General features: G+C 49.2%; 48 protein-coding genes and 1 pseudogene (1 of these 49 running past the window's edge). 25 read left to right on the forward strand and 24 right to left on the reverse strand.

The genetic code is table 11. The annotated features are described in order from the left end of the window. Positions 1–129: the 5' end (the start) of an O-methyltransferase gene (locus tag AC5JO6_RS18535; protein ID WP_496082545.1), read on the reverse strand. The gene continues 543 nt to the left of window position 1, outside the view; 129 of the gene's 672 nt are visible here — the first part of the coding sequence; the start codon lies at positions 127–129; its stop codon lies beyond the left edge, outside the window. Between the two features lie 325 nt (positions 130–454). On the opposite strand from AC5JO6_RS18535, the gene AC5JO6_RS18540 reads away from it, so the two are divergent. The 7 genes from AC5JO6_RS18540 (at position 455) to AC5JO6_RS18570 (ending at position 8,385) form a co-directional block, all read left to right on the forward strand. Next, positions 455–1,819 (forward strand): LLM class flavin-dependent oxidoreductase, encoded by a 1,365-nt coding sequence (locus tag AC5JO6_RS18540; RefSeq protein WP_496082546.1) that lies wholly within the window; start codon positions 455–457, stop codon positions 1,817–1,819. A 255-nt stretch (positions 1,820–2,074) separates the two neighbouring features. Next, on the forward strand, positions 2,075–3,619 hold the full coding sequence (locus AC5JO6_RS18545) for an amidohydrolase family protein (protein WP_496082547.1): 1,545 nt from the start codon (positions 2,075–2,077) through the stop codon (positions 3,617–3,619). 45 nt (positions 3,620–3,664) lie between these two features. Beyond that, the gene (locus AC5JO6_RS18550) at positions 3,665–4,663 is read left to right on the forward strand and encodes an aldo/keto reductase (RefSeq protein ID WP_496082548.1); all 999 of its coding nucleotides are present in this window, start codon (positions 3,665–3,667) and stop codon (positions 4,661–4,663) included. Positions 4,664–4,694: 31 nt separating this feature from the next. Beyond that, the gene (locus AC5JO6_RS18555; protein ID WP_496082549.1) at positions 4,695–5,237 is read left to right on the forward strand and encodes a GNAT family N-acetyltransferase; all 543 of its coding nucleotides are present in this window, start codon (positions 4,695–4,697) and stop codon (positions 5,235–5,237) included. Between the two features lie 114 nt (positions 5,238–5,351). Continuing rightward, a complete protein-coding gene (locus AC5JO6_RS18560; RefSeq protein WP_496082550.1) occupies positions 5,352–5,792 on the forward strand; it encodes a GNAT family N-acetyltransferase in 441 nt (146 codons plus the stop codon). 44 nt (positions 5,793–5,836) lie between these two features. Then, a complete protein-coding gene (locus AC5JO6_RS18565; protein WP_496082551.1) occupies positions 5,837–6,523 on the forward strand; it encodes an HAD family hydrolase in 687 nt (228 codons plus the stop codon). Continuing rightward, the gene (locus AC5JO6_RS18570; protein ID WP_496082552.1) at positions 6,520–8,385 is read left to right on the forward strand and encodes an ABC transporter ATP-binding protein; all 1,866 of its coding nucleotides are present in this window, start codon (positions 6,520–6,522) and stop codon (positions 8,383–8,385) included. The genes AC5JO6_RS18565 and AC5JO6_RS18570 overlap by 4 nt, the downstream gene beginning before the upstream one ends. A 111-nt stretch (positions 8,386–8,496) precedes the next feature. On the opposite strand, the gene AC5JO6_RS18575 is transcribed toward AC5JO6_RS18570, so the two are convergent. Continuing rightward, a complete protein-coding gene (locus tag AC5JO6_RS18575; RefSeq protein WP_496082553.1) occupies positions 8,497–10,251 on the reverse strand; it encodes an iron uptake porin in 1,755 nt (584 codons plus the stop codon). An 878-nt stretch (positions 10,252–11,129) separates the two neighbouring features. Between AC5JO6_RS18575 and AC5JO6_RS18580 the strand changes: the two genes are divergently transcribed. After that, complete coding sequence (locus AC5JO6_RS18580; protein WP_496082554.1) at positions 11,130–11,276, forward strand: hypothetical protein; 147 nt, start codon at positions 11,130–11,132, stop codon at positions 11,274–11,276. Continuing rightward, a complete protein-coding gene (locus AC5JO6_RS18585; RefSeq protein ID WP_496082555.1) occupies positions 11,273–11,413 on the forward strand; it encodes a hypothetical protein in 141 nt (46 codons plus the stop codon). Before AC5JO6_RS18580 ends, AC5JO6_RS18585 begins: the two co-directional genes overlap by 4 nt. 110 nt (positions 11,414–11,523) lie before the next feature. Here AC5JO6_RS18585 and AC5JO6_RS18590 read toward each other — a convergent pair whose 3' ends face one another. Both AC5JO6_RS18590 and AC5JO6_RS18595 read right to left on the reverse strand, forming a co-directional pair. After that, positions 11,524–11,724 carry a hypothetical protein gene (locus tag AC5JO6_RS18590; RefSeq protein WP_496082556.1) on the reverse strand — a complete coding sequence of 67 codons (201 nt, stop codon included), beginning with the start codon at positions 11,722–11,724 and terminating at the stop codon, positions 11,524–11,526. Between the two features lie 37 nt (positions 11,725–11,761). Then, on the reverse strand, positions 11,762–12,130 hold the full coding sequence (locus tag AC5JO6_RS18595; protein ID WP_496082557.1) for a hypothetical protein: 369 nt from the start codon (positions 12,128–12,130) through the stop codon (positions 11,762–11,764). A 492-nt stretch (positions 12,131–12,622) separates the two neighbouring features. Between AC5JO6_RS18595 and AC5JO6_RS18600 the strand changes: the two genes are divergently transcribed. From AC5JO6_RS18600 to AC5JO6_RS18620, 5 genes are all read left to right on the forward strand, one after another. Further along, positions 12,623–13,084, forward strand: a complete 462-nt coding sequence (locus tag AC5JO6_RS18600; RefSeq protein ID WP_496082558.1) for an SDR family oxidoreductase — start codon at positions 12,623–12,625, stop codon at positions 13,082–13,084. Positions 13,085–13,121: 37 nt separating this feature from the next. Beyond that, the gene (locus AC5JO6_RS18605; protein WP_496082559.1) at positions 13,122–14,240 is read left to right on the forward strand and encodes an aliphatic sulfonate ABC transporter substrate-binding protein; all 1,119 of its coding nucleotides are present in this window, start codon (positions 13,122–13,124) and stop codon (positions 14,238–14,240) included. A 106-nt stretch (positions 14,241–14,346) separates the two neighbouring features. After that, positions 14,347–15,372: an aliphatic sulfonate ABC transporter substrate-binding protein gene (locus AC5JO6_RS18610; protein ID WP_496082560.1), complete on the forward strand. Its 1,026-nt coding sequence runs from the start codon at positions 14,347–14,349 to the stop codon at positions 15,370–15,372. 119 nt (positions 15,373–15,491) lie between these two features. Continuing rightward, positions 15,492–16,703, forward strand: coding sequence for a hypothetical protein (locus AC5JO6_RS18615; RefSeq protein WP_496082561.1), 1,212 nt, complete (start codon positions 15,492–15,494; stop codon positions 16,701–16,703). Positions 16,704–16,875: 172 nt separating this feature from the next. Further along, positions 16,876–17,694, forward strand: coding sequence for a class I SAM-dependent methyltransferase (locus AC5JO6_RS18620; RefSeq protein WP_496082562.1), 819 nt, complete (start codon positions 16,876–16,878; stop codon positions 17,692–17,694). A 9-nt stretch (positions 17,695–17,703) separates the two neighbouring features. On the opposite strand, the gene AC5JO6_RS18625 is transcribed toward AC5JO6_RS18620, so the two are convergent. Together AC5JO6_RS18625 and AC5JO6_RS18630 are read right to left on the reverse strand one after the other, a co-directional pair. Beyond that, positions 17,704–18,867, reverse strand: coding sequence for a hypothetical protein (locus tag AC5JO6_RS18625; protein WP_496082563.1), 1,164 nt, complete (start codon positions 18,865–18,867; stop codon positions 17,704–17,706). Positions 18,868–19,096: 229 nt separating this feature from the next. After that, positions 19,097–19,297 (reverse strand): high light inducible protein, encoded by a 201-nt coding sequence (locus AC5JO6_RS18630; protein WP_496082564.1) that lies wholly within the window; start codon positions 19,295–19,297, stop codon positions 19,097–19,099. Positions 19,298–19,830: 533 nt separating this feature from the next. On the opposite strand from AC5JO6_RS18630, the gene AC5JO6_RS18635 reads away from it, so the two are divergent. The 3 genes from AC5JO6_RS18635 (at position 19,831) to AC5JO6_RS18645 (ending at position 21,153) form a co-directional block, all read left to right on the forward strand. Next, positions 19,831–20,184, forward strand: a complete 354-nt coding sequence (locus AC5JO6_RS18635; RefSeq protein ID WP_496082565.1) for a DUF1257 domain-containing protein — start codon at positions 19,831–19,833, stop codon at positions 20,182–20,184. A gap of 126 nt (positions 20,185–20,310) precedes the next feature. Further along, entirely contained in the window at positions 20,311–20,571 is a 261-nt protein-coding gene (locus AC5JO6_RS18640; protein ID WP_496082566.1) for a hypothetical protein, read from the forward strand. 255 nt (positions 20,572–20,826) lie between these two features. Continuing rightward, positions 20,827–21,153 carry a hypothetical protein gene (locus AC5JO6_RS18645; RefSeq protein WP_496082567.1) on the forward strand — a complete coding sequence of 109 codons (327 nt, stop codon included), beginning with the start codon at positions 20,827–20,829 and terminating at the stop codon, positions 21,151–21,153. 276 nt (positions 21,154–21,429) lie between these two features. On the opposite strand, the gene AC5JO6_RS18650 is transcribed toward AC5JO6_RS18645, so the two are convergent. From AC5JO6_RS18650 to AC5JO6_RS18700, 11 genes are all read right to left on the reverse strand, one after another. Beyond that, a complete protein-coding gene (locus tag AC5JO6_RS18650; RefSeq protein ID WP_496082568.1) occupies positions 21,430–22,605 on the reverse strand; it encodes an alpha/beta fold hydrolase in 1,176 nt (391 codons plus the stop codon). An 18-nt stretch (positions 22,606–22,623) separates the two neighbouring features. Continuing rightward, entirely contained in the window at positions 22,624–23,001 is a 378-nt protein-coding gene (locus AC5JO6_RS18655) for a DUF924 family protein (RefSeq protein ID WP_496082805.1), read from the reverse strand. A 158-nt stretch (positions 23,002–23,159) separates the two neighbouring features. Further along, on the reverse strand, positions 23,160–23,645 hold the full coding sequence (gene apcD / locus AC5JO6_RS18660; protein ID WP_496082569.1) for an allophycocyanin subunit alpha-B: 486 nt from the start codon (positions 23,643–23,645) through the stop codon (positions 23,160–23,162). A 151-nt stretch (positions 23,646–23,796) separates the two neighbouring features. Next, positions 23,797–24,057: a hypothetical protein gene (locus AC5JO6_RS18665; RefSeq protein ID WP_496082570.1), complete on the reverse strand. Its 261-nt coding sequence runs from the start codon at positions 24,055–24,057 to the stop codon at positions 23,797–23,799. A 267-nt stretch (positions 24,058–24,324) separates the two neighbouring features. Further along, positions 24,325–25,038 (reverse strand): rhomboid family intramembrane serine protease, encoded by a 714-nt coding sequence (locus tag AC5JO6_RS18670; protein WP_496082571.1) that lies wholly within the window; start codon positions 25,036–25,038, stop codon positions 24,325–24,327. Between the two features lie 231 nt (positions 25,039–25,269). Further along, positions 25,270–25,599 carry a cytochrome c6 PetJ gene (gene petJ / locus AC5JO6_RS18675; protein WP_496082806.1) on the reverse strand — a complete coding sequence of 110 codons (330 nt, stop codon included), beginning with the start codon at positions 25,597–25,599 and terminating at the stop codon, positions 25,270–25,272. Positions 25,600–25,751: 152 nt separating this feature from the next. Continuing rightward, a complete protein-coding gene (gene petE, locus AC5JO6_RS18680; RefSeq protein ID WP_496082572.1) occupies positions 25,752–26,171 on the reverse strand; it encodes a plastocyanin in 420 nt (139 codons plus the stop codon). Between the two features lie 123 nt (positions 26,172–26,294). Then, a complete protein-coding gene (gene psbV2, locus AC5JO6_RS18685; protein ID WP_496082573.1) occupies positions 26,295–26,795 on the reverse strand; it encodes a photosystem II cytochrome PsbV2 in 501 nt (166 codons plus the stop codon). Between the two features lie 123 nt (positions 26,796–26,918). Continuing rightward, on the reverse strand, positions 26,919–27,410 hold the full coding sequence (gene psbV / locus AC5JO6_RS18690; RefSeq protein WP_496082574.1) for a photosystem II cytochrome c-550: 492 nt from the start codon (positions 27,408–27,410) through the stop codon (positions 26,919–26,921). Between the two features lie 285 nt (positions 27,411–27,695). Beyond that, a complete protein-coding gene (gene accD, locus AC5JO6_RS18695; protein ID WP_496082575.1) occupies positions 27,696–28,631 on the reverse strand; it encodes an acetyl-CoA carboxylase, carboxyltransferase subunit beta in 936 nt (311 codons plus the stop codon). 280 nt (positions 28,632–28,911) lie between these two features. Beyond that, positions 28,912–29,310, reverse strand: coding sequence for a hypothetical protein (locus tag AC5JO6_RS18700; protein WP_496082576.1), 399 nt, complete (start codon positions 29,308–29,310; stop codon positions 28,912–28,914). A gap of 6 nt (positions 29,311–29,316) precedes the next feature. Between AC5JO6_RS18700 and AC5JO6_RS18705 the strand changes: the two genes are divergently transcribed. After that, positions 29,317–30,369 (forward strand): squalene/phytoene synthase family protein, encoded by a 1,053-nt coding sequence (locus tag AC5JO6_RS18705; RefSeq protein WP_496082577.1) that lies wholly within the window; start codon positions 29,317–29,319, stop codon positions 30,367–30,369. Between the two features lie 63 nt (positions 30,370–30,432). Next, positions 30,433–30,891, forward strand: coding sequence for a phosphohydrolase (locus tag AC5JO6_RS18710; protein ID WP_496082578.1), 459 nt, complete (start codon positions 30,433–30,435; stop codon positions 30,889–30,891). Positions 30,892–30,940: 49 nt separating this feature from the next. Here the strand turns inward: AC5JO6_RS18710 and hemH are convergent, their stop codons facing one another. Then, on the reverse strand, positions 30,941–32,104 hold the full coding sequence (gene hemH, locus AC5JO6_RS18715; RefSeq protein ID WP_496082579.1) for a ferrochelatase: 1,164 nt from the start codon (positions 32,102–32,104) through the stop codon (positions 30,941–30,943). 233 nt (positions 32,105–32,337) lie between these two features. On the opposite strand from hemH, the gene AC5JO6_RS18720 reads away from it, so the two are divergent. The 5 genes from AC5JO6_RS18720 to rpmA all read left to right on the forward strand — a co-directional run bounded on the left by AC5JO6_RS18720 (position 32,338) and on the right by rpmA (position 35,863). Next, positions 32,338–33,549: a site-specific integrase gene (locus tag AC5JO6_RS18720; RefSeq protein WP_496082580.1), complete on the forward strand. Its 1,212-nt coding sequence runs from the start codon at positions 32,338–32,340 to the stop codon at positions 33,547–33,549. Between the two features lie 126 nt (positions 33,550–33,675). Beyond that, positions 33,676–34,305, forward strand: coding sequence for a class I SAM-dependent methyltransferase (locus tag AC5JO6_RS18725; RefSeq protein WP_496082581.1), 630 nt, complete (start codon positions 33,676–33,678; stop codon positions 34,303–34,305). 23 nt (positions 34,306–34,328) lie between these two features. Then, a complete protein-coding gene (locus AC5JO6_RS18730; protein WP_496082582.1) occupies positions 34,329–34,895 on the forward strand; it encodes a 5-formyltetrahydrofolate cyclo-ligase in 567 nt (188 codons plus the stop codon). Positions 34,896–35,065: 170 nt separating this feature from the next. Continuing rightward, the gene (rplU, locus tag AC5JO6_RS18735; RefSeq protein ID WP_496082583.1) at positions 35,066–35,476 is read left to right on the forward strand and encodes a 50S ribosomal protein L21; all 411 of its coding nucleotides are present in this window, start codon (positions 35,066–35,068) and stop codon (positions 35,474–35,476) included. Positions 35,477–35,569: 93 nt separating this feature from the next. Further along, positions 35,570–35,863, forward strand: a complete 294-nt coding sequence (rpmA, locus tag AC5JO6_RS18740; protein ID WP_496082584.1) for a 50S ribosomal protein L27 — start codon at positions 35,570–35,572, stop codon at positions 35,861–35,863. Between the two features lie 171 nt (positions 35,864–36,034). Here the strand turns inward: rpmA and AC5JO6_RS18745 are convergent, their stop codons facing one another. Continuing rightward, positions 36,035–37,654 (reverse strand): ArnT family glycosyltransferase, encoded by a 1,620-nt coding sequence (locus tag AC5JO6_RS18745; protein WP_496082585.1) that lies wholly within the window; start codon positions 37,652–37,654, stop codon positions 36,035–36,037. A gap of 74 nt (positions 37,655–37,728) precedes the next feature. Then, positions 37,729–37,899, reverse strand: a pseudogene (locus AC5JO6_RS18750) (transposase); the annotation flags it as partial. Between the two features lie 70 nt (positions 37,900–37,969). Between AC5JO6_RS18750 and AC5JO6_RS18755 the strand changes: the two are divergent. After that, positions 37,970–38,122, forward strand: a complete 153-nt coding sequence (locus AC5JO6_RS18755) for a transposase (RefSeq protein ID WP_496082586.1) — start codon at positions 37,970–37,972, stop codon at positions 38,120–38,122. 120 nt (positions 38,123–38,242) lie between these two features. Here AC5JO6_RS18755 and AC5JO6_RS18760 read toward each other — a convergent pair whose 3' ends face one another. From AC5JO6_RS18760 to AC5JO6_RS18775, 4 genes are all read right to left on the reverse strand, one after another. Continuing rightward, positions 38,243–39,622: a bifunctional folylpolyglutamate synthase/dihydrofolate synthase gene (locus AC5JO6_RS18760; protein ID WP_496082587.1), complete on the reverse strand. Its 1,380-nt coding sequence runs from the start codon at positions 39,620–39,622 to the stop codon at positions 38,243–38,245. Between the two features lie 80 nt (positions 39,623–39,702). Further along, a complete protein-coding gene (locus AC5JO6_RS18765; RefSeq protein WP_496082588.1) occupies positions 39,703–40,980 on the reverse strand; it encodes a serpin family protein in 1,278 nt (425 codons plus the stop codon). Positions 40,981–41,253: 273 nt separating this feature from the next. Beyond that, on the reverse strand, positions 41,254–41,511 hold the full coding sequence (locus AC5JO6_RS18770; protein ID WP_496082589.1) for a hypothetical protein: 258 nt from the start codon (positions 41,509–41,511) through the stop codon (positions 41,254–41,256). Positions 41,512–41,662: 151 nt separating this feature from the next. Beyond that, the coding region (locus AC5JO6_RS18775; protein ID WP_496082590.1) for a hypothetical protein at positions 41,663–41,975 on the reverse strand (313 nt) is incomplete at its 5' end.

The following is a 41,975-nucleotide window of genomic DNA, read 5'->3' on the forward strand; positions in this document are numbered from 1 at the left end:
AGGTGCAACATTAATCCTGGGTAAACCAGCGTCAATGGTTGACTGAAGCGTTTCCTCCAGCGCGGGATCAGAGGGAACAAACAGATCGGTAATGTATTGGTCAACTGCAACCCATTGTTCTTGAGTCATCGCTTTCTCGTTTGAATGTTGAGGACTAATAGTTGGGCTTACGCAAGTGCTGGCTGCGCTTCCACTTGCCCAAATGGTCTGCGATCTATCGCAGTATTCTCCAACTGGAGCAGCGCCTGTAGCGCCGACGAATCAAGCGACCAAAAATTATTTGCACGCAATTCTACTCTAAGTCGATAGATTTACCGTATCATAATACGGTATCTTGGACTGACTATTTGCTAGTCAATTGATTTTTGATACTTAATGTTAGATACACAAACAATTCGTGTATCATGCAATTGTGATTCTATGTATGTCTGGTTTCTGTATTGATGGAAAACCTATGAGCACATCACGCAAATTTCGTTTAGGTGCCTTTATTCAAGCGACGGGACATCATGTTTCCGCTTGGCGGCATCCGGATGCTCAAACTGATGCGGGTCTGAACTTCCAGCATTATAAAGCGATTACCCAGACGGCTGAACGGGGGTTATTTGATGCGGTCTTTCTAGCAGACAGCCCAGGCATTTGGGGTGGCACGCCGGAGTCCCAGTTTCGCAATGGCAAGATTGTCCATTTTGAGCCAGTGACGCTGTTCTCCGCCCTGTCTGCCGTCACCGAACAGATTGGTTTCATTTCGACTGCCTCCACCACCTACGAAGAACCCTACACGCTTGCCCGCAAGTTTGCCTCTCTGGACTACTTAAGCAACGGTCGATCGGGATGGAATGTCGTCACTACAGGCAATGAGAATGCTGCTGGTAATTTTGGACTGGAGCATCACCCAGACCACAGCCAGCGCTATGAACGGGCAGAAGAGTTTGTGGAAGTGGTGAAAGGGCTGTGGGATAGCTGGGAAGATGATGCATTTATTCGCGATCGGGAAGCGGGCATCTATTTTGATTCAGAGAAACTGCATATTCTGAACCACAAAGGCACCCATTTTTCGGTGAAAGGACCGTTGAATGTGGCTCGTCCCATCCAGGGCTATCCGGTGATTGTACAGGCAGGAGCCTCAGAAGCGGGACGAGATCTAGCGGCTCGCACGGCTGAGGTGATTTTCACGGCGAATCAAACGCTGCAAGATGCTCAGGCATTTTATGCCGATGTCAAAGGTCGGCTGGCACAGTATGGGCGATCGCCCGATGACCTCAAAATCATGCCTGGTGCCTTTCCCATCATCGGTCGCACCGAAGCGGAGGCGCAAGAGAAGTATGAGTTCCTGCAATCCTTAATCCATCCCGATGTCGCGTGGGACATTTTGAAACGCTATTACAAAGATACTGACCTGACCAACTATGCGCTGGATGATCCCGCTCCCACCTTACCCAGTGATACTAACAACAACAAGAGTCGGCTCAAGTTGGTGAATGATCTGGCAACGCGCGGTCAGCTCACGCTGCGTCAGCTCTATCTCTCGCTGTCAACGGCACGCGGTCATCGCACGATTTTAGGCACACCCGAACGCATTGCTGACCAGTTAGAAGAATGGTTTATTAACGGTGCAGCAGATGGCTTTAATATCATGCCGCCCATTCTGCCAACGGGCTTAGAAGAGTTTGTGAATCTGGTTGTTCCCCTTTTGCAGAAGCGTGGACTGTTCCGCACTGCCTATGAGGGCAGGACTTTGCGAGAAAATTTGGGGTTGCGCCGTCCTGAAAACCGCCTTGCTGCCAAACGGAAAGAGTCACGCCTGGTCGTGGCGTAGCTAAGTCAGGACTTACGCACTTGCAACCGCAAATTGAGATCCTCCCTAACCCTCCTTAAAAAGGAGGGAACCTCGAAAGCCCTTTTTTAAGGGGTTTGGGGATCTCTTCTGCGTAAGTCCTATAAGTTTTGGTGTTGTCGCATTGCAGGATGAATGGAAACGACGGTGTAATGATTTCGTCTGCTTGCCATCCCTCAGTGTGTCAGATCAAATGGTTCGATGTTAAGTAAACCTGTACGTTTTGAGGAAACCATCATGGTTGAATATAGTCGCTTAAAGTCTTCTCGCTCTGCTGCGATTCGCGCCAGACTGGATTATCCAGTGATTGATACCGATGTCCACACCAATGATTTCACGCCTGCGTTTGAAGACTACATTGCGACGTATGGCGGGTCACATCTGGTAGACGAATTACGCAAAGCGGAAAATTCGCGCCTCAACTCCCGGAGTGACGGCAAAGACTGGTATCAACAAACGCCCGAAGAGCGGCAGCGTTATCGCACCCTGCGATCGCCCTGGTGGGCACGTGTGACCCGCAACACGCTGGATCTGGCAACCTATACCTTACCGGAATTGCTGTACGAACGGCAGGCAGAACAGGGATCGGACTATTCTGTGCTGTTTCCCAACAATGCGCTAGCGGCAGGCGGAGCTAAGCCCGAAAATCGTCAGGCATTGCAACGAGCGATCAATCACTATCATGCAGACATTTATCGGAAATATAGCGATCGCCTCACTCCCGTTGCTGGTATTACGATGACCACGCCTCAAGAAGCGATTGAGGATCTGGAGTTTGCGGTGAAAACGCTGGGCTTGAAGGTAGCAAATATTCCCGGTGGGGTGAAGCGACCCATCAAGGCGATCGCGGCTCAATATCCCGCCGCCCAATTCCCTGAAATCGCTAAGTACGCCTCCTACACCGACTTTTTCGGCATTGATAGCGAATATGACTACGATCCCTTCTGGGCAAAAGCGGTGGAATTGGGTGTACCTATCACGACCCATTACGGTAGCCAGGGATGGACGGGGCGTTCTTCCATCACCAACTATATGAACAACCACATCGGTCACTTTGCCGATGGATCACAGGCGTTTGCTAAGGCGTTGTTTTTTGGTGGTGTGACACGACGGTTCCCACAGTTGCGGATTGCCATGTTGGAAGGGGGTGCCGATTGGGGTGCTCATGTTTACATTCATCTGGTCGATCGCTTCGGCAAGCGCAATTTGAAAGCACTGCAAAACTACAACCCAGCACTGACCAACTCTGAAGAATTGTTTGAAATCTTTGAGCAGTACGGTGGCGAAATCACCAAAGGCTATCCCCTGAGCAAAGAGGCATTGACTGAAGCGGTGTTGGGTTCGTCGTTTACCCGCTATAGCCGTCAGCCCAATGCAGACGAACTGGAAGATTTCGCAGCGGCTGGTATTGAAACCATTGAAGATATCCGCGATCGCTGGGTGAATTCCTTCTTCTTTGGTTCTGAGTCTGACGATCGCACGATCGCCACTGCCTTCAACCACAAAGCCAATCCATTAGGGGTGAAGATCAACGCAATCTACTCCTCAGATGTGGGTCATTGGGATGTACCCGATATCACCCTGCCCCTAGCTGAAAGCTGGGAACTGGTGGAAGAAGGTGTCATTTCTGAAGCCGATTTCAAAGCCTATGTCTTTGAAAATCCCTATAAGCTCTACACAGAAGCCAATCCTGATTTCTTCAAGGGAACGGCGATCGAGTCTAAAGTCGCTAAGGTTGAAGCTAAGGCAGATGACAAGAGTCTGGTAACCGCGCAAACCTAGACAGCGCAGACCTCGGAGGTCTCGGCAACTTTCAAACCTACTTCTATGACCTTACCCACAACTAAACTTGGTCAAACTGGCTTAACGGTTTCGCGTCTCGTTCTGGGCACCATGACCTTTGGGTTGCAGAGTGATGAAGAAACCTCCAGAGCGATTCTCGATACTGCTGCCAATGCTGGCATTAACTTTCTCGATACGGCTGATGTGTATCCACTCGGTGGTGGATTGGCAACAGCAGGACGTACTGAAGAAATTATTGGACGATGGCTGAAGGGCAAACGCGATCAGTTTATTTTGGCGACTAAATGTGTCGGTCGTGTGGGATCTTCCCCCTGGGATCAGGGTGCTTCGCGCAAACATATCCTGGATGCGATCGATGCCTCTCTGCGACGATTGGATACCGATTATATCGATCTCTACCAGTTACATTCTGATGATGCCTCGACACCTCTGGATGAAACGTTAGAGGCACTAGATGCGATCGTGTGTGCGGGAAAAGTCCGTTATATTGGCGTGTCCAACTTTCTAGCGTATCGTCTCAGTCGTGCTTTAGGACGTGCCGATGTTCGCAATCTAACACGTTTTGTCTCGATTCAACCCCGCTATAATCTCTTGTTTCGTGAAATTGAGCGAGAACTGTTGCCGCTGGCGCAAGAAGAAGGCTTGGGCGTAATTCCCTACAATCCCTTAGCGGGTGGCTTGTTGACGGGCAAGCACGATCGCGCGGGTGAACCCACTGCCGGAACTCGCTTTACGCTGGGTGCTGCGGCGGAACGCTATCAGGAACGCTACTGGCACGATCGCGAATTCAATACGGTGGAAGAACTCCGCACGGTTGCTGATGCGGTTGGACTATCACTCACGACGCTATCCCTTGCCTGGGTACTCGCAAATCCCATTATTACGGCTCCCATCATTGGTGCGAGTCGTCCAGAGCAATTGGTGGATAGTTTGAAAGCGATCGAAGTCAAACTGGATGATAGTTTGAAACAAAAGCTCGATGACATCACTGCCGACTATCGTAAGGGAGATGCTGTGCGCTAAAGTAAATAATCCCTGCATTGAGAGTTGTCAAGTGATTCTAGCTCCTAGCTCATTAATCACAGATCGGCTGATTCTGCGTCGCCCATTGCTTTCAGATGCAGCAGCAATCTTTGAATATGCTTGTGATCCAGAAGTGACTCGTTACATGGATTGGCAGACGCATACTGATATTCAAGATACAGTTAAGTTTCTTGAAAGTTGTACTCAGCGGTGGAAATCTGGTGAGGAGTTTTGTTGGGTTATCACAACCAAACCTGAAGACCAAGTGATTGGAGCAATTGGGTGTCGCCTAGAAGGATATATGGCGGATTTTGGTTATGTTCTAAATCGAAAGTTTTGGGGGAAAGGGTATGCAACAGAAGCGGCTAATGCTGTTGTTGCATGGATTATGAGTCTTTCTAAGATCTATCGAGTTTGGGCAACTTGCGACACTAAGAATTTTGCATCAGCGCGAGTGTTGGAGAAAGCAGGTTTGTTGCGTGAAGGAAAACTGCGTTATTCAATGATTCGCCCTAATCTATCGCCTATTCCACGGGATACCTTCATTTTTGCGAAAATACGAGATGAAATATGATGATTTCTTGTACATAGCACCAGTAGGGTGCGCTAGGCGTAATCGTAACGCATCAATCCTTTAGCTGCATGAGTTACACCATATAGTCAGAATGAACTTTATTGGCGGATTAATATGAAGTGGGAAAGGGGAGAATTTACAATTGTCGATGACCGAGAAGCTTTAGATATTGAGCTGATCTACAACTTCTTAAGCAAGTACTCGTACTGGGCAAAGAATATACCTAGAGATGTTGTAGTTAAATCTCTCAATCATTCTTTATGCTTTGGACTCTTTAAGAAGCATCAGCAGATCGGATTCGGTCGTGTGGTAACCGATCGTGCTACTTTCGCTTACCTGGCTGATATTTTTATTGTTGAGAACTACCGAGGTAAAGAGTTGGGGAAGTGGTTAGTTGAATGCATTTTGAAGCATCCAGAGCTTCAGGGCTTAAGGCGTTGGATGTTAAGCACTGCAGATGCACAGCAACTCTATCATGAATTTGGCTTTCAACCGTTACATAAACCTGAAAGATTTATGGAAAAGCATAATCCCGACATCTATCTATTTTCATAGTGTGTGGGCTGTGACGTGGTGATTGGTCGTTATTATATTCAACAATGAAAGCAGTTCTTTTTGATTTAGATGACACACTGCTCGATCGCAATGCCTCGATTAAACAATTTATTACGGCGCAATACGGCAGATTATTACATCACTTAAATCACATTCCTCAATCTGATTACGTTGCTCGCTTCATTGAGCTAGATTGTCACGGGCATGTCTGGAAAGATCGGGTTTACCAGGATCTCGTTACAGAATTTGCGATCGAGAACATCGCTTGGCAGGCGTTGCTTGAAGACTACGAAACCCAGTTCCAGTTTTACTGTATGCCGTTTCAGTTTCTCACAGAGACGCTCAGTCAATTAAAGCAACAGGGTTATTTATTGGGTATTGTGACAAATGGACGAGGGCAAATTCAGAATCGATCAATCGATGGCTTAGGCATTCGAGATTATGTTGATGCCATCTTGATTTCTGAGATTGAACAAGTCAGAAAGCCAGAGCCTGAAATTTTCCGACGAGCCGCACAGCGATTGGATGTGGCTGTACAGGACAGCGTTTTCATTGGGGATAATCCTGAAGCCGATATTTTAGGAGCAAAACGTGTTGGAATGAAGACGATTTGGAAACGAGATTCCTACTGGTTGGAGACAACAGATGCTGATGCAATCATTGATGAATTGAACGAGATTCCATCTATTCTTGAGCAGTTTAACTATGTTATTGAGGGGACGGTGCAGTGACACGATGCGATCGCCATCTTATAATCAAAACTCGCGCCTCTCAACCGTTTCAACGCTCTGCCGAAGCGCCTGCTTTACCTGCAACCCCTTTTAAATTTATTTTTTATTTTGTTAATTACTTTCGTGGGTGGTATGTGGCGATCGTCATGCTGGAGGCACTACACGCGACCTGCGGCATTATGCTCCCTTATGCCATTGGTGAGATTATTCGGAGCGTGACGCGATCGACGGGTGATAGCAAACTGATTTTTAATGCGGTCAGCCAACCCCTACTGCTGTTCGCTGCCTTGAGTGTGGGTGAAGTGGTATTCGGGCGATCGTCTGGACTGTTACAGACCCTCCGCCACCCCATTCATCGGCAGCATATTGTGCGATCGCTCTATGCCTACTTGCAGCAGCATTCGCACCGCTACCTGAGCAGCAGTTTTGCCGGGGCATTGGCGCATCGCATCAGCGAAACGTCTCTGGGTGTCACGCAGACGATGCAAATGCTGATTAGCGAATTTATGCCAGTGATCATCGTTTATATCGTGTCCACAACGCTGCTGTATCAAGCCTATCCGCCGTTGGCTGCGTTTGTAGGCGCATGGGCAGTTCTCTTCATTAGTATTTCCTTCTGGCTGGCAACTCGCTCTCGTCTTTACGCACGCAAAGCCGCAGCCGCTAGAAGTGACACTACTGGCATGATCGTCGATGCGGTAACGAACCTTACCAGTAGCAAGCTCTTTGCCCGTTTAGGGTTTGAACGAGGTTATTTGAATGAGCAACTAAGGCGCGAACTCAAAGAGGTGAGAAAGTCCAACTGGTATTCCGAGCGTATCCGCTGGTTTCAATTTATCTCAGCCGCCATTTTGAAAATTGGTACGCTGTATTACGCGCTTTTGCTCTGGAGCCAGGGCAAGATTGCTGTGGCTGATTTTGTGGTGGCAACCAGTCTGTCGCTACTGATCATTAGTGAGGCGCGTAATTTAAGCAAGCGATTTTTGGAATTCTTTGAGCATATTGGCAATGTTAGCAATGGGGTTGGCACCATCATTCAACCCCACGAAATTATCGATCGCGGCACGGCGATCGCCCCTACCATCACTCAGGGACAGATTGAATTTCAGCACGTCAAGTTTGCCTACTCAGACGAGAAAACAGTTTTTGAAAACCTTTCTGTCACGATTCAACCAGGCGAACGGGTTGGACTGGTCGGCTTCTCTGGCTCTGGAAAATCCACCTTCGTCAATCTGATTTTGCGGCTGTTTGAGCCTCAAGCGGGACACATTCTCATTGATGGCATCGACATTCAGGAAATGACCCAGGATGCGCTTCACGCCCAGACCAGCCTGATTCCCCAAGATCCTTCTCTATTCCATCGCACCTTGTTGGAAAACATTCGCTATGGGCGCTTAGAGGCAACAGAGGCAGAGCTGATCGAGGCAGCACAGAAAGCTCATGCACATGATTTTATTGCGCCGATGCAGCAGGGCTATCACTCGCTGGTAGGTGAACGCGGGGTGAAATTGTCGGGTGGGCAACGACAGCGCATTGCGATCGCGCGGGTCATCCTCAAAAACGCACCCATCCTGATTCTGGATGAAGCCACTTCCAGCCTCGATTCCATCACCGAAAAAGCCATTCAGGAGACCCTGGATTTAGCCATGCATGAGAAAACCGTGATTGTGGTTGCCCATCGGCTGTCTACGATCGCCCATCTCGATCGTATTTTAGTGTTTGATCACGGTCGGATTATCGAGGATGGCACCCACGCCAAACTCCTAACACAGAGTGGCGCTTACCACCGCTTATGGATCATGCAAGCAGGTGGATTTTTGCCAGAAGAAGACAGCCCTAGCAGCATAGTGGCAACTGCGTAAAAGTGGATCCCCCTTTGTGAGAAACCGAGGTTCTACGCACCATCTCAGCTCAAACGGCATTGCTTGTGAAGAACCCCGGTTTCTCTATCAGCCTGTTAATTTCCCTACTTATTAGAATACGAAGGTCGTGCGAATGGTGCCAACCCAAATCGTATCGTTAGCATTATTGTGTTCTGGGTTGAGAATGACATAAAAATCGGGAGTAATTGTGATGCCGTTCGCAATTCGGAAGGTATAAAATGCTTCCAGGTGCAAGGAGGTATCAGGATCGACGAGCCTAGCCGATCGCACTCTAAAATCATTGCCAGTGTTTTTAGGCGGCACTCCAATCACAAAGCCGCCCAAATTACCTTGAGCAAACAAATCTGGGAACGCCAGAAAAACTGCACCGTTTAAGATTGTGGCATCACTGCTACCGCCCCGTACCTGATGAGCCTCGGTATAGCCAAACCAACCGCCAATTTGCACTTTAGGTGTAGCTGCCCAATTAAACTGAATCCCAAAGTTATCGGAAACGGTTGCATTTTGCCCGAAGGGGTTGCGAGCAAAGATACTGCCTGTGCCGCCAGTCAGATTGAATCCAGTATTGGAACCGAAGTATTTGCGTCCGTAGCTGAACGCTCCCTCAAAGTCACGCGTGGGTTTAAAGGTCAGTTGAGCAAAGGCAAGATTATTGCCATCAAAAATGCCTCGTCCCGCATCAGGCACATTTGCTTGAGTGTCATCTACGGTGTAGCCCAAACTCAAGCGAAATTGCTGATTAAATTGGTAGGCAAAACCTACCCCAGCACCGTCAAAGCCCGGTCGAAAAAGGGTTGGATGATGGGTGGAAAAGCGAGAAGCCGCGCCATTGGTTCCACCCACTAGCGGGTTGGAGTTAGAAGCATAGGCTACAGGTTGCAACTGCCGAAGCCCAATCCAGACGGTCGCTTTATCCCCTAGTGGAAAACGGTAGTTGAGGGCATCCAGAAACAGACTGCCGTCAGCAAAACTCCCTTTATCAATAGTCAATCGGGTCTGTGCTGTTCCTGTCGAGGCGGTCAGGTTAGGCACATTGTTAGCCCCTAGCCGAATAAACAGTTGATCTTTCCCTGTGAAGCTGGTGGGTAGAGCAAGGCGCACCCGGTAACCTAAGAAGGTTTCTGTGTTGTCGCTTGTATTCACACGGGGAGTGTTGTTTGGAAGCGCCCGATCGCCAAAAGTATCTGCTGCAATAAAGATTACCTCCCCTTGCAATTTGGTGGTGCTAAACTGCTGCTTTTGCAGAGTCGCAGCCCGAGCTTCTAAACTATTCACTCGTCCCCGCAGGGTTGCCAATTCTGAAGCAAATTGTTCTTGCAATCTCTGTAACGCAGCTAGATCCTCTTTCCGCACCAGATCGGCTGTAGAAGACGCAATTAACTCATTCACGCGATCGAGTGCGGCATTTAACCCAGCAGCAAACTCATAGCGGGTGAGCGCACGATTGCCTCGATAGGTTTTGTCTGGGTAGCCTGCAATGACACCGTAACGTTCAACCAGCGATTGCAATGCTTGAAACGCCCAATCGGTCGGTTTTACATCTGATAATTGCGAAACTGATGTCACCTGGCTGATGGCACCGCTGCTGTTTGCAGGCATTTGGTTCGCTGAAGTAGCTTGCTGCATTTTAATCTCCTCCAGTTGCTGCCGTTGCAGATCCGCTGGGGAGACAGATGCTACTGGTGTGGCGATTGAATTAGCTGAAGGTTTTGGTTCACCACTGACATCTGATGCGATCGCTGAAGTCCCTGATGCAAACGCCGAAAGAGCAGCGATGAACAAACTCAGTCCTAACGGTAAAGATGTAAACTGTCTAAATGCTGACGATCTGAAATTAAAGTTCATGACGACTCCTCACAAGACAGGTAAACCATAAAGAAACTGCTCAAAGTCAGCTTTATCAGCCACTTGGGGCAGTAAGATTGACAATGAGAATTCCACGTAGGCACAAGCTAGCGAAAATAACTTGGACTCTATGAAGAAGCCAAATTGCAAAATCAGGACTTACGTAGATTGAGCCAAAATCTGCTCCCCGACCTCCAATACTGGGGGAGCCAATCTTGCAAAGTTCCCCCGCATTGGAGAATTTAGGGGGCGAGTGGTAAGTCCTAAAAATGATGAGAGATGAAAACTGGATCTCTCAGCAATTAGCGATTTCTTGACGACGCACCAAGTCCCTGCACCATGTCAAAAAATCAAAACTACTCAAGCCTTTCAGCATTCAAACCAAGACCGTTCAAATCGAGAGCCAACGATACAACTCGGCAAAACGTTACAAAAAACTGATTTGTAGCAACCAATCTTGTCCAAATGACGGCAGCATCGAAAGGAGCAGATTCAGTGCTGCATGATAACAATCAACTCATGCTGATTCCTGTCGTACCCTACAGAACCCAGCGCTTCAAGATTGTGACCTTTAGAAAGAAAGCGCGATCGATACTCGCCTGAGAGTCGAAAATGTATTAAATCTACGGTAACTCTATCGACTTACAGAGCTATAGAAAAATATATTGGCATAGCCTCTTTAAAAACGCAAGTCTAATGGATACGAAAAACCTCGATTGATGGAAACCGTTCACAGCTAATCTCTAACCTTGACGAAACCGCAGGCTACACATGAGAATAGCTGTAATTCAATATTAGTTAGTTCATCTAACTATTCGTATTGCATTCATTAAGATGCTAAAGAAGTGAGTTTCTTCAACGGAGAAACTCACTGAATAATGTCAGCCCTGTTCCGCCGTGTTGTTTATGGACGTACAAGCTTTATGCACTCACGAGCAACCCTCTGCTTCCAGCTAGGGCAGCAACTACCTGCGTTGCGATCGCCCATTACCGCCTCTATTTCGTTGGGTAAAGGCTGTCTATGATCGGCATCATGACCCAACTGGCAATTCTCTGGCTCATCTATCGCCTGACCGATTCGGTGTTACTGCTCGGCATAGCGGGCTTTTTGAGCCAACTGCCATTTGCTCTATGCCTACCCTATCTATGTCTACCCCATTAATAAGTTCTGTCTTTCTGTTTCCATCTCATTTCGATCGAAAATGGTTAAAAACTAGATCAGAACACTTGCTTTGTAGAAAACTCTATGGAATACTGTCTAAGTACAGTAAATCAATCGACAAGTAGTAGATTACCTTTACTGGTGTTTCTCAGTTCTGCAACGCAAGTGGTGCTTGCCGTTCGCCTAATTTGTCCCTGCACCGGATCAGCGATCGCAGCCACCTGCTTAACTCCATTTAATTGACCGTCATAAAAAACCCCTTGCCAGGATTGGTTAAGGGGGTGTGGAAACAATGTAAGGTCAACGCTCACCTATGAGTTAGCTTGGCAATTGTCAAGCTTACTGGGCTTACTCGCTCACTGAGAAAGTCACCAGATCGTAGAGTTGATTGGCAACTACATTGAGATAGCCTTGATCCTGCAAGGTTTCAGGTGCTACCCGTCCCGCTTTGATACCTGCCTGTACGACTTCCTCTGGAGTAATTTGGTTTGCTTGAGCAGCAAAAATCAAATCGCCACCGGAAGGAACGCCTTGTTGAGCAAGGTATCCTTGTCGAGCTAAGCCTACAAGATCAACAGGCGATGTTTGCTGGATGTTGGCGGCAATCGATACTGCATTTGTTGCCTGTCCAATGGTTGTGGCGCGAACGGTAGGAGCGATCGCGAGCAACAGGGCTGCGGTAGACACGCTACCCCACAATAAAGAGTTCATTTTCATTCAGGTTCTCCTTTTGCCGATTGTTGAAACTGTTTCTTGGGGATGTGCCGTAGTGGAACGTGCAATTCCACCTATTAATACGTACACTTCCTTCTATCAGTTTCAACAATTTTTCTTAATTTGGCATCTGTAAAGTGGGTGAATTTTGCTGAGTTCTTAGCAATTCACAGGCATTTAAAAGCCTTTCTGCCCTTCTTTATAGCCTCATAGGTTGTGGGGATAGAGCGTGTTGATACCCCCGCAAGTAGCGAGGAAATAGCTTCTTTGTATCCTCATAATTTATGAGGTTTAGCTAGAATGCCCACTTCCTGGAAGTGGTTTTCATTGATGCTTCTGAGGTCTGCAACTTTTTCACAGTCGGGGATTTGCATTTCCTCATCAGCCTTTGCAAGGGGTTGCAAGCAGCTAATTAGAAAGCCTCACTCAAAGGTGGGAATTTCCATAGTTTTTTGTCAAACGACTTCATTCCTGGTTTTAACCCATTGTTTTGTTATGACAAGACAGTTTATGACGATTCAGACAGTTGGAATTTTGAGTCCTGGAGATATGGGGCAGGCGATCGCCGCTGTGCTCCAATCCCATTCGTTACGTGTTGTGGCGACACTGGACGATCGCTGCGATCGCACTCGTGCGTTGGCATCTGAAGCAGGGATTCAAAATGTTGGGTCACTGGAACGGCTAGTCTTTGAGTCAGACACCATTATTCGGATTAACGCCATTTCTCCGGGTCTCACCGCCACCGATCGAGCCGAACAATTGGCAGAGCAAAACGCTCGATCGCTCGGTCTTTCTGTAAAGCCGTACAAAGCGGATGCCCTACGCAGCTTTCCGTTAGGGCGGATTGTGCCACCGGAGGAGATCGCTCACCGGGCGTTATTTCTGGTGTCCGATCTGGCGGCTTTCATCACGGGAGCAGAAGTGTTAGTCGATGGCGGTTCCACTCCCGGTGTGTAAGTTCCATCATGCCTTTGAATTCAAGGAGTCATCAATTATGTTAAACCTGAACGCTTTAAATCTGAAAGCAAACGTTGCTGCCTGGAAACGTCCCAATGTGACGCGGCGATCGGCATTATTCTTCCTCGGTTGCTCTCTAGTGTTTTCAACGACTCTGGCTAGCTGTGGTGGTTCATCAACCAATTCCACTCAACCATCAGCCGCATCTCCTAGTGCAAGCCCTATCAGCAGCACCAGTAGTAACGGTAAGAAACTCTTTCGCGTGGTTCGTTCTAAGCAATTAACCGCTCTGGCAGTTCTGGAGAAGCAGGGCACGCTTGAAAAAGCGCTGGAACCGTTGGGATATACGGTGCAGTGGCTGGAGTTTGCCGCTGGTCCCCAACAGTTGGAAGCCATCAAAGTGGGAGCGCTGGATATTGCCCAAACCGCTGAATCTCCCCCTGTCTTTGCCCAGGCATCGGGCACGGATCTGGTTTATTTGGCAACAATGCCGCGCAATGGTAAACCTGTGGCGTTGTTAATCGCAAACGATTCGTCAGCCAAAAGCATCAAAGATTTGAAAGGGAAGAAAATTGCGTTTCAAAAAGCATCGATCGGTCATTATTTGTTAGTGAAAGCGCTGGAGAAAGAAGGCTTAAAGCTGAGTGATGTGCAGTCGGTTTTCTTGCCGCCAGCAGATGCCAGTTCTGCCTTTAGTCAGGGGAAAGTTGATGGTTGGTTTATCTGGGACCCATTCATTACCCGCACTGAGCAGGCAAAGCTTGGGCGTGTGTTATTGGATGGTGAAACGTTACGAGACACATCAAACTTCTACTCTTCTAATCGGCAGTTTGCTAAAGACAACCCAGAGGCATTGAAGGTGTTTTTCCAGGAGCTAGAAAAGGCAGAAGCCTGGACAAGAGACCATAAAGCAGAAGTATCCCACTTACTGGCTCCGGTGACGCAACTGAAACCCGAGGTTCTAGATATCATGCACGACAAGTATGAGTATGGCTTACGATCGATTACACCTGCCATTATTAGCAAGCAACAGGAAGTCGCTGACCTGTGGTACGACCTGAAGCTGGTTCCTGTCAAAGTCGATGTCCGCAAAGGCTTTTTGACTCCAGAAGAATACGCTAAATTCACGCCGCAAAATGTTCTTGCCCAAAAGTAGATTTTTTGGAAAGTAAGGACGTTCCATCAACGTCCCTACTCCCGAATTCTGCTGTCAATTCTTCTTCTCTCTGTAATCACTTTTTGTATGTCGAGGTCAGTAAACTATGCGTTCACCGTTTAAGCTTTCACGTCGTAAGTTCAATCATTTAGTGTTGCCAGGGGCGATCGGCTTTTCGGCTGCCCTTGCATCAAAGAGTTTTGCTCAAGGAACGGGAGACTACAAGGCGAAAGTCTTGCGGGTTGGCTATCAAGTCTCTGGCGATCTGGTGAAAGTATCGGGTGTTTTGGAGAAAAGGCTTGAACCCCTCGGTGTGAAAGTAGAGTGGATACAGTTTGCTCAGGGTCCACAACTGATGGAAGCGCTAAAAATTGGTCGCATTGATACCGGCTCAGTGGGAGAAACGCCGCCCATCTTTACGCAAGCAGGAGGCGGACCGATCGTCTATGTTGTAGGGTCAAAAACAACGCCAGAAACGGGTAAAGGTAGCGTCATTGCAGTGCCTCCCGATTCACCCATTAAAACGGTACGCGATATCAAAGGGCAGGATGTAATTTTTCAAGCAGCATCCGCGTCTCACTACCTCATTCTGAGAGCGTTGGAAGAGGTGGGGCTAACCATCAACGATATAAACATCAAGAGTCTATCGAATGTGGAAGCGCGTGCTGCCTTTTTGGCGGGTAGAATTCCGGTTTGGGTGACAGGTGATCCACATTATGCGATCGCCCAAAAGTTTGGCAAAATTCGAGTACTCCGGGATTCTGTGGGGATTAATTCCCCCGGTGGCTATTATGTGGCTTACAAGCCGTGGGCACAGGAAAATGTTGGTCTACTGAGAATCCTTGTGGAAGAAGTGGACAAGATTGAACAGTGGGCTGAGAACAACAAAACAGATGCCGCAAAATTGCTTGCGCCAGCACAGAAGCTTGATCTGGATGTCATGCAAGTCATTGTCGATCGCCGCACCTTTGGGCGCAGAGCTATCACGCCAGCCCTCATTAAAGATCAACAACGGGTGGCTGATTACTTTGCTAAGAACGGCGTGATTCCTAAGTCAATCAATGTCAGCGAGGCATTATTAACCGCAGATCAATATGCTGCGCTTACACCCACCACCATCAGCCAAAAATAACGCCACTGAATTAACGATGCAATCCGCCCCCAACCCCCAATTCTGGGGGAGCCGATCCTTAAAGTCCCCCAGGGTTGAGGGATTCAGGGGGCTACTCAAGCAGCACTTTCCTTAAGTCAGTGCCATTCGCTCATAGCATCATTCTCACACCAAAGGGGCATTTCCCTCTCCTTCATGCTTCATTCGATCGCTTGTCATTAATTGCTAAAGGTTTAAATGCGATGCAACCGAATAACGCAGAGCCAATTTCAGCCAGTGATGTTGCAGTGCTTGATAGCCCTGTTAAGCCTACGCCTGAGAATGCTGAAGAGACGGTTTTAACTAACGATACGGTGTCTCCCATCTTTCCAGATCACAGACAAGCAGGCGCTTCCAGATGGCTGTGGTTAGGCTTGCTGCTATCGATCGGCTTACACATCGGGTTGATGCTGATACCGTCTGGACATGAACCGCCACCGCCTCCGAAAACTGAACCAGAAAAGCAGGTACGGATTACTCAGTTAGCCAAGCTGAAGACGGTAAAACTGCCAAATAAGGTTGTGAAACCATTGGCGCGCGTTGTACGCCCACGATCGGCTCCGCTCATTGTGCAACCGCAACCGCCAATCCCGCCTAAAGCCCTACCATCACTGGGCGACCCTCCCGAACAAGGTGATGCCGCCGAATCAAGCTCCTGGGAAGATTTCCCGCTTTACCCTGGTGCTCAACCGGGTTGTTTTGGGTTGCCTTCTTGCTTGCAAACAGCCGATTCATTGAAACAGGTCGCTGATTATTATGCCAAAGAATTACCTGCCAAAAAATATGCGTTGACACCCAAGAGTCAGGAAGCAGGTCGCCAGGTGTTTCAGGTATCGCGCAAGGGAGAGGCACAGTTTTTAAGTATCATCCAAACGGATAAGGGACAGGCGATCGTCTTATCCGATGCGCCGCGATCGCTAGATGACCTGAAAAAAGCGGTGGAAGTACCGCCAGAAGTGGCTGCCATCTTGAGCAGTCTGGCAGCGGAGAATGCAAAGCCAGCCGACTTTGCTCAAGCCGATGTCGCCTATACCAAATCGGCTGAAAAGGGCTACGCATCGGGAGCTGCCATACCGAAACCAGAGGTTGTGAATATCAGCCTGGTGCGTAGTTACTCCTTCGACACGATGATGAGTGAGTTTTTCCGCAGCAATTTGGTGAATGCGGGTTTTGATGTCACTGATCTGCCGGACTTTGGTGGCGGCAAGCTTTACACAGTCAGCAAGGAAAGCAGCACTCTCTTCCTGAGTTTGCTGCCAAGTCAAGATGGTGACAATACATTGATCGTGACCTGGAAAACCCAACCGAAGTAACTACAGCGGTTTCTAGTCGAGTGGAGTACAGTCGCGAACAGGCAGAGGGTAGAGGGCAGAAGTAAAGAAGACTGCGGTTTTCCTTCTGCCCTCTACCCTCTGCCTCAAACTAAAACTTGTACTGCATTTAAGTGAGAACCGCTATCTGTTGTTCAACCTACGGTAAATAAAGATGTCTGCATCAACGTCTACTTATGATCCAACCCTCTTTCAAGGTGCTGCCTGGTACTATGCCCGCTATCGATCGCGCTATCCCCAGGCATTGTTTGATTTACTCGCTGCTCAGTTCAAGCTGGATGGCACCGGACGCTTACTCGATCTTGGCTGTGGTGCAGGACTGGTAGCGATTCCATTCAGCAATCGATTTACTGAAGTCGTGGCAATCGACCCGGATGCAGAGATGCTCCAAGCAGCAGAAGCAGAGGCACAGGAAACTGGGGTTACTAACATTCGCTGGCTTCGCGATCGTGCCGAGTCGGTTTCAGAGGCATTGGGTCAATTCAAACTGGTGACTTTTGGGCGATCGTTCCATTGGATGCAGCGGGAACTGCTTCTGGACAAGCTTTACCCCCTACTCACAGATAATGGCGGCATTGCCATCTTAAAAACAGGTGACGATCCCTGGCATAGCGACCTGCCCTGGAAGCAAACGGCGATCGCCGTCGTGAAGCGCTGGCTAGGAGAAGAACGCCGCACTGGGCAGGCAGGTCAGGGCGTGTGGAAACCGTTAGCAGTGCCTCATGAAGAAGTCATTGCAAATTCACCGTTTCCCCGTCAAGAAACCTTTGAAGTCACCTTTGAAAAATCGTGGACGGTTGATTCTTACCTGGGTTATCTCTACTCCACCGCGTTTGCGTTGCCATCTTTTTTTGGGGACGATCGCGAGAAATTTGAGGTAGATCTAAAGCAATCACTTCTGACAGTTGAACCATCGGGGCACTTTACTGAACAGCTCACTGCCGGAGCGATCGTCGCTTGGAAAGAAGCTTGAAGACATAGATTATGACTTAAACACATCAGAGTGAATGGGATAGTTGGTTTTCTTCACTTTGTTGTTGTGTACCAAACCACCATACGCTTCCGATCGTACGCGCCGATGCACATAATACTTTTGCCAGTAAGAAACCCGAATTGCGTGAGGTTCAACCAAACTAATCAACGCCTGAGCATACCCTGAACCAAAGGTTCCGGAACCGCCCATTTGAGTTTTTGACTTATTGTAAGGATTACTGGGATTGTACGGTGCGCCAACGCCACCCGCTAGAGGGTTATCCTTCTCTAGCTTCGCAATTAAGATCTGTGCCGCATTGGTATAAACGGGGGGTGGAGCGTGGGCAATTTCACCCTGATCCCGACCATTGATGAAATAACGACGAACAGGGTCAAATTTGATGATGCGACCAGACTCGCCGCCATTTTGCACCAGCAGCCACTCATCATGGTTCACCTGAAAACTGTTTTCAGGGCTGGCTACAGGCACCCGATGAAGCTGGGCATAACTCTGCGTCCCAGCAGGCACGGGGCGCAGTAAGAACTGGGAGACATAAGGACCGGTATCGGCTCCAGGCACCGTGTGGTAAATAACTCGACCAGCGCTATCGGTATAGAACGCTGTACCACGGAACAACAGTTCAGGCGTAACGCGCCCCTTCTCTTTCGAACCTCTAAAGTCTGATAACCGATTGAGATCGTTAACGGCTGCCAAAATAAGTGGCTTGTTGGTGTTGTTGCGATACTCACTAAAGGGCACATCCTGCAACAACCCCTGCCACGCGATTTCAATAAGCTCAGCCGCCTGTTGAGCACTATCGAGCGTTGGAGGCACTGGAATTGGTAAATGGGCAGGATTTAGCCCCGTTAAACTCACTGCCAGTGGAGTCAGCGGCTGCACCAATTTCCGCTTGCCATCCAGGATGATCTTCTCATAGTTCTCAGGGTCGCCCGATCGCAGCGCATCAATAAACGATTGGTAGGCTTTGAGATCTACCTCACCTAGTTCGTTATGGAGTAAACCCCGTGTATCAGTAGCAATTTTGTTGGCATATTTTGCCTCATCCCCATTGGTTGGATGCTTGGCAGTAGCTTGTTTTAGACTCTCTGCACACGTGACGCGGACTTTATACGCCCTGGATGGAAACTGATCACCCGCATAAGCTGCAATCACCTGCGCCTAAGCGCTGCTGTCCTTTGCTTTTAATTGCACCCATCTAATTATAAATAATAAGTCCCTTCCTGATATTGGAAAGGGACTTACTGGGTTGAAAGATTTTAAATGGATACAGAGAGGACTGACGCAAGCGTCAAATGCTTTAACCAAAAGTTGTGGCAAACAAGATTGGCTTAAACCTCCGAGGTTTTGACCAGTGTGTGTAAGTCTTGAAAAATTTTGATGCTTACTTCACTAAGTGCAGAAGATCACGTAGGACGCTAACGCCTGCTAAATCCCAAAGCAGGTAAGCACTAAAGCCGATCATCGCCAATCGTCCGTTCCATAATTCAGCCTGGGGATTGAAACCGAAGATGAAAGCGTTGCGATCGATGCCGTTGTATTCCTTAGCCGTAGAGGGTAAGCCAGTCGTTTTGTTCGCTTGCATTGTTTACATTCCTTAATGATTGATTCCCCTTCATCGTATTTGCAGGCTTCGCTTTGGTTGTCTGTCTTTGGAGGGATCTATGGACTAATTAGTTAAACACACGCTGGCAAAGACCTATGAAACAAAGGCGCTCACTTTCACAAGAGGAGGCGGTATCCAGCGTCCAGCAATAATTCTCGCTTTCAATCGTTAACCGATATCGACTACCGCTAAGGTGTGGAACGCTTGCTATAGGTTAGTCATGCTCATTTCTTCTACCTAATTTGGTAGAACCACCTTCAGTCTTCCGAATGAATAGATCTCCCCTTTTGACGCTACTTATACAACTTCTACAACGTCTACAAAAAACAAACTCTTACTTATACGCAATTTCAAACATGCGGCTGTCATGCTGTGGGAAAGCACAAAAGTCGCCCAACTGGTTCATTCGTGACTAATCGACACAAAGACGATGGTTGGGAGTGCCTACTAGTGTTTATTGATTGGTTCATTGCATCCATCGATCGTTCACGTTCAATCTCAAGGAAATCACCATGTCTCACTTCAATAGTCTCCGCAGTAAGCTGACTGACATTGCCATTTTGCAAGACTCCCTCCATCAACTGGGGTTTATTGTTCAAACTAATGCAATGGTGCGTGGCTCCGGCTATCAAACCGTTCGAGCTGACATTGTTGCCGTGCTCGAGGGTGGCTATGACTTGGGCTGGTCTCGTAACGAGGATGGTTCACTTGATTTAATTGCTGACCTCTGGGGCGTGGCCAGAAAGCACGACATGTCTAAATTGCTTAGCACAATCAATCAAAAATATGCCGTGTATCAGACTCTGGCAGCCGTGCAGCGTCCTGGCTTGCAGAACGCTACAGTCAAGCTGGTGACGCAATCCTAGTCTTTGTGTATTCCCAATCAAGGTCTGAAGCTCGGCGTTTTGCTGATCTTTAGACCACCCTGCCGCTTGAAACAGACGGTACAATTCACAGTCCAATACTTGCCTGCCAACCAATCTTCAATACCTATGACTACCAATCCAGACCGCCATCATGATGATGTCATGAGTGCCAGCGCGGTTGCTGAAGCGTCTCTGCTTTTGACTAAACTGCGAGGGGGACTTTGGAACTTTGGTAGCTTCGCCTGGATATTTGCCCTTACCGATCGCAGTCTTGCCATCTTTGCGGCTGGCGATTGGTCTGCGATCGCGCTTGCTCAGATGTTTAGCGACAGGAGCGGTGGAACTACGACCCATCTATGCGGTGGTTGGAGCGATCGGCTGATCTGAACTTGACCACAATCACTATCAAGGTGAAGACAGGAGCAGCGGTAGAACCTTTGACTGCAAAAAGCCCACACATCCTGCATTCCATCGTTTTCAGCTATCTAGCTATGGCTCTCTTTCACTTAGGACCTACGCGTAAGGTGTTTAGATCCCCGACTTCTGATTAAACCTCAGTCACAAAAGCCTAATCCATCGTAGAAGTCGGGGATCTTTGCGTGAGTCCTATCACTAAGTTGTTTTCGTTTTCAAGTAATTATTATGCTCATTCCACTTTTGCTTCACGTTGCGCCATTTATAAAAAACGCTGTTGCTACAGGTTGTTTGCTGGTTCTAGTCAGTCTCTTGTGGTCGATCGGGAAAACTCTCATGCGAGGTCAGACAACGCTGCAACGTTTGCACCAGATTCCATGCTACCGCTGTATCTTTTTCACGGGTGATTATCGTCTCAAATGTACCGTTCATCCTCACAAAGCACTGAGTGAAGAGGCGATCGGCTGTCTTGATTACGAATCGGCTGTGAGACTCTCATCAACCTACAGGAGAAGTTGCACCAACGGCACGGCAAAGCGAAAGGCAGTACTTTAAGTTGTGGCTCAGGGCTAGTCATTTGACATTGCCAGCAAGCGAAAGTTGTGGCATCGGATGAAACAGCAGATCTGGACCGTTGCGAAGAGGCAGAAGGCGGAAGGAAAGTTGAAAAATATGTGGTTCGCGCAGACAGCGCTATACCGTTGCGAAGAGGCAGAAGGCAGAGGGCAGAAGGAAAGAGAAATGCGGCTTCCCGTCTGCCTCCTGTCTTCAGGCACAAACACTGACCTCGTTTAAATAAGAACTGCCACACCAGTTCTAACAACTAACCTCCTAGCTCACTGGAGGCACCTGCGGCAAGTTTGGGTCTTGATCCAGATTGCCCATATTGGGAATATCAACATTGCCCGTTGTGAGAAAGCGAAATGTTTCTTGATACAGGCTTTGCCAGAAACGGTTGCTCATGTTCTGGCTGACTTCTGTGGGATCGACCATTGGATGCGGCACCAAATCCATTGCACGGTAGAGATAGTATTGGTTACCGTCCTGTTCTGCGCCTGTCTTCTCGTAAAAATCCTGATTTGTCTTAATGTCAGCCGCATCTTCGTTTTCGGTTAGCACCATGAAAATGGGCACTTTTTTCAGCGAATGAATCGACGCGGGACTCATCACCACACTGCCGCCAAAGCGATCGGCTGCCGTAAAGCAGCCTACCGGAAACATCAGATTAGGGTCCCAACCCATTTCTTTAATATCTAACGGTCCTGCAAGGTTGACATACTGCCGCCGCTGTTCGCCATACACTTTCAACAGGGGTGCATAGACAACTGCCTTCTGGACGCGATCGGGGTTTGCTGCTGCCAATGCCAACGCCACAGCCCCACCAACCGATAAGCCCACTGTGTAGACCGCACCGGGAATGGGTTCTATGTCCGCCAGACGTGCTTTTGCGTTCGTCAGATAGTCCAGATGAGACGAGATGAAATATTCGTCAAAAGCAGGATCATCGGTAGTTTCGATCGACTGCACAATCTCCAGCAGACGTGGCTCAATACTGACCAACCGAGATACCAGCGCTGCCTGCTGCAACGGATTGGGTTGGGCAGCAAGATTGGGATTGCTGGCAATGTTACCAAAGTAGGTCTGTAGCACTGGATCTTGTGCCACTTTTTCTTTCAGCGGATCGGCAATTTCGGGTTTGAGGTCAACCTGTGCCCAGTTCTTCGCAGGGCGGATGAGCGAATGTCCTGCGATCGACGCTTGATAGACATTAAACCCGTTACGAAACAGGTAATCTGCCAACCGCCACATCTGATGCGGCTTGGCGCTGAACCCATGAAACAGCAGCACTGTACCTAGAATCGGCTCTCCCGGTTCATGAAACAGGTAGTAAGGGTATGCGCCCTCACGCCGATCGGGATTGCTGTCGATGCTACCGATGTAGGCAGCGATCGCCTGCTTTGCCTGGTCAAGTTGCGTCGCCGTTGGTGTCACAGATTGCAAACTCATGCACAATACTCCTGGGGACTAGAAGGATGAACCGCGTTGCTTCAGAAACTCTGCCTCTGCTGGCGTAGACGCACGACCGAGTATAGAGTTGCGGTGCGGAAAACGCCCAAACCGCTCAATGACCGCTAAGTGTTTTACAGCATAGTCATAAGTACCAGCCGCATCAGGACTATTCCGCAGAGAGTAGAATAATTCAACCGCTTGTCGCTGATGCTCTAGATTTTCGCTGTGTTCCAGCGGCATGTAAAGAAACCAGCGCTGGACAACAGGCAACGACTGATCAAAGCCTTGCAAAATTGCCTTCTGCGCGATCGCCAGTGCCTGAGCATGGGAAGGTGAGGGGTGAGGGGTGAGGGGGTAGGAGCGATGAGTAAAGGCTGATCGCTGATCGCTGATAGCCGATAGCCGATAGCTGACTGCTAACTCCTGACCACACTTTTAGCCTTTAGCCTTTCACATCAAAATTCCCCGACCTTGATGATAGCCCTGACGAGCGATCGCCAAAGACCTCCACCAACAACGGGGAACTTAATTTACTAATGACTAGGCTTGTTTCAAGACATTGCTTGAATAATGTAGTCGAAATAAGGCGTTGCTTCTGCCGCATCGTCAGCCGAAAGTAGCTCCAGAGAAGCCGCTTTTAGACAACGAATTGCTTCTGCCATACCAGGAACGGGTACACCTAAAGCGTTGTACATTTCGCGTGCGCCAATCAACCCGATTTTTTCGATCGGCTCTTTATCGCCTGACAAAATGCCGTATGTTACCAGACGCAAGTACCAACCGTAGTCACGCAGACAGAGGGCACGCTGCTTATCGCCGTAGGCATTGCCACCGGGAGCGATAAAGTCTGGGCGCTTTTTCCAAAGCTGCTTACTTGCTTCTTGAACAATTTTTTTCTCACTTTCCGATAGCGTGGCAGCGATACGGGTACGCTGCTCGCCAGTTTTAAAGAAGCCTTGCAAGCCCTGAAGTTCGCCCAAGGTGGGATAACGCAGTTCATCGTCGGCTTGCAGAATGACTTGGCTAACTACACTCATAATTATGGCTGTCTCTGCGGATATCTCTCTGTAGTTTAGCGACTCAAGGGGACGGAGCGAAAGGGAAAAGAAAAAATTGCTGAGTGAGAGTTTACAAACGTTAACATTCAGGGCATTCGATCGCTCCTCAGCACTGGTCACTCACTCAGCATCATGCGTGGCGATTAACTTCTTCCTGGAGCCATGCGTCAGTCGGTTGACCGTCTTTACGACGCAGCTCAATCTCCACTGTCATCACCTGACCCGAACCAGGAGGCGCTGGCTTTTGGTTAAACAGAATGTCGTAAGCACCAGGATCTTCGTTGCGTTCCTTTAACCAGTCCTGCACCTTGAGAGGGGCAAAAAATGACTGCCCCTGCTCAAACATGCGAGTGACCTCCATCTGGAGTGTAAAAGGGTTCAACCGAGGCATCGTTGTAGCCGCTCAAGTACATGTCCATTTTAGCTCATAGGCTAAAAACTCTTTCAAAAAGCCCACAGGCTAAAGATTCTGGCGTTGCTGAACAAAAATATGAATTGTCAAATCTGCCCTCACCCTAACCCTCTCCCAACGGGCGATGGAACTCGATTCGATTCTAGCTCCCTTCTCCTTGGGGAGAAGGGCTGGGGATGAGGGAAATCATACTTGCATTCAGCAACGCCAAGATTCTTTCAAAAAGCCCACAGACCACACGCTCTTCTAAAACGTCTGCGTCTTGGAATTGTCTGAAAATAAGCCCAGCAGTGGACCCAAGATCGCACCAAAAACAAAGCCCCCTGCGTGAGCCCAGTATGCAATGCCGCCGCTCTCCATTCCAATGTTCATCGGCGCTTCCAGGCTGGCTAACCCGTAAAGGGCTTGCTGCAAAAACCAAAACCCCAGAAAGGCAAAGGCTGGTACACGAAACGTCCAGAAGAAAAAGCCGAGAGGAATCAGGGTTAGCACTTCTGCTTTGGGAAAGCGCAAGATGTAGGCACCCATTACGCCCGCGATCGCGCCACTTGCCCCCAATGATGGAATGGCTGAGCCGGAGGAGAAAAACCATTGCGTTAGCGCTGCCAAAGCACCACACGCAAGATAAAAGATTAAATATTTAACGTGTCCCAAACGGTCTTCGACATTATTGCCAAAGATCCAGAGAAACAGCATGTTGCCAGCAACGTGTAAAAAGCCGCCGTGCAGAAACTGAGAGGTGAAGAGGGTAATCCATTCTGGCAATGGTTGAACGGCTAATTGACCAGAGAAACTAGCCGTTAACTCCCTAGGAACGACTGCCCAAATGCGAAAAAACTGCTCAAGCTGGGGTGGCGATAGACTTAGTTCGTAAAGAAAAACCAGAATATTCGCAGCGATCAACACATAGGTTACAACCGGAGTAATGCTCGTTGGATTATTGTCACGAAGGGGAACCACCGATTTTTCCTTCTTTGTAGTTGGCTAGAAGCGAGAATACTACACTTCGTTCCCAATGAGAGCTGATCCAGGGACAGATTGTTAAACAGTGCCCCTGATGCGCTCAGGAAGGCTCAGAAAAAGGCACGATCGTTCCGTTAGCAACATTTCAGGCTAGACGATCGCCCAGTTTACATTGAAATTTCCAGCAGACAAGTCGCGCAAGCCACCGATCGTCTACCAACCTTTCGTCTACCAGCCTTTTTGAGATTGCTCTAGAACGTAGGTTGCAACATCTTCAATTTGCGTCGTATTCAGCCGCCCACGAAAGGACGGCATCGCGTTTTTACCCTTAGTTACCTGATTTTTAATCGCGTCTAAAGAAGCCATACCGTACTGCTCCAACGCTTCTTTCTTCAGCGTCTTTTTCGCAAGGATGACATTGTTGCCACCCATGTGGCAGGCAGCACAGTTCGCATTGAAGAGTTTTGCACCGTTTGCAGGATTACCTGCCTGTGCTGGCGCTGCCAGACTAATGAGCAGCACGATCGCCAGCAGGGCTGTGAGCAACAGTCTCTTCAAACGGTTTTCCTTCCAGTTAGGTGTTTTTGTAGGAGTTGAGGTGCCAAGCAACAGAATGTTTTGACAGAGCGGGGTGATGTTCGATCGGGCAGCCATAAAACAGAAATGGAACTATCTCCAGTCTTAGCAGATAGTTCCATTCAATTTGTCAGTTAGCCTGCAACGGTCAGCTTACCGACCATGCCAGCACCCCGGTGAGGCGCGCAGAAGTAAGAGTATTCACCAGCCGCGAGGTCTTTGGGGATGGTCAACTCATAGCCCTTGCCAGGAGACATTTCGAGCTGAGGATGAGACAGAGACTTGGCGAGTGCCTTATCTTTCCCAGGAATCGCTTTGTCATCAAAGATGACATTGTGGGGAGGCACTTTGTTGACAACCCAATTGACTGTGTCACCTGGTTTGACGGTCAGGTTAGCAGGTTGGAAAACCAACAGCCCGTTATCAGCGCCCATTTTGACCGTGAAGGCTTCGGCAGCAGCCGGAGCAACAGACACGACAAAGCTACCAATAACGAGTAGGGCAGCCATCAGGCTGAGGCAAAGACTTTTCGTCACAGAATTGATTGATTTCATAGCTCTCTTAGGGATTTAAGCGCATTACACACTTACGATCTTAAACCATATGTACGACAGCGCGTCGAAGAATCCAAACGGTTATGCAGCGCAAGCTATGAGACTTTGACAACGACCGATCGCCTACTTCTCTGGAAAGAGCGCGCCGCCCCATCCTGGTGCTGTTTGAGCCGCCCTCAACACGAAGCCAGCTAGGCTTTCAATCTGCGCCTGAGACAGCCAGCTTTCAGGAATTTGGCGGCACCAAAACGTTTCTTCAGTACCGTTGTAGGTCATGGGTTGCCTGAGATAAGCAACCAAACTGCTGACGGTATCGCGTCGCGGCGTTGCGCCCTGTAAGTCTGCCAACGAGAGGGATACGGTGGGGTCGGGCAACGTCGCCCCCCCTACATGACAGTTGAGACAGTTACGTTCAAAAAGCTGTTTGCCAGCCGCAAATTCGTCTGCCGGAAAGAGCCGCGTTTTGCCTTGCTCATCTAAGGCTAGAGGGACTGGTTCAGTGACACGCAAGTAGCGGGTTACGTAGGCATCAGTCGCCGCATAGGCTGGGGAAGCGATCGCTAGCGGCAAAACCATAAACAGAGCGAGAAGGAACAGGCAAACCCTAAAAAAGCGATGCTGCATAGGTAACGGCTCACTCAAACTAAAAAGACCCAAACGATCAGATTGTAGACTTTTGTTAAGCTTACAGCCCGATCACTCAGGTCTTTCAGTAGAAGCATAGGGACTTTAGTGAACCTAAGCTACTTAGTAATAGATCTTGCCGCCGCCCCACTTGTCGCCAACCACTTTCGGTTGCAGCAAAATGTGACCTGCGATCGCTACCAGGTCATCTTCTGTCAGGTTACGCATTTCAGGAAAGTTATCCTTGCTCTTAAGGCTAGGATGCACTTCAGCGATGGATTGGGCACCATCGTAGGTTGTGGGGTCTTTCATGTAGTCTACCAGTGCGTCCACGGTATTGCGGGGCGGTGTTGCCAGCGCCAGCGATTCTGGCTCCAGACCAACGTTCGGATCTGTCTTGGTGACACCACCTGCATGGCATTGGGCACAGGCGTACTGAAATAGACGTTTACCTTCTTTGACCTGTTTGAGGCTCAGTTCCACCGTTCCACCATTAGCGTCGAGCGGAATTGTTCGAGTGGCTGGATCTAGTTCAGCCGCCGAGACGCTGCTGACAAACGTCTGAAAAGCGAAGAATACAGTGGCTACAACAAGCCAAATGTACCTTTTAAGCATGGTTCTCCTTACTGTGGCTCAGGTATTTGGGTTATTAAGATGCCGGACTCAGTTAGCTTTATCTGGATGCCTCAGAACATGCTTGAAGCAGCATTCCAGGCGGTAGCCAGGTGTGTTCAAAGCACAAGGTGCCAGGGAATGGAGAGCGTTACCGTCACATTCGCCAAAGCTAGACGAGTCTGGAGTTAAAATGAATTCCCTTCTGATTGTACAGGCGAAGCGTACCCTCTATAGAACGGTCAAAGTTCTTCACAAGTGCTGCTATCGCCGGGTTTATCAAGCCCCTCACAAATTGACGTTTTCTGGAGTGGTGACGCTGAGCGATCGCACACCTGACAGGTGAACAGGTAAATGAGTCGGCGCAGAAGGCTGATGCAAACGAATGAGTTGTGCCAGAGTTTTCTTGAGCTGAGTACGCGGCACGATCGCATCGACAAAGCCATGTTCCAGCAAGTATTCTGCCGTTTGAAAATCATCGGGCAGCTTTTCGCGCAGCGTTTGCTCAACGACTCTACGTCCAGCGAAGCCGATCGTCGCTTTGGGTTCTGCCAGGATGATATCTCCCAACATGGCAAAACTGGCGGTGACTCCTCCCGTTGTGGGATGTGTGAGTACGGGAATATAGAGCAGGCGAGCCTCACGATGGCGTTCTAGAGCACCAGAAATTTTCGCCATTTGCATCAGGCTCAGCATCCCTTCCTGCATTCTGGCTCCGCCTGACGCACACACGATAATGACAGCCAGCCGTTCACGAGTGGCACGTTCAATTAGGCGAGTCAGCTTCTCGCCTACGACAGAACCCATGCTGCCACCCATAAAGCGAAAGTCCATCACGCCGATCGCGACTGGTAACTCATCCAGTTGACCGACCCCAGTTTGCACAGCATCGAGCAGCTTGAGTTTGTCTTGCGTTTCGCGGAGACGATCGCTGTAGGGTTTACGATCGCGAAACTTCAACGGATCCGTTGCAGAGAGACCTTCATCCAGGGCAATCCATGTATTGGTATCGACCAACTGACGAATCCGCTCATCGCTGTAAACGCGGATGTGATGATTGCACTCTAAGCAAACCATCTGGTTTGTTCGCAAATCTTTGGTATAAGTAAGCACACCGCATGACTCACATTTTGCCCAAAGCCCATCGGCAATTTCTCGTTCTTGCCGATCTTTACTGATGGGTCCAGCTTTTTGCCGATTGGCAAACCAGTCAAATAACGACATGAGCGCGGTAGTTCCTTACTAACTCGCTACCTGTCCATACCTCAGCCAAAACCTCAGATATGCGATCAAAAGCCGAACAGATAGCCTGATTTCCCCAAACTCCATCTTGCCAGATTCTGACCCTGCCAGAGCCTAGGCGCTTGCTAAAAAATAACTGCACACTTTTGGATTAGCGATCAGCTTTTCGCTGACGGCTACAGACCATGCTGCTATTTCTGTACAACTCCTAAGCGCTAAGACTGCAATCAAAACCATTTAGTTGCTGACCGATCATAGCAGGTTACTCAGACGCTTCTGTTGCCTCATCAACAGCGCTGAGCAAGCGAATGGCTAGCTGTTCATCCTCGGCTTGCACTTGCACCGCTGCCGGACTACCCTGTCCCATGTAAGATTCGATACCTAAGTCAATGATTCGGGCTGGGATTTCGTGCGCGGCTAAAACTTGCTGCATGAACTCAGCTTCCCAACGCAGGCTAGTGGTTTTTACGGTAGTCCAAAACGTGCCTTCGATTTCACTGTATGAGTTTCCACTGGCTTGAAACTCAGTTGAGTTGGCAAAACCAAAGGCTGATGCTAGCGCTTTGGTCACTACGGTACAGAGCTTAATCAATGTATTCAATAGCACGACGTTAATTTTGGCGATCGTTGGGCACTCTAGAGTGGAGGTCAAGATTAGCACGATGATATGAATGGCATCACAATTTCAGGTTTGGTGGGTTCCTCTGAACACGATGCGATCGCAGATGATTCGCTTAAAGACGAAGATAACGCAGCTTGGGTGATGGAGTTGGAGCCTAGTGTACGCGACGAGTGGATCGAGCGCATTGGCTGGATTCGCCTGATTGATCGACTGGCTGAAAATGAGCTAGTGGATTCTGGCAGTGCAGAGTTCCGCAAGTTTTACGCTGGTTGGAAGTGGCTCTTGCTCTGGGGTCGGGTCAAGCCAGGATGCGCTTATCGAGAGGTGCTGACTCGGATCTGTACTCAGTGGTTCGGGACGTTTTCTACTCCAGTCGATCGGCTCTCCATTTGGTCGTGGAACCGCTACCTAAAAGCGATCGAGCGCTATCACGGACATGCGCTCACCATTGAAACACTCGATCAGTACGAGACCATGCTAAAGGATTTGGGTGGGGCGTATTTCCAGGTTCTACCATTCTTGTCTCAAGCGCACTGGCAAGCTGCCTGCTATTTTGGTGCCCTCGATCAGTTCTTCAACAATTTGCGCGACATTCAAGAAGATGCTCAGCAAGGAATCTGCTACATTCCCGCAGACGTGCTCGCCCAGTTTGGAGTGACGCGAGAAGAAATCATTCAGCAGACTGCCTGCCAGAACCCAGGCTACACAAAAATGATGCAGTTTTTGCTTGATACCTATCTCACCGGGTTACGGCAGAAAGCGTATCCGCTCATCATGGCAGAGCATTTGCACCCTTCATGGACAATCCTCCGCGATTGGTCAGTGCACCGTTACCACCGCATTGAGCGCGTCTTCCGCGACTGCAACTTTGACTACACTCAGTTTCCCAAGTTGTATTGGTCTGAAGTGCAAAAAGAACTGCCAATGATGATTGATCAGTTGCGGCAACAGCCACCCGATCACCGCTCAGTCAAGCGCTTTCTCGATCGCAATACCTCGACAATGCCGCCATTCTTGCGGGCGATCGGGCGCAAAGTTGCCAAGGTTGCTAGCAAAATTTTGAATCGTCCGTCTTTCTCCGGACAAGAGTCGAGCTAAGGTATAGCAAACGCTCTGTCTCTGCGAGGGGCAGTCTAAAAAGCATCTGCGGGATGAATGCTCATGAGTCCGCCGTTGAACCAACTGCTGGGACGTGCCGTCGCGATCGCCGCTGCTGCCCATCAAGATCAGGTGGACAAAGCGAACGCGCCCTATATTTTGCACCCACTCCGGCTCATGCTACGGGGGAAAACGACCTTGGAACAGCTCGTAGCGGTGCTGCATGATGTGGTGGAAGACTCCGACTGGACGTTAGAGCGACTTGAGGCTGAAGGCTTTCCCACCGAGGCGATCGCAGCCTTGGACTGTCTGACACGACGATCGGATGAAAGCTACGACGAGTTTATCGATCGTGTGCTGACCAATCCCTTAGCGGTACGCGTCAAGCGCTACGACCTGGAAGACAATATGACGCTCACCCGCATGACAGTTCTAACGGACAAAGACGTGGAGCGTCTGCAACGGTATCACAGCGTCTATCAGCGGCTTCTAAAAGCAATAGAGCATGAAGAAAGCCCCTAACCCTTAAGCGCAGAGTCTCGCGGCTTCTGACTTCTGACTTCTAACACCTTCACAGCAACCCGATCGCGTGTAGCGGTCCACGCCCCGTCAAGATTTCTAACAGCACAGCCAGGATGCCTAGCATGGCAAGGCGACCGTTCCAAACTTCTGCTGAAATGGTCATGCCCCATTCCCAGCGCTCTGGCGGATACATTTTCACTTGCTTCTCTGGATGCATCACTTCAGCCAGCTTCAAATGCGGCGCATCAAGCGCTTCTACCACCAGATTTGCCAGATCATCAATGAAACCAGGATGCGTGTTGAGGGCAGGCACACGATGGAAGTTTTCAATGCCTGCTTCCTCAGCTAGTTCCCGGTACTCCATGTCAATTTCTTGCAGCGTTTCAATGTGTTCGGAAACGAAACTAATGGGCACGACGGCGAGATCTTTAACGCCCTGTTCGGCAAGCTCCTTCAGTGCGTCATCGGTGTACGGTTGGAGCCATTCTACCGGACCGACACGGCTCTGATACGCCAGCACGTGCGGATTGGGTCGGTTCAGCGTTTGCATAATGAGCGCTACGCAGCCTTCAATTTCGCGCTGATAAGGATCGCCCGCTTCTTCAACGTAACTTACGGGAACCCCATGAGCACTGAAGAAAATGTGCACCCTGTCTGGTTCGGGAAATTGATCCAGTTCGCTGGCAATCAGGTCTGCCATTGCCTGGAGATAACCTGGGCGATCGTACCAGGAAGGAATCGCAGTGTAATCAATTTGCGCCAGATTGGGATCTTCTTGCCAAATTTGCTCTAGCAGGCGAAAGCTAGAACCACTGGTGCTAATGGAAAAATGCGGGTAAAGGGGCAGAATAACCAGACGTTCGACGCGATCGCGTTTGATGCGGGCGATCGCTTCTTCAGTGTACGGATGCCAATAGCGCATACCGACATAGACATTGGCATCATGCCCTTTGTGCTGAAGCTGTGTCTGAAGCGCCTGCGCCTGCTCTTCTGTGATGCGCCGTAAGGGGGAGCCACCGCCAATCTGCCGATAGTTCTCTTGAGATTTTTTGGCTCGTGTCGTTGAGATCAACCAGGCAAGCGGACGCTGTAGCCAGGGAAACGGTAGCCGAATAATCTCCGGATCGGAAAACAGGTTAAACAAAAAGGGACGAACGTCTTCCAAATGGTCTGGTCCGCCTAAATTCAGCAGCAATACCCCAAATCGACCCATAACAGCCACAGCTTTTTCTTGCTCTCAGGTTTGTTACTGATTTTAACCTTATGTTCTAGAGGAGGGTTAGGGTAAAAACCAGACATTGCATCTTTTCCTCGAAAGTTCGTCATAGAACGTTAGATTTAATGGTCAGAGCAAACGCAACCAACTTACTCAGGCAGCGATCGCTCCTTTAAGATGGGTAGCGGGAAGTAGCGCACTGCTGACCTGTAACCAACTCTAGCTTTGCTATGACTGATGCTAATGCTGCGATCGATGTCCGTATCGCTCAAACCAATCAGCGCTTAAAAGCAGCACAGATGGGCTTTCAGATTGAGCGACGGGGACAAAAACTAGGGCTGCGAGGTATGCTGCCACCACGCCCCGGCAGTTTACGGCTCAAGCCATCACAACAGCGCCTCAGCCTGGGACTACCAGCCACACCTGCTGGCTTGAAGCAGGCAGAGCAAACGGTGAAGGTGATTGCGGCACAGATTATTCAAAACTCGTTTGACTGGCGGCAGTACGACAACGGCTCCGGTTGGGGACGCTTAGACCAATTGGGACTGGCACAACAGGTACAAGCGTTTGAGCAGCACTTTTTCACAGAGCTATCGCGGTTAAGCCATTCCGCCTCCGCTAAAACGACCTGGGAGACTGCTTACGCGCCCTATTTGCGGAAACTGGAGGCGATCGCACAGGCAAACCCTCAACTGAGTTTCGTCGAAGCTATCTATGCCACAGTACGCGCCACAGAGGATCATTCTCGCAGCCGTCAAATCTGCTGCACAGCTCTAAGCGCTCTGGCTAAGTTTCTGAGCGTTGAGTTGCCGATCGATTTGAAAACCTTCTGGGGAAGCTACGGTCTGAGTCAGATGAGAGCACGCGCACTACCGTCTGACGAATTAATCGCTACAACCTGGGCGACTATTCCCAATCCAGGTTGGCAATTTGTCTATGCGGTGATGGCAACCTATGGCTTGAGAAATCATGAAGTGTTCTTCTGCGACTACTCTATGCTGACCCAAGGCAAGTCAGAAGCCAATATTCGCGTCCTTGATAGTACCAAAACGGGGTCTCACGAGGTTTGGCCCTTCTATCCAGAGTGGGTCGATCACTTTAATTTGCGATCGATCCAGCTACCCACCATCCAAACCGATCTCAACCAAACTACCCTCCAGCGTATCGGACAGCGCGTTACCTCCCAATTCCGTCGCTACGACTTGCCCTTTTCACCGTATAACCTGCGTCACGCCTGGGCAGTCCGCACTATTCACTTTGGCTTGCCCGATACTGTAGCCGCCCGCATGATGGGTCACTCTGTCGCCGTCCACACCCGCACCTACCATCAGTGGCTCACCCACCGCGATCAGCAGCAGGCAGTGGAGACGGCGCTGAGTCGGAGTCGGTTGGCTGCGCCGGGGGTGGGGAGTGGGGAGTGGGGAGTAGGGAGTGGGGAGTAGGGAGTAGGGAGTAGGGAGTGGGGAGTAGGGAGTAGAGATTTTAGATAGCAGCTTGTAGATTGAGAGTAGTAGGCTACCGCTTCACCTTTTCACTCCTTACCCCTCACTCCTCTCCCCTCACCTCCTATGGCAACTATTCTCAGAGACTGGAGTTATCAATATCAGTGGGTTTACGATAGCTTTGCGCGGTTGGCGGCGTTGAGTGTGGGTGGAGAGCGACGCTTTCGGCAATTGGCATTGGAGGGAGTACCGATCGCCCCTGAAACTACCATCCTCGATCTGTGCTGTGGCAGTGGGCAAACAACGCAATTTTTAGTGGAGCGATCGCGCCATGTCACTGGGTTAGATGCCTCGCCGCTGTCGCTCAAACGCGCCTACAAAAATGTGCCCCAGGCAGATTACGTAGAAGCCTTTGCAGAAGCGATGCCCTTCTCAGATAACCAGTTTGATGTGGTGCATACCAGCGTGGCACTGCACGAAATGGAGCCACAGCAACTTCAGCAAATTCTCAAGGAAGTGCATCGCGTCTTACGATCGGGCGGTTACTTCACGCTAGTTGATTTTCACAAACCAACGAACCCGCTTTTTGTACCCGGACTAGCGCTCTTTCTGCTGCTCTTTGAAACCGAAACCGCATGGGCGTTGATTCGTACCGATCTCGCTGCACAACTCGAAGCAACTGGCTTTCAGCTTGTGAAGCAAACACTCCACGCGGGTGGTAGCCTTCAAGTGATTCAGGTAAAAAAGTTGCCCTAATCTGCTGTGTCGTGGGAGGTGCAATGACCAAGAAAGAGTTGCGACAATCGCTGTTGCAAACTCGGCGATCGCTCACGCCCGACCTTTGGCAAGCAAATAGTCATCAGCTTTGTGAACATCTGCGATCGTCTGCTCTTTTTACCCAGGCTCAGACGGTGCTTGCGTACTTCAGCATTCGGCAGGAACCGGATCTGCGTACACTCTTTGGAGTTGAGAAAGTCTGGGGCTTTCCGCGCTGTGTGGGCAAAACGCTGCACTGGCATACCTGGCATCCTCAAGCTTCACTGCCACTTCAATCTGGCGCTTACGGCATCCTGGAACCGCATCCAGATTCGCCCATCATTGAGCCGAAACAAGTGGAGCTGCTGTTGGTGCCTGCGATCGCCTGCGACACCCGTGGCTACCGCTTAGGCTACGGCGGCGGCTTTTACGATCGGCTGTTAGCATCCCCAATGTGGGCAGAAAAACCGACGATCGGCATTGTCTTTGACTTTGCGTATCTGCCTACACTGCCTGAAGATGCGTGGGATCGACCGCTCACAGCTATTTGTACAGAAAAAGGGCTGTTCTTTTCAGACCAGCGTTCGTAGAATTTCTGAAGCTAGACTGCATTGGTTGACCATTAGAACTTGACATTCTTCCTAAAAACTAGAGATACTGGAAAGCTGACTGTCTATTCCTGCTCGGATCAGGTCGGACACACTAAAAGCCTGCGATTACTTTCGTAGGCTACCTGTACGGCAACTCTTAAGGTGTTTTCATGACTTCTTACGCAATTATCGAACTGGGCGGCACACAGTGGCGCGTAGAGCCTGGTCGGTTCTATGACATTAATCGTCTTCCGGCTGAACCCGATACTCAGATTACGATCGACAAAGTGCTGTTTGTTCAAGATGAGGGTGAAATCAGCGTTGGGCAACCGCTTGTTGAGGGAGCAACGGTCGAGGCAACAGTGCTACAGCATTTGCGCGATCGCAAGATTATTGTCTACAAGATGCAGCCCAAAAAGAAAACCCGCAAAAAGCAAGGGCATCGTCAGGAGCTAACTCGCTTGATGATTGATAGCATTAATGTGGGCGGTTCTAGCTCCAAGGCAACCAAAAAAGGTGCGCCGACAGCGGTAGAACCCGAACCTGTAGCAGCGGTAACGCAAGAGACTGACGACGTTTAGCCGATCTGATGAGGCTCGGCTTCATGCTGAGCGATCGATCAATAGTTAATGTGAATTAGACTTCTGTTAGAAACAAGAGAGACTGAGGGGACTATGGCTCACAAAAAAGGTACAGGCAGTACACGCAACGGTCGCGATTCTAATGCTCAGCGCTTGGGCGTTAAGCGCTACGGTGGACAAACCGTGAAAGCAGGCAATATTTTGATCCGGCAGCGAGGCACCAAAGTTCACCCTGGTAACAATGTGGGTCGCGGCAGTGATGACACTCTGTTCGCGCTCATCAACGGCATTGTCACTTTTGAGCGCTACGGCAAAAGCAAAAAGAAAATTAGCGTCTATCCTGTTGCTGAAACAGCCGTCGCTGAACCTGTAGCAACAACCGCATAGTTACAACAGAACTCACGCGCTAGAAGTCGAAAAAGGCGGCAGCTTTTGAATTTTTGGCATGATTTCTTCACTGCACAAGGCTACGTTTCTCAAGCATTTTTAAGCTCTCAATCAGTAGCCATTTCTTCCAAAATTTGGCTTTCGGTTGAGAGCTTTTTCGTGGTTTTTGACTCAAGAAACTCTGCCACCTCGGAACTCATAGCCTTTGACAAGGTAATAGTTTTTAATCCAGATACCGAAGCGGAAGATCGCGATCGTCTTTCGCTCTGAGGTGCGATCGAACTGAGCCAGTAACTTTGGTTGTACCGGATGCCAATCATCCGACAAAATCAACGCATTGCGACCTTTGAAGGCTGCATCATCGGTATACCAAAAGTCGAATTGGTCAATGCGATCGGAGATTGCCATCACATTTTTATCATTCAACTGATACGCCAATGCTGAGGCAGAGCGATAATCTGTCGTGGCGAGAAAGCGATCGATGCCAACCGCTTCTGTCTGCATTTTAACTACATCTGCAACCTCATTCCAACCAAACAACATCCGCGAATCTGGGTCAGTTTCCCGATCGAATAAAGCAGATAGTGGAAAAATGCTGTAATGCACAACTAACAGCGTTGCAAACAGCAACCCGTAGAACTGTGCAGCGAAGAAAAGGGGCTTGTGGGATAAGAAATGAAGAGGGTTTTGAGTTTTGAGTTTTGAGTTTTGAATAGTGCTTTGTATCGTATTACTGAGGAGTTTTGAGTTTTGAGTTTTCAATTCTGACTGCTGACCGCTGTAGCTTGCTTCTCCGAAGGAGTTCGCTAATTGCTCCTTCTCAAAAACTGCTGGTAGCAACGGAAACAGTAACAAATACGCTGTGATATTCCAGTAGTATAGTGCAGCAGAAAGTAACGAAATTCCTGTAAGAGTAACGGTAGAGATGATGAACACCCAAAACGCAACTGTGGGATAAATGGTACGTGTGCCAAGCGATCGCCTAATTCGTTTCACCCCTTGAAAGAAGCCGAAGCAAAGCATAGGCGAAACCAGCAGAATCGAAAATAGCACAAAGTTAAAAAAGGGTGAGAACTTAAGGCTAAAATTACCTGTGCCAACGCTACGATCGACATAGTAGCGAAACGACTGAAAATCATTAGAAAGATTCCACAATACGATGGGAATGAAGGCAGTGAGTGCGATCTCTGCTGCTAAATATAACCGTCGATCGCGCCACAAGGGTCGTAAACGCTTATCTGCTACCAACGTCGCTGCAAAACCCAGGATGACGAAAACCGCGTTGTATTTGGACAATATTGCTAGTGCGATCGCTCCTGCTGCTGCATATAAACGCCAGCTTTCGCCTTTTCCATCTGCTATATAGCTATCCAGAAAACGAATGAGTTGGTATGCAGAAATTAATGAAAACGTAATCAGTAAATGGTCATGCCACGCCAGCGTTAAAAATAAGAAATAGAGTGGAGATGCCAGTATCAGCAACACAATTAACCAGAGCGATCGCTGTATTTTATTGCCGTAAAGATAGCGAATAATCTGATAGTAAGTATAGAAAAAAATTGCATTACTCAATACGTTAGGCAGCCGCAACGTGAATGTAGAACGTCCCAAAATGGCGGTAAAAAATCCTTGAACCCAGGCTTCTAACGGTGGATGATCGTAATAAGAAAGTGCTGGATGCTGTCCCCAAAGCCAGTAATACGCCTCATCAGGATTGGGGAAAGTGGCGAACCAAAAGACCAATCGCAGCAGGATAAAGGCAATAAGAAATGGCAAGAGCGATCGTGGCATGAGGAGAATGTTTGTTGGGTTGTGTCAGACTGTCAAACTAAGAGGACGTTTGAAAAGGTTTGAGCAGTCAGATTTTATGCCAACCGCCGCACCATGATACGGATCATCGCCAGATAAATCAAAGTCTCCGCTGTTTCTGGCAACCACTCATAGTCTTTGACAAGGCGGCGGCAGCCCATGAGCCAGCCAAAAGTCCGCTCCACCACCACCTTTTTGGGAGCAACACGAACCCTTTGGTTTACTCTGAGCGCAAGACGACCTGTACGCTCCAGCGGCAAACAGCCATGACCCACTGCGGCAACGGCGTACCATACTGTGCAAGGTAATGGAACCATTCATACCAGGCAAGCCGCTCAAGCAGAGTGGCAAAACTGGCAACAAAAGGGCTTATTCTTGTTCATGCTGCCCAAGTATTGCTCTGAGATGAACGATATTGAAACCGAGTGGCATCAACTCAAAACCCAGTAAATTGCAGGACAGATGTTTGACAACGAGTATTACCTGGTAATGGCTGTCATTGATGGCATGGCAGCTCGCAGTCAAACAGATGGGCATATACTGAAACGTTTTAAGTTTAATTCCGCCTAGCTACTTATTGTCCATTGAAGCATTGTTTAGTTGAAAGAAATGCCCGATTAAATACAGCGAACCACACAAGACGGTGAGGGGAGTATTTGTTTGAGACTGCATTCTGGCTGAAAGCTGAGACGTTGAACTGCTGTCTGTGGCGGCTGCTAAAGCGGAAAGCACGTCGGGGTAAGTTTGACAGGTTGCGAGATCGGGGCAAATTTCGTGGGCGATCGCCGCTAGTGCTTCAGGATCAGCGGTACTGTGGTCGGGAACAGGCACCAGGTAAAGCCGATCGCCCGCTCTCAGTAATGCTTTAAATACATCCGCATGGTCTTTGGTGGAAAGCATTCCCATGACCCAATGAATCGATGTACTGCGGTCAACGCCGATCGCGGGGCTATCCACAAACTGCCGCAACACTTTAGCGCTGGCGGGATTGTGTGCACCATCAATCAAAAGCTGATGTCCTTCCCAATGGAACCATTGCAGTCGTCCTGCCCATTTTGTTTTAGCAATGCCGTTTGCGATCGTCTCGTCTGACACCTGCCATCCTTTTTGGCGGAGGCTCTGGAGGGCAGCGATCGCGAGTCCGGCATTATGACGCTGAATGTCTCCGAGAAGGGGCGATCGATACTTGAGCGCTTTAACGACAACCACACTATCTGCTGCAAACGTTGGAGAGTCTGATTCAACATCGTATGCCTCGGTGCCCTGATATTCTGCCCAACCGTCGCCTAGATCCTTAGCGGGTGGCGGATACAGAGTGGGACAGTTGAGTTCGACAATACGGCGATGAATGACCGCAGCGGCTTCGGGCGGCACCTGCCCAATCACCGCAAGGCAGTTAGGTTTGAGAATGCCTGCTTTTTCCCAGGCAATATCTGCCAGCGTGGGACCTAAGCGCTGCCAATGTTCGCGGCTAATGGAGGTGATGATACTGGCTAACGGGCGATCGCACACATTCGTCGCATCCAGTCGTCCACCCAGCCCAACCTCCATCACGGCAAGATCAACCTGCTGTTGTGCGAAGTGTAGCCATGCAGCAGCCGTAAAGATTTCAAACTGGGTGGGGGATGGTTCAAGCGATCGGCTAGCGGTAATGACTTGCTGAAGTACCTGTTCCAAATCGCTAGTAGCGATCGGCTGTTCCTTGATGCAAATCCGCTCTTGCCAACTGACCAGATGCGGTGAGGTATAGCGTCCCACCCGATAGCCTGCTTCCGTCAGCACCGCCGAAAGATATGCACAAACGGAGCCTTTGCCATTACTGCCTGCCACATGCACGATCGGCACCTGCTCATGAGGATTGCCCAGCACGGCTAAAAGCTGTTGAGTCGATTCCAGTTCCAGTTTGACCCCAAACCGGGCAAATTGTTGCAGTGTTGCGTCGATATCCAAACTTTCTGCGCTCTCTGCGTCTCTGCGGTTCTACTATCTTAGGCTGTACCGCAGAGGCGCGGAGGACGCGGAGGGCAGGACTATTTTGGATCGACGATCGCGCCCATAAACAACACGGTTCCAGTCTGGTTGTCACGAATAGCACAGAAGAAGGGACGATCGACCACCATTTGAAACGGTTCGTTCATGGGCATGGAGGTTGTGACGATGCCGATCGAGGTCGCTGCTGCTGCTTCGGTGCCTTCTTCGTTCACGTCCACAAAGGTTTTGTGCTTCACCTGATCAATCTTGGTGGCTACAGTACTCAAGTTGTCAAAGGTGGCTTTGTTGGCATCAAAGGCGATCGGCATTCCCAGAGCGGACAATGCTTTTTTCAGTGCCACATCATATTCCAGCTTGAAGCGAGGCACCTGCACTGAACCCGGTTGCTTTCTAAATTGCCCCATCCACTGCTGCCAGTTTTCAGCAGTCAACGTTTTTGAAAAGTTAGATAAGTTAGATGACTGCTTCGGCAAGAAGATGTACATACTCACCTTCTGTTTGCCGTAAGGAAGGCTGACCGCTTGAAACTGGTCATTTTCGTAGTACTTATAGCTGCCAGTTTGCGCCATCATGGGGTGGCTTTTCTGACGACCCTTCGACATGTAAAAGGGTTTATTAGTGGTGTCGCTCTTATCAAACGCCTTTGTCCAGCTTCCTTTGAAATAAATGGCATTAATCAAGAACATTACATCATCGGGCTTCAGGCTATCAACAATTTGGCTAATTTTGCCACGAGTATTTTCTTTTACCCAGTTGTTGATAGTGGACGTGGCATTAGGAGCCGCAAAGTCTAAATCTGTGACCTGTGCGCCGTAAAATTTCTGATTGTGTTGCATGAAGGTCGGCTGAAAAGGAACGCCCTGCCGCGCCCAGAGCGAATTGGCGATCGCCAACTGTACCCCACTATCAGGATGCTCCAGCAGTGCTTTCAAATTTGCGTTTCCCTGATTGAGTTCATTTAAGCTCATCCCCTGAAGCTCAAGGGTTTTTGCCATCTGCTGTTGCGTGGCACCAGTGGCACCGTTGTAAGCCATCGACAGCGCGATCGCCACACTCGATGGTGAGACAAACACATTTTTGCCGCGATCTTGCTTCAGCAACTCTGAAAACAGCTTGAACCCAAAGGTCGTATTCGCAGTGACAAGCTTTGGATTAACGGTTTGAGGCTTCTGCATGGCGATCGGCTGTAGTTGTGTCGGCTGAGGAGTAGCAGTTGCCGGATTCACACTCGTTGCCTTCAAACATCCCATCAGCCCAAGCAGAATCAAACTGCCGATCGCCACCACACCTGTCCGTCGTAAGCCATACTGACTCATTTCCGCACTCCTGACCAAACGCTACATGATGCTTTCTACACTTCCACGATCTCATGTTCGGGATGGAAGGACGCGATCGTTGCAGATTTGGTAACTGAAGAAACGATGACCTGGCACAATCCCAATCAAACCCAGGCTTTGCAGCAGACTCTCTTATCAATTTGTCATTTCCTCTCTGGGTAAGGTTCCTGTTGAGCGGTTACCAGTGACCTTTGCCTCACCACTAAGATCTCTCGTTAGTCCGCTCCAACCGGGTTATTATGCCGTGCAGCTTCAAGGAGCTTTAAATAGATTGACAATTTCTAGCCCATCAATACTTGAGTATCCAAGATTTTCTGTGTAAAGCGTGTGAACATTTGCTTCTAAGCCAGCAGCAATAATTATTGAATCCCAATGAGATAGAGTAAAACGGCTCATCAAAGTCTCCGTACGATTAATCACGCTCCATGTTGGAAGTGCTGTGTACCAAACCTGTTGCAAGTCACGAATAGACTGATAGGCTTGCGCTCTGTCGTATCCCAACGATTCCAATTTGCGACTGGCTGCTAAATACTCATGAGAATGCGATCGCCCAACCTCCAACCTCCATCATTCAACCTCAGAGCGCGACCATTCGACTTTCAAGTGCGTATAGCCTTCGGCATTCAAGAAAAGCGAAGCTTTCCAAAGGAGTCGTTGCTAGTTAAAACACGATCGTTCCTGTTTCAAGCGCGTTAGCGAAGCTTTCCAAAGGAATCGTTCTTATTTGAAGTGCGATCGTTCTTGTTTGAAATGCGATCGTTGCTACTTCAAGTGCGATCGTTGCTACTTCAAGCGCGATCGTTCCTACTCTGAACACGATCGTTCTTATTTGAAGTGCGATCGTTCTTGTTTGAAATGCGATCGTTGCTACTTCAAGTGCGATCGTTCTTGTTTGAAATGCGATCGTTCTTATTTGAAATGCGATCGTTCTTGTTTGAAATGCGATCGTTGCTACTTCAAGTGCGATCGTTCTT

Source organism: Tildeniella sp. (assembly GCF_059505325.1).

Coding starts and splice junctions, on each gene's coding strand:
- AC5JO6_RS18610 (WP_496082560.1), top strand. CDS start 14,347: ATGCGTTCACCGTTTAAGCTTTCACGTCGTAAGTTCAATCATTTAGTG.
- AC5JO6_RS18560 (WP_496082550.1), top strand. CDS start 5,352: ATGAAGTGGGAAAGGGGAGAATTTACAATTGTCGATGACCGAGAAGCT.
- AC5JO6_RS18550 (WP_496082548.1), top strand. CDS start 3,665: ATGACCTTACCCACAACTAAACTTGGTCAAACTGGCTTAACGGTTTCG.
- hemH (WP_496082579.1), bottom strand. CDS start 32,104: ATGGGTCGATTTGGGGTATTGCTGCTGAATTTAGGCGGACCAGACCAT.
- AC5JO6_RS18575 (WP_496082553.1), bottom strand. CDS start 10,251: ATGAACTTTAATTTCAGATCGTCAGCATTTAGACAGTTTACATCTTTA.
- AC5JO6_RS18645 (WP_496082567.1), top strand. CDS start 20,827: ATGCTCATTCCACTTTTGCTTCACGTTGCGCCATTTATAAAAAACGCT.
- apcD (WP_496082569.1), bottom strand. CDS start 23,645: ATGAGTGTAGTTAGCCAAGTCATTCTGCAAGCCGACGATGAACTGCGT.
- AC5JO6_RS18720 (WP_496082580.1), top strand. CDS start 32,338: ATGACTGATGCTAATGCTGCGATCGATGTCCGTATCGCTCAAACCAAT.
- AC5JO6_RS18630 (WP_496082564.1), bottom strand. CDS start 19,297: ATGCAAGCGAACAAAACGACTGGCTTACCCTCTACGGCTAAGGAATAC.
- AC5JO6_RS18665 (WP_496082570.1), bottom strand. CDS start 24,057: ATGCCTCGGTTGAACCCTTTTACACTCCAGATGGAGGTCACTCGCATG.
- AC5JO6_RS18595 (WP_496082557.1), bottom strand. CDS start 12,130: ATGAAAATGAACTCTTTATTGTGGGGTAGCGTGTCTACCGCAGCCCTG.
- AC5JO6_RS18640 (WP_496082566.1), top strand. CDS start 20,311: ATGACTACCAATCCAGACCGCCATCATGATGATGTCATGAGTGCCAGC.
- rplU (WP_496082583.1), top strand. CDS start 35,066: ATGACTTCTTACGCAATTATCGAACTGGGCGGCACACAGTGGCGCGTA.
- AC5JO6_RS18725 (WP_496082581.1), top strand. CDS start 33,676: ATGGCAACTATTCTCAGAGACTGGAGTTATCAATATCAGTGGGTTTAC.
- AC5JO6_RS18765 (WP_496082588.1), bottom strand. CDS start 40,980: ATGAGTCAGTATGGCTTACGACGGACAGGTGTGGTGGCGATCGGCAGT.
- AC5JO6_RS18600 (WP_496082558.1), top strand. CDS start 12,623: ATGACAAGACAGTTTATGACGATTCAGACAGTTGGAATTTTGAGTCCT.
- psbV2 (WP_496082573.1), bottom strand. CDS start 26,795: ATGCAGCATCGCTTTTTTAGGGTTTGCCTGTTCCTTCTCGCTCTGTTT.
- AC5JO6_RS18650 (WP_496082568.1), bottom strand. CDS start 22,605: ATGAGTTTGCAATCTGTGACACCAACGGCGACGCAACTTGACCAGGCA.
- AC5JO6_RS18565 (WP_496082551.1), top strand. CDS start 5,837: ATGAAAGCAGTTCTTTTTGATTTAGATGACACACTGCTCGATCGCAAT.
- AC5JO6_RS18585 (WP_496082555.1), top strand. CDS start 11,273: ATGATCGGCATCATGACCCAACTGGCAATTCTCTGGCTCATCTATCGC.
- accD (WP_496082575.1), bottom strand. CDS start 28,631: ATGTCGTTATTTGACTGGTTTGCCAATCGGCAAAAAGCTGGACCCATC.
- AC5JO6_RS18705 (WP_496082577.1), top strand. CDS start 29,317: ATGAATGGCATCACAATTTCAGGTTTGGTGGGTTCCTCTGAACACGAT.
- AC5JO6_RS18745 (WP_496082585.1), bottom strand. CDS start 37,654: ATGCCACGATCGCTCTTGCCATTTCTTATTGCCTTTATCCTGCTGCGA.
- AC5JO6_RS18545 (WP_496082547.1), top strand. CDS start 2,075: ATGGTTGAATATAGTCGCTTAAAGTCTTCTCGCTCTGCTGCGATTCGC.
- AC5JO6_RS18605 (WP_496082559.1), top strand. CDS start 13,122: ATGTTAAACCTGAACGCTTTAAATCTGAAAGCAAACGTTGCTGCCTGG.
- psbV (WP_496082574.1), bottom strand. CDS start 27,410: ATGCTTAAAAGGTACATTTGGCTTGTTGTAGCCACTGTATTCTTCGCT.
- AC5JO6_RS18730 (WP_496082582.1), top strand. CDS start 34,329: ATGACCAAGAAAGAGTTGCGACAATCGCTGTTGCAAACTCGGCGATCG.
- rpmA (WP_496082584.1), top strand. CDS start 35,570: ATGGCTCACAAAAAAGGTACAGGCAGTACACGCAACGGTCGCGATTCT.
- AC5JO6_RS18635 (WP_496082565.1), top strand. CDS start 19,831: ATGTCTCACTTCAATAGTCTCCGCAGTAAGCTGACTGACATTGCCATT.
- petE (WP_496082572.1), bottom strand. CDS start 26,171: ATGAAATCAATCAATTCTGTGACGAAAAGTCTTTGCCTCAGCCTGATG.
- AC5JO6_RS18710 (WP_496082578.1), top strand. CDS start 30,433: ATGAGTCCGCCGTTGAACCAACTGCTGGGACGTGCCGTCGCGATCGCC.
- AC5JO6_RS18540 (WP_496082546.1), top strand. CDS start 455: ATGAGCACATCACGCAAATTTCGTTTAGGTGCCTTTATTCAAGCGACG.
- AC5JO6_RS18620 (WP_496082562.1), top strand. CDS start 16,876: ATGTCTGCATCAACGTCTACTTATGATCCAACCCTCTTTCAAGGTGCT.
- AC5JO6_RS18580 (WP_496082554.1), top strand. CDS start 11,130: ATGTCAGCCCTGTTCCGCCGTGTTGTTTATGGACGTACAAGCTTTATG.